The following is a 57,671-nucleotide window of genomic DNA, read 5'->3' as shown; positions in this document are numbered from 1 at the left end:
TCAAGTTTTCTATGCACACCCAAAAAAGTTATTTATAGAAAGGGATGTGCATCATGAGCAAAAACTCACCAAAAACACGGAAAAAATTTGAATTTCCACATAGCTTTATTATTTTATTTGGCTTAATGATTATTACAGCTATTACGACTTACTTAATTCCAGCAGGACAATATGAGCGTGTAGTAGATGAAAACGGTCGTACGATTGTAGCTGATGGAACCTATCAAACAATTGAATCTACCCCAACAGGCTTTATGCAGTTATTTGAATCGTTGCATCTAGGAATGGTTGATGCAGCGGAGATAATATTCTTTATCTTTATCGTTGGTGGTTCGTTTGGAATATTAGCTGCAACGAAATCAATCGAAGCAGCATTTGGTTCCCTTACGAAAAAACCAAATGGGAAAGAGATCTTTTTGATCCCAGTTATTATGCTATTTTTAGCGATTTGCGGTGGTTCTTGGGGAATGGCAGAAGAAGTTATTCCATTTATTTTAATTGCGGTACCACTTGCATTACGTATGGGATTTGACTCGATGACAGGTACAGCAATGATATTAGTTGGGGTATATGCTGGTTTTGGATCGGCGTTTATGAATCCATTTACTGTAGGAGTTGCCCAAGGAATTGCTGGCTTACCAACATTCTCTGGAATGGGAGTTCGTATTGTTTTCTGGCTTATCTTTGTTGCTGTAGCTATTGCTTATGTGATGATCTATGCAAGAAAAGTAAGAAAAGATCCGACTATCAGCTTAATGTATGAAGAAGATAAAAAACGTGATATTAGCCTTGATGATCAAAGTAGTCAAGGACTAACAAAGCGCCAGGTAGCAATTTTAGTTGTTCTTGCGCTGACACTAGTTGGACTTGCTGTAGGGGTTATTACACAAGGTTGGTATATTACTGAAATCGCAGCATTATTTGTCATCATGGGGATTGTTGTAGGGATTATTGCTAGATTTAGAATGAATGAGATTGCTAATGCCTTTGTAAAAGGCTGTGAAGAAATGGTACAAGGGGCATTAATTGTTGGCTTTGCATATGGTATTTTAAGAATTCTACAAGATTCTAATACGATTGATACTATTCTTTATTTTGTTTCCAATCTAGTTGCGGACTTACCTACAGCACTTGCAGCTATTGGTATGTTCGTCGTACAAAGTGTATTAAACTTTATTGTTCCTTCTGGAAGTGGACAGGCAGCAATTAGTATGCCAATTATGGCTCCACTTAGTGATTTATTAGGGGTTAGTCGCCAAACTGCAGTACTTGCGTTCCAATATGGTGATGGAATTTCGAACGTTTTCACACCGACAGCTGGTGTGCTAATGGCTTCATTAGCACTCGCGAAAATTCCTTGGATTAAATGGTTGAAATGGATTCTACCATTAGTATTAATTCAATATGCTCTAGGGGCAATATTTGTAACGGTAGCGCATTTATTTATTTGGTAAGTAGTTTTATAAGGCTACCAAGTAAGAGGGAATTGTCCGTGTGAGATTAAACTTACATGGACAGATTGTAAGATAGTAACAGGAAGAATAGCTACGTTCATCAGTGCTCGTGATGGGTTGGGATAAAGGGTTTATTCCATCCATCACCCACTTTTGGGGAGAGAGAAATAGGGCAGAATTTTATCAAAAAGGGTATAATAGATAGAACATATTTATAAACGAGTTAACCAGTAAGACATCGGAGGAATATACTATGCTAGAATCATTATTTACTAGATTAGAAGAAATTTATCCAGAGTTAGTGGAGCTTCGTCGTGATTTTCATATGTATCCAGAGCTTTCGCATCAGGAAGTGAATACGCCTAAAAAGATAGCGGCATATTTAGAAAGTCTAGGAATCGAAGTGAGAACAGAGGTCGGCGGAAGAGGTGTCGTTGGAACATTAAAGGGTGGTAAACCTGGTAAAACGATTGCGTTACGTGCGGACTTTGACGCCTTACCAATTCAAGAGGAAACCGGACTTGCCTTTCAATCTCGTGTGCCCGGTGTGATGCATGCATGTGGACATGATTTACACACTGCTTCACTACTTGGGGTTGCTAAAGTATTAAGTGAATATAAGGATCAGATTCCTGGAACAGTGAAATTCATTCATCAGTTTGCTGAAGAAGCTACCCCAGGTGGAGCAGTACCGATGATTAAGGATGGTTGTTTGGACGGTGTTGATGTCATTTATGGTGCCCATGTGATGTCTACGGAAGATTTAGGGACAGTAAGTGTGAAAGAAGGTTACTTCTCTTCTGCACAGGATGATTTTAATATTACGATTTATGGAAAAGGTGGACATGGTTCACAGCCACATCTAACGGTTGATCCACTAGTCACAGGTAGTCAACTCGTCGTTAATTTGCAACAAATCGTGAGTCGCCGTGTTGATCCACAACAAGCAGCAGCTGTAACGGTTGGTTCATTTGTTAGTGGGGAAGCAAATAATATTATTCCAGATACAGCGGTCATAAAAGGAACAGTTCGTACATTTGATGAAGAGGCACGCACAATCATTGAGGAAGCATTGGAAAGTGTTACACGATCTACCTGTGCACAAAATGGCGCGAAAGTAGATTATGAATATATTAAAGATTGTCCATCTATTTATAATGATCCGGAAGAGACAAAGCGAGTAGAGGAAGTTGCTAAAGGATTGTTTGGTGAAGAGAACCTATCGACGGATGCACCAATGATGGGTAGTGAGGACTTTGCCTTTTATACGAAGGAAATTCCCGCTGTTTACTTTACTGTCGGTGGTCGAAGTGAGGCGTTAGCTGGTGATTATCCGCATCATCATCCGAAGTTCGATGTAGATGAACGTGCGATTATTAATATTGGGAAGATGTTTCTTTCGTTGGTAACAAAATAAAACTACTTTAGCACTAAGGCGCATCTTATGATGTCTTAGTGCTTTTTTTATCTATTAGAGGGAGGTACAGTCCTTACTTTAGGAGAGAATCTTTCCTTTTTTAGGGCACTGACAGCCTCCCTCTGTTCTCTTTTTCTGCTTCATTCTCTCAAAAAGGGCATCGATGCACACTCTCTGTGCCCTTTTTCGGCATCAATCTCTCAAAAAGGTAACAGACACCCGATCTCTGTGCCCTTTTTCTGATTCAATCTCTCAAAAAGGTAACAGACGAACACTCTCTGTGCCCTTTTGCTGCAACAATCAGTCAAAAAGGTAACAGACAGCCACTCTCTGTGCCCTTTTTCCGCATCAATCTCTCAAAAAGGTAACAGACCCCCGCTCTCTGTACCCTTTTTCCGCATCAATCTTGTAAAAAGGTAACAGACAGCCACTCTCTGTGCCCTTTTTCGGCATCAATCTCTCAAAAAGGTAACAGACAGAAATTCTCTGTGCCCTTTTGCTCATCAATCAGTCAAAAAGGTAACAGACAGACGCTCTCTGTGCCCTATTTCCGCATCAATCAGTCAAAAAGGTAACAGACACCCGCTCTCTGTACCCTTTTTCTGCATCAATCAGTCAAAAAGGTAACAGACGAACACTCTCTGTGCCCTTTTCTTGCATCAATCTCTCAAAAAGGTAACAGACAGACATTCTCTGTACCCTTTTTCCGCTTTCTTTCTGGAACCAACCAAATGTATGGATTGGGTAGATGGAATATTCCATGAAACGAGACTGAATAAGGTGGGGGGGAATGCTACTCGTGCCAGCGGAGTAATTCCATAGAAGGATCAAGTACACCCCAAACTTTAAAAGAGCTAGTAGCTCTTTCTATTATGCTATGAAGTTTTTTTTACAAGTATCTCATATAAACTTCATATTCTAGCATTATAATTAAATCCGTTAACACAATATGATTATGGGGGAAATAAATTGAAAAAATTATTGTATGTCATCGTGGTTGGTATGTTTATTAGCTTGCTAGCGGCATGTGGATCTTCGGATGATGTAGAATCAAATAAGGAAAAAATCCAAATAATAATTCTGAGGAAGGCTCTAGTAATCAAGCCATTGAAAGGTTATCAATTGGATTCGTTCCATCGAGAGAGCCTGATGAAATTATTACAGCAACAGAACCACTGAAGAATTTATTAAAAGAGGAATTAGCAACCTTAGGTTATGATATCAATGAAGTAGAGATAACAGTAGGTACGAATTATGAAGCAGTTGGGGAAGGGCTATCAGCTGGAACTATTGACGTTGGTCTAATCCCTGGTGGTACCTATGTATTATATGATGATGGTGCAGAGGTTATCTTAACTTCAACTCGTGCCGGCTTAAGTATTGATTCAGAAGACGCTAAGGATTGGAATGATAATAAACCGACAGAAGCTTCGGATGAACAAGTTACATATTATCGCGCATTAATGATAGCAGGTCCTTCTGAAAAAGGGCAAGCTTTAGCAGAAAAGGTTAACAATAACGTTTTACAATGCTGTACCACAACTTGACTCCTACCCTCTCCATCTCGCCATGTTCGTTTTGGATACTTGATAATCATAATAGTTTAGTACACTTGTTAAGGAAGTTATCTCGCACCCATTTGGTAATTCTGGTTTTTGCATGATGGTAGGAACTGGAATGTATACTTCCTGTGCTTTCGCTTCGTTTTTCTTCTTTTCTTCTAATCTATTTTTTTGCTTCTAGTTCTGCTAAATTGCTAGGTTCCAAGGATTGTAGTTTGTTATAGGTAGTCTCATCCACTATTCCATTAGGTTCGAGTTGTACGTGGGACTGAAAGCTTTTCACAGCTTTTTCTGTTTGGGGATTAAGATTAACGTCTGCAAGAATGTCGTAGCCAAATTTTTGAAGTAGAATTTGTATCTCTTTAACATTTATTCCAGAATCCCTGAGTTTAATGGGGAGGAAAGGTTCGTTTTCCATATCTTGTTCTGGAGAGATAGAACGATATAACGTATCATCTTTTGAAAATGCCTTTGCTGCTAAGGTCGCTTGACTTTCTGTATGTTCCGTAATTATGGTTGAATCATTACCTAATATGGTATCTTCATCAGATTGAAAAGTTGTCGCAGAGTCAATCTCGGGAAGTAATAATTGCACAGCGGCTATTACGATGATGACAATTACTATAATGGTAACCCACTTTTTCACTTGTCCGCATCCTTTCCATAAAGTATCCTGTATTTCTGCGAGTTAAAAATACGCAAAATTCCGTTTATTATAATTCTACCATATAATCGAATAGAAAATGACTTAAATGAGTTTCACTATCTAAACCGATATGACTTCAATTTGTTTTTTAAAGAATTACCTACACTTGATTTTAACCACTACAACAAAGTGTGGTAGAATAAAGAAAATAAAATAAACAGAAAATTTGAGGGGTATAGATTGGAAAAAGAAACGAATAACAGAGGTCCATGGACGATAGTTGCAGTGCTATCCGTCATCTTAGTTGTGGGCTTACTTTTAAATCAACCAATGAATCGAGACAAGGCAATTGAAAAGGCAAAAGAATTCGCACCTGCTGAATTTGAAGAAGTTATCTCAGCCCAATTCATTCCTATAAATGAGAATCAGCTAGGAGCGGAATTATGGGAAATTCAGTTGGGGAATGATGACAACCAAAAGGCCATTTTAACAATTAATGCGCAAAGCGAAAAATTAGTTGAAGGTAAAATAATTGATGGCGATACTGGAGAAGTATTGGACGAGTTTTAGTGTGGTGAGTGAAAGTAGCTATGAAATCCTAGGGTGGTATAGATTTAGGATTTCATAGCTGTTTTTGTTGAATGTAAGGTATTATTATTATCCAACTAACTAATCATCCTTATAAATTTCAAAATTTAGATGTATATGTATAACCTTACGATATTATAAAGACCTTGAATTCTCATAGAAACGGGCTATTAAGTTGAATTTTTCATTAGTTAGAAGAAGCAATCATTATCTGATTCCCTTCCAGTTTTTCCCGGATTACGCGAATCATCTCCACAGCAGATGGTGTATCACCATGTACACAAATTGTTTGTCCTTCTACTGATATTTTCTCACCAGTAATAGTCGTAATATGGTTCTCCGTCACCATTTTTAACACATTCATGGCAACTTGATGTGGGTCTGTTATTACCGATCCTACGTGGCTTCTTGGTACTAACGTTAGATCCTTGTTATAGGCTCTATCCGCAAATAACTCTAATACGATAGGCTGTCCCTTTTCGTTGGCTACTTTTTCTAATTCTGAGTTTGGTTTAACATATATAGGGAGCTCGGGATTAATAGATTGGACAGCATCGATAATGGATGTTGCAATCATTGTATCTGTATCTGCCATGTTGTTTAAGTTGCCATGTGGCTTTACATGCTGCATGGTTACGCCATGCTTTCGGCAAAAGATATCAAGTGCCCCAATTTGATAGATAATCAGATTAGTTAATGTCTTAGACGGTATATCCATGTTCCAACGGCCAAATCCGAGTAGATTTGGAAATCCAGGATGTGCTCCGATACCGACATTATATTTCTTTGCCATTGCAACGGTATGGTCCATTACATCGGGGTCACCACCATGGTATCCACAGGCGATGTTTACAGAGGATACGAGCTTAATTACGTCATCATCATTTCCTAATTGATAGGCACCAAAGCCTTCTCCCATGTCACAGTTTAGATCAATCTGTCTTCTTTGCATGGTAAACCTCCTTTTTAGTATTGCTTGCTTTTAGAAGTTGGAACAGTCTTTCTTGTTCACGAAGTATCGCGTGTGCTTCCGTTAGCGTAACACATTCAAACGTAATTCGGTCCTTAGGTCTAAGCTGTGCTACCTTAGGAAAATCTGCCGTGATGACTCCGGCAATTTTCGTATAGCCGCCTACACTTTGTCTACCTACTTGGAAAAGAATGGGTTGGCCATTTTGTGGAACTTGTATGGCTCCATGGAACATTCCTTCTGAAACAATATCAGCGCTTTTTCTGTGCTCGATAACTGGTCCCTCCAAACGACAAGCCATACGATCAGATGCTATTGATACTGTATATTCAGAGGAGAGAAACGTATTGATACCCCTCGTAGTAAATGCATCATCCTGAGGGCCAAGTACAACCCGTACCTTGATATGGTTGGGATATTCCGGAATTAGGCTTGGCAGTAATCTTCTTCTAATAGGACAGTTAGACGATCGGGGAAAGGTTTTAATGATGTCGCCTTTTCTTAAGGCTCTTCCTTCTATCCCGCCTATCGCGCCAATTATATCAGTCGCTCTACTGCCCATTACCATTTCGGCGTTAATACCTCCAGCCACCGCAACATATGCCCGGCATCCGGATAAACTTCCATTAAATTTCAGTATATCGCCTGCTTGAATAGGGAATGAAGTCCACATCGGCGCGGGTTGGTTATTTACTTCGGGTTGTAGATTACCACCGGTGATGGCGATGATCATATTATTCCGTGCCTTTAATTGTAAGCCGACTAGCGTTGTTTCTATTGTTGCCTCCTGTACGCTGTTTCCAACGAGAAGATTGGCTATTCGATGTGCATAGGAATCCGCGGCGCCGGAGACTGCAAGACCATATTTTTGATAGCCTTTTCTACCTAAATCTTGTATGGTCGTGAGAAGACCGGGTTTCAATACTTCAAATATAGGAACCACCACCTTGCTGTTGGCGAATGAGTTGATCATATTCTTCCGTTGTAATTGCTTTAAATGTAACCCTATCACCAGGTGAGAGTAAAAAAGGATTATTTTTTTGTGGGTCATATAACGTTATCGGCGTATGGCCGATTAATCGCCAACCTCCTGGACTAATTACTGGGTAGATACCGGTTTGGTTGTTGGCAATCCCGACACTCCCTGCATGAATCCGTGCCCGTGGATTTTCTAGTCTAGGAGTTGCGATTTTACTAGATAAGCCACTTAAAAATGGAAACCCTGGTGTAAATCCTAAGAAGTTTACAGTATAGCTAGGCGTGGTGTGAATTCGAATCACTTCTTCTTCGGATAAATGATGGTAATGGGCTACGTCAGCTAAATCAGGACCAAGCGTTCCACCGTATAAGACAGGAATTTCGACTTGGTTAGTCTGTTCTCTTTTGGATAAGTCGATTTGCTGAAGGAGCTCTTTCAGTATTTGAAGCATGGACTCATAAGTAATTTTCATTGGATTATAGTGAACGAGTAGGCTGGAATAACCTAGAATTACCTCTTCCATTCCTACTACCTTTTTTTGTTCAACGAGCTCTGCAAGTTTTCGAACGGCTTTACTAGTTTCATTACGAATATGTTGTCGAGAGAAAGTAACTAGAATGGATTGATCTCCTGCGATGTTAAATGTGACATTCATGTGAAGCCCCCTTCTCCATTATACATGAAGTGAAAAAAATCACTCAATTTGAATGTGCTTCATAAAAATTCATAGTAGTGTTTGAATACATATTACTTTGCTTGATATGAAACCTATCCATGTATAGAAAATCCATGATGGCCAAGAGTTTATTTTAGTTCCGTCTAGTAGATCTACTAAATTGTAATAGTTAACAAAGAGTTTACAGAGGGTTTATATTCTACTAATAAATGGTATTTATAATATAAATTGTAGTAAGGATTACTCTTCATTAGTTGTTTTCTGGTTTATGATATATACCCCCTACTTAAGATAAAAGGACACGAACTGCTCACACCACTACGGCAGTTGGTGTCTTTTTATGTTTGGTTTAGTATGTGTGTACGGCGGATGGCTTTGGCATTTTTCGAACCATAGAAGATTTATTAAAGGAAAGAGCAGCGTAGAGATTTTTAAAAATACTGTAAGCTCACCAAACAGCCCACCGGTTTCCCCATGACTTCATGGGACTAGTAGGCTGTTCTCGTTTTTAATGAAAAGGTTGTTAGTAAGCTATTACGTCCACCACATATCTTCAATAGACTCTTTCACCATAACGGCTTTTAAGGTTTGGATGGCTTTTGTGAAGCCTTCTTCTATCGACATTAGTCCGTCTTCGTGTTCAATACTTACAACGTAATCATAGCTGTAAAGGCGAAGTGTGCTAATCATATCAGCCCATTCTTTTCCGTCATGACCGAATCCTACTGTACGAAAATACCATGCACGATTTTGCAAGTCAGAATAGGGGGTCATATCGGTTAAGCCATTTTTGTTCGTATTCGGTTGGTCGATAATCGTATCCTTGGCATGGAAGTGATGAATAGCATTTTCCCTACCAAGTATTTTAATGGCCTCAATTGGGTCAATGCCTTGCCACCACATATGACTTGGGTCCAGATTTGCTCCAATGGCCGGTCCACATGCTTCTCGTAGTCGTAATAGTGTTGCAGGTGTATGTACAGAAAATCCCCCGTGGAGTTCAAGACCAATTTTTACATGATGCTTCTCGGCAAAGGCTGCTTTTTCCTTCCAATAAGGAATGAGCTTTTGTTCCCATTGCCACGTTAAAATTTCTTGAAAGTCATTTGGCCACGGTGCTACTGGCCAGTTTGGGTATTTTGCATCTTCATGGTCCCCTGGACAGCCTGAGAAGGTATTGACTACTGGAATACCTAGTTGGCTAGCTAGTTTAATTGTTTTTGTCAGTGTTTCATCTGCTTCTTTTGCGATCTGTTTTTGTGGGTGAAGTGGGTTACCATGACAACTTAAAGCGCTTACAATCAATCCGCGATCATTAATCTTATTTAGAAAATCCGCTTGCTTCTCTTGGTCATCTAGTAGTTCATCTAATGAGCAGTGAGCATTTCCTGGGTATCCACCTGTACCTAACTCGACTGCTTCGATTCCTTTTGCGACAACATAATCTAACATATCTTCAAGACTTTTATCGGAAAATAGTACGGTAAAGACGCCTAACTTCATGTAAAAAACCTCCTAAAAATGTAATCCGTTACATTCATTATACATAAAAGTAATCAAAATCAATATAATTTTATAAAAAAATAGTCAATTCATTATTGACAAACAATTCTTATAACTCTACAATCAAATTGTAATCGATTACATTTAGAATGAACTGAAAGTAGGAATCATCATGGCAAATATACATCAAATCGCCGAGCGGGCAGGTGTTTCTGTTGCAACGGTGTCCAGGGTATTAAATAATGCACCTACCGTATCACCAAAAACTAGAAGTAAAGTGGAGAGCGCGATCAAAGAATTAAATTATCAACCGAGCATGCTAGGAAGGAATTTACGAAATTCAGAGAGTCGTCTTATCTTAGTATTATTACCGACCTTCTCTAATCCATTTTATTCCGAAATTATTAACGGCATTCAAGATACGGTGATTGCTAAAGGGTATAATATTCTGTTATGTGAAACAGATTCAAGACCAGAGCGAGAAAATATTTACTTTAATATGGTAAAGAACAAGCTTGCTGATGGTGTAATTTCGATGGATCCAACCATCAATATGAAAAAACTAAAAGAATTAGCGGAAAGCCATCCCGTCATCCTTTGTAGTGAATATGAAGAGGGTGGTTGTATTCCATATGTGACCGTTGATAGTGAGCTAGCTGCTTATCAAGCGGTAAAGCATTTAATTCAGCTTGGCAATGAAAAGATTGCGCTAATCAATTCGGATGAAAAATTTCTCTATGCTCGACAACGACGTGCAGGATTCGAGCGAGCGTTAAAGGAATTTAGTTTACCAATTCGTGAGGAATGGATATATCATACGAAGGGATTAGATTTTCAGCATGGTGTTCATGCGATGCGCATGCTACTTCAACAAGAAGAAAAACCGACTGCAGTGTTTGCGGTTTCTGATACATTGGCTATAGGCGCATTGAAGGCAATCAATATGGAATTGAGAGCGATGGAGCCAATTGCAGTTGTCGGTTTTGATAATATTAGTTTTTCAAGTATGACGAACCCGACTCTAACAACGGTATCCCAGCCAATGTATAACATGGGCTGTACGGCAGCAGATATGCTGTTGAATAGTATGAAGGGGGAGCGGGTGGAAAATATCGTATTGGATCATGAATTAATTATTCGTGAATCCACGATGGGATAGTACCAGTGATTTTCACCAAAGAGGGAGGTTTTGCTGATGGGGTTTAATGTAGGTATCATCGGATGCGGATCTATTACAAGGTTCCGACATGCTCCAGAATATAAAGCGAATCCACATGTGGAGGAGATTGTTTTTTATGATCGAAATATCGAGCGTGCAGAGAGTCTTGCTTTAGCGTTTGGCGGGCGGGTTGCAACGAGTTTAGAGGAGCTGTTAAATGATCCTTCCATCGTTGCTATTAGTGATTGCTCCTCTAATGAAGCCCATCACATTCATACCACTAAAGCGCTTTTGCAGGGCAAGCATGTATTGTGTGAAAAGCCACTAGCTATAAGTGTGGCACATGCAGAAGAAATTGTCGAAGCAGAGAAAACGTCAGGAAAAATCCTCATGCTTGATCATAATCAACGGTTTACTAAGGCACATATAAAAGCAAAAGAAATCATTGCCAATAAAGAATTGGGTGAGGTCTTAACATTTAAAACTACCTTCGGACATGAGGGGCCAGAAAGCTGGGGCGTTACGAAATCGAATGCAACCTGGTTTTTCCAAAAGGATCGTTCCTATTCTGGGGTTGCAGGTGATTTAGGGATTCATAAGATTGACCTCATTCATTGGCTACTTGATGATGAAATTGTAGATGTAAAATCCTTTTCCGGTTCACTTGATAAAGTAGATGAGAATGGAAATCCTATCGAGGTTCCAGATAATGTTGTTTGTGCGCTAAAAACGAAACAAGGTAGGCTTGGGACGGCCACTTTTTCTTGGACCTATTATGGAGTAGAGGATAATTCCACAACGATTTACTGTCAAAAAGGAATAATTAAACTCTATCACGACCCCAATGCACAGCTGATTGTAGAAATGCGTGATGGAACGGTTGTGAAATATGAAATGGAGCAGCTACAAACCAATGATAATCAAACTAGTACGGGTGTCATTGATGCATTCATTGATTGTATTGTAAATGAGAAAGCTTCCCCTGTTACGAGTCGAGAGGCGATTGCATCATTGAAGGTAATTGAAAAAATACTTCAAGGATAAAATTCCCTTACTATTGTAATGGATTACATACAGAATAAAAATCCTTCATCAGTCATCAAAAAAACTAGATTGAAAGAGTGAAGGCAATGAAGAGAGTAGCCCTTGTAGGACTAGGGTTTATTGGAAAAAGTCATCTTGAGGCTTATCGGCAAATGGAGAATGTAAAGGTTGCCGCTATTTGTATAAAACATAAACATGATGCGAAAGCGTGCTCATCAATTCCTTTCGTTTCAGATTACGATGCGTTATTAAATGATGAATCTATCGATGTGATAGATTTATGCGTGCCTACGTATTTACATGAAGAGTTTATCATAAAAGCAGCACAAGCAAAGAAGCATATTATTTGTGAGAAACCACTAACTCTCACAAAGGCCAGTGCAGATCGCATTTATGAGGAAGTTCAGCAACATGGTGTGCGATTATTTGTTGGGCAGGTGCTGAGATTTTGGCCTGAGTATCAAACAATTAAGGATTATCAGGGAAAAAAGTATGTAGATCATGTGGAGATTGTTCACGCTAGGCGTCTAGGGCAATTGCCTTCATGGAGTACATGGTTCCAACATCCAGAAAAAAGTGGTGGCGCTTTATACGATTTACATTTACATGATATCGATTTCGTTTATTACTTGCTTGGCGAAGTTGACAGCGTGTACGCAGTAGGAACACAGAATCCGTTTGGTGCATGGAATCATATAATGACAACGCTTTCTTTTAAAGGTGGAGCAAAGGCATTTATCGAAGCGTCTCATCGAATGCCAGAAGGTTACCCATTTACAATGGCTTTTCGCATTCAAGGGAGCAAGCAAACAATCGATTTCGAACTGAAGGCTTCAGAGAATATTGATCAGATTAAAGGAAGCAACTTTACTGTTTATGATGAAGGAAGTAAAACAGATATCCTAATTCAACAAGAAAATGCGTTCCAAGCAGAGCTTCGTTATTTTATAGATTGCATAGAAAATAATCAAGTAAATAGCATGGTTCCGTTAGCAGATGTTTTATATGTCATAAGGCTTCTAGAGGCAGTAGAGACATCACTGAAGACGAATCAAGTAGTAAAGGTTTGATAAACATTGGTTTCATTATTTTTACTATATTTTAGGGGGTTAGGAAATGAGAAAGTTTGTGAAGGTGTTTATTTTACTTGTGCTAGTCATAGTGCCAGTGCTTGCTGCCTGTGGAGCTGACAATACGTCAGGGGATGAGGGTACTGGCGATAAGTACAAAGTCGGTATTCTTGCACCTGCTGTTACACACGGTTGGGTAGCGGCTGTAGCTTATCATGCAGAAAATCGTGCGAAAGAATTATCTGATGAAATAGAGTATCAAATTTATACGAGTAGTGACGCATCAGAAATGACTTCCCAATTAGATGATCTTATTACATGGGGAGCTGAGGCAATAGTAGCTTTCCCACAATGGGAAGGAATGGAAGTTCCGATTCAACGTGCATTAGATGAAGGAATAAAAGTAGTGAATTTCGATATCGTCATTGATGTGGATGATGTCTATCGTGTTGCAGGTGATAACTATGATATGGGTGTGCAAGGTGCTAACTATATTGTAGATAAGATTGGAACGGAAGGTGAAGTTGTTATTCTAGAAGTGCCTTCATCTGGTTCTGTATCTGAACTAAGAACAGGAGGATTTCTGGACACTATCGAAGAGATTGCACCAGATATAAACCTGCATACGTATGCGACACAATTTACGAGAGAAGATGGTTTGAAGGATTTTGCTGATATTCTAACAAGCTTAAATCATATTGATGCCGTGTTCTCGTTAGATGATGAGACTTCGATTGGTGTATTACAGGCAATTGATGAGGCTGGTAGATCGGATATCCAAGTAGTAACAGGTGGTGGTGGCATGCAAGAGTATTTTAACATGATGCCAGAGAATGAGGACATTTGGATTCAATCTGCGCTTTATAGCCCGGCGATGGTTCAGGATGCAGTGGATACAGCAGTTAAGATATTAAAGGGTGAGGATGTAGAGAAGGAGACAATTATTCCTACTACTGTAGTAGATCGGGATAATTATGAAGAGTTTCTGGATGCAGAGTCTCCTTATTAAAATGTTGTCTGGTACACTTGCGATTTGGGATTTAATTTATCTAACGTGATGAAATAAGTGAACAAGAAGAGGCTGGAAAGCAGCAGGTAGATGAAAGGAAAACCCTAACGCTTAAGTTAGTATTCGTAATAGTTATCGGATATATATTGGACTATCGACTGGTAAGGATCACCATGCATTATTTTCAGTGGTAACGATATATTTTCCAGAGTTGGGGTATAAATTTGGATTTTGCATTTCATTTAGCACACTTCCATCCTCTTCTTTCTAATTGGTCCATTTTCTTACTTGGTATGAAAAAGCTAGACCGGATAAATGAAGACTTTTATTTATAGTTTCTTTTTATAGCTTTTTTTATAAAATTACTTGGAAGTGATGGCATGAGAATTGAGATGAAAAATATAGTTAAATCCTTCGGAAGTAATGATGTGTTGAAGGAAGTTTCCTTCTCGTTAAAGGGGGGAGAGATTTGTGCATTGCTTGGTGAGAATGGGGCTGGTAAGTCGACGTTGATGAATATCCTTGGTGGTATTATTCCGATGGATGCCGGAACTATACTGGTGGATGGCGAGGAGATAGCATTCCATTCGCCTGTCGATTCTATGGAAGCGGGAATTGCTTTTATTCATCAGGAATTAAATCTTATCAATGATTTACCTGTCTATGAAAATATGTTTCTTGGGCGAGAATTAAGGACGAAGCATGGAAGTTTAGACTTAAATCAGATGTATGACCGAACAAACGAGATGTTTAACAAAATGAATGTGGATCTAGATCCTGGGAAGATGGTAGGGGAGCTAGATGCGTCTTATAAGCAAATCGTTGAAATTTGCAGAGCTATGATGATGAATGCCTCTATTATTATCATGGATGAGCCTACTACATCCTTAACAGAATCTGAAATTGAAAGAGTCTTTGGGATGATGAGAACACTCGCAGAACACGGTGTTGGCATTATTTTTATATCTCATAAATTAAATGAAGTAATGGAAATTTGTAATCGTTATGTTGTGTTAAGAGATGGAAAATTGGTATCTGAAGGTACTGTAAAAAATGTTACGAAAAACGAATTAGCTAGCTTTATGGTTGGCTTTGATGTGCGGACAGAATCATTAAGAAGAGATAAGGATAAAGAAGAAATAGGGGAAGAGGTGTTGCGAATTGAAGCTTTAACAGAGGAACACCACTTTCGCGATATAAGCTTTTCGATACATGCTGGTGAAATAGTAGGAGTAACAGGTCTTCTTGGTGATGGGCGAAGTGAATTATTTCAAGCTATCTTTGGGGCTGAACAGTATACGTTAGGAAAAATATTTTTGAATGGAGAGGAAGTAACCATTCGTAGTACATATCAAGCAATTAAACAAGGAATTGCCTATCTTCCAAGAAATCGGAAGGAGAACGCGATTATAAAGGATATGGATATTCTTGAAAATGCATCGATTGTTACGTGGCCTAAGTTTGCGAAGCGGGGTGTGATCAATCGAGCAAGACATAAACAAATGTTTGAAGGCCACCGAGATAATCTGAGGATTAAAATGGACCAATTAACCGATAGTATTACAAGCCTTTCAGGAGGGAATCAGCAGAAAGTCGTCCTGTCGAAATGGCTCGCTGCCAATCCTAAGGTTCTTATATTGGATAATCCGACACAAGGAGTAGATGTAGGGGCCAAGGAGGATATTTACGATATTATTTTAAAACTAGCGGAAGAAAATATTGCAGTCATCGTTTTATCTAGTGAAGCACAAGAGATTATTCGTGTATGTGATCGAGCATTGGTTATGTATCATGGCGTAATTCAAGGGGAAGTCACAGGTGATGAAATGAATGAACATACCATTATGAGGCTGGCTACAGGCGGGAAGCTTGAGGAAGTAAAGGGGGTACATCCGAAATGAAACCAGAAATGGAACCTAAGGTAGATAGTACAGGGGATATAACAGAGAATAGAACATTCATTAGATGGATTAAGTGGAAATGGAAGAACGATCCGTTATTTAGTATTCTTATTGCCCTTATTATTATGGTTATATTACAAACATTGACACTTGGATTTGACTATAATTCCTTCGGTGAATGGTTCCAAGCTTGGACGAATAACTGGATAAATATTCTACGCAATAATGCAGGTGTTGGAATTGTTGCGTTAGGGATGACCTTTGTCATTATGACAGGGGGAATTGATCTATCAGTTGGTTCTACTTTAGTTATTACAGGTGCTTTTGCTATGTATTTATTAGATACTGGGGCACAGGGAATTCTTAGTTCAGTTGGTATCACTGGAGTTCCGGCTATTATACTAACCGTTGTTCTCGTGATGGCTTTTGGCTATTTATTAGGCACTTTAATCGGTGTTACCATTACAAAGGGAATGGTTCCGCCATTTATTGCTACATTGGGTGCGATGATGATTTTTCGAAGTGTTACCCAGCATTTTGCCCAAGGATATAATACAACCGTTCCAACAGAATTTTTACAGATTTCAAGTTTTAAGATTGGTAATTATATGATTATGCCAATTGTTTATTGGATTATTATTGCGGCAATTCTCTATTACGTATCGAAGCGGACTATATTCGGGCGGCAGATTATTGCGGTTGGGTCTAATGAACGGGCAGCTAAGCTATCTGGTGTTAATGTGAATAAGGTGAAGCTTCGTGTTTATAGCCTAATGGGGCTTCTCGTATCGATTGCTGCGATTATTCAAGTATCTCGTATCGGTTCGATGGACTTCTCTAATGCGGGGAGAGGGATGGAAATGGATGCAATTGCTGCAGCGGTTGTTGGTGGCACAAATATGCTTGGAGGAAGAGGGTTTATTCTTGGGACAGTATATGGAATGCTGATTATTGCTGTTATGAATAATTTATTAAATCTATTTGGTGTACCACCTTATTTAAGAGAAGCATTTAAAGGTGTCATTGTCATCGTTGCGGTTCTGTTGCAGCGGAAACAGAAAGCGGCTTAAATTGGGACAGGATGGTTTCCTGTTCCTTTTCATGTGGGATAGGAGGAGTTTTTATGGTGAAAGTTGTTATAGCAAATTTAAAAAAGGTTCAATTGGATAGAGAAGTTGTTCGTTCGCTAGATGGCGTTAGTGATCAAGCAGTATTAATGGATTGGCATGACGTTTCATGGGACGAATTGGGAGAGCATGATGTATTTGTTCCAGCTAGCTTGCTAGATTCGATTGTAAATGATCAAGCATTTATTTATCATGAGCTTAGTTTATATCCATTTTTCCAAGAAATAAAAGCGAGAATAATAGAGGATGGAAGTCCTTCTGGTGTGTTTCGATTTAGGCGAGTGGTAGATGAAGCAGTAAACAGTGCTATTATTACGAGTGATTTATGTGTACTGGAATCTATCTTTGGTCAGCCAGGAAATCTTGTATTGAAGCGTAGCAATGAAGATGTTGTACCACATCATGTTATTTTGATGGTTCAATATAAAAAGGTAATCGCTCATATTGAATATACATTCTCTGGTGATGAATCTATTCAAATAGAATGGAGTGGTGCTTTGAAGATGATAGAATTTCATAGTGATGAACGAACATCATTGAAACCTGGGGGGAATAAGTTACCTCTTTCGTATCGGATAGATTCTATTTTAACTCACTCCAAGAAGTACGAGTTAGTGATAGGGACATTTAATACTTATCAGAAGCAGATTGAAATGGGGGGATAGGAATCATGAAAATAGGAATCATGAGTTTTGCTCATATGCATGCCTTTCGTTATGCAGACTGCCTTAGAAGTTTAAAAAATGTAGAACTAGTCGGGATATGGGATGATAATATCTCTCGTGGGAAGGAGGTAGCCGCTAACTATAAGACAATGCATTATATCGATCAAGATGCCTTCCTTGCACTCGATATGGAGGCTGTCATTATTTGTAGTGAAAATGTACGTCATAAAGAGATGGTGCTAAAGGCAGCGGCTTGCGGGAAGCATATTTTATGTGAAAAACCAATTGCTACGAATCTAGATGATGCAAAAGAGATGATAAAAGTATGCGAGGAGAATGGCGTTATATTGCAAATAGCTTTTCCTGTACGATTTAGTGAACCTATCATTCATTTAAAGGAGCTAATTGATGCAGGAGTACTAGGTGATATTGTGGCTTTTCGCACCACAAATCGTGGTCAAAATCCAGGGGGATGGTTTATTGATAACGCGTTAAGTGGAGGGGGAGCGGTATTAGACCATACCGTACATATGATTGATATTATGCGCTGGTTCCTAGGGAAGGAAGTGGTAGAGGTTAATGCGTTAGTAGATACGTATTTTAATAACATTAATATGGATGATGCGGGTTTACTTACATTGGAGTTTGAAAATGGTGTCATCGCCTCACATGATGCAAGCTGGTCAAGACTTCGTGAATATCCGATATGGGGAGATGCAACAATCGAAGTTATTGGTACTAAACAGACAGTGAGTGCGGATGCCTTTGGGGAATATTTCCGTCTATATACAAATGATCGTAAACCACTAACCTATGTTTTATATGGTAGTGATATGGATTTAGCCTTAATCAAAGATTTTGTGGCATGTGTTGAAACTGGTCGGGAGCCGTTTATCACTGGGGATGATGGACTGAAAGCATTAGAGGTTGCATTAGGGGCATATGAATCTAGTAGGAAGGGGATGCGAGTAAGGATTTAAATAGTCGTTTGATTAAAAACTGTTTGTGGAGTAGGCGGAATGATTGATAGAAGTGTTCAATCGATTAAAACAATCTGGGATATTAGAGATATTGATTAATAAAAGCAGTTAATTATTCAAAGTCGAGAGGGAGTGGAGAGAATTGATTAATAGTAGTATTAAACTATCCAAACCTAAAAGCAAGACCAGATAAAATGGGGTTGTCAAATGAATAGTGTAAGTTTTAATACACACTTTCTTTCAATCTACCAAAAAAACAGGTCAGCCCTACCTCATTTCAGGTGAACTGACCGTGTGATGTATGCTATGCATTACTATTTATTTAAATACCCCCATGCATACTGAGCATAAAGCTCTGCCCCTACGACAAGGGCGTCTTCGTCGATATTGAATTTTCCATGATGATGCGCCCATTCGGTATCTTTTTCTGGATTGCCACTACCGACAAGTGCGAAGCAACCAGGTGCCTTTTCAAAATAATCGCTGAAATCTTCGCCACCCATGGTTGGCTTTTCGTGATACAATGCGTTTTCACCAAAAGCTTCATGTACGATGTTTTGCGTCAGCTTAGCACTTTCCTCCTCATTAATAACGGCTTGTGTTCCTCGGGTGTATTCTAGTTTTGCGGTTGCTCCGTATAAAGCGGCTACCTGATCTGCATAGTGCTGGAGCTGGCTTTCGATATGGTCTCGTACTTCGGGATCAAAGCATCGAACGGTTCCCTCGATTACGGCATTTTCGGCAATGACATTGAAGCGGGTGCCGACATCCATTTTTCCGATGGTCACGACAGCTGGTTGCTGTGTATCGATCGTTCTGGATACAATGCTTTGCACATTCATGACAAAGGAAGAGGCCACAATAGCCGTATCGACACAGGCATGAGGAAGTGCTCCGTGTCCACCTTTTCCTTTGAAGGTTACGTTAAATAAATCAGCAGAGGCAAAGGAAGGTCCTGGTGTACAGGATACTGTCCCTGTCGGCATTTGCGACCAAATGTGAATGCCAAAGACATTGTCTACATCATCGACAGCTCCCTGCTTAACGAATGCTTTCGCTCCTTCTGCTACTTCCTCAGCTGGTTGGAATAATAACCGTACATTGCCGGGCAGGTCGGCTTTTCTTTCATTTAACACCTTAGCTGCAATTAATAGCATAGCAGTATGGGCGTCATGACCGCAGGCGTGCATTTTTCCAGGGTACTTAGAAGCATATGGTAAATCTTGATTTAATTCTTCAACAGAAAGGGCGTCCATATCCCCTCTTAATGCTACGGTTTTTCCTGGTTTTCCCCCGTGAATAGTGGCAATTACACCAGTTGGCTCTGCTCTACGATAGGAGATTCCTAATTGATCGAGATAATCACAAACAAAATTGGTTGTATTGTATTCTTCCCAAGATAGTTCAGGTTCGCTATGAAGTTTCCTACGAAGGGTTGTTAATTCTTCCTTGTATTGTAAGGTGCCTTTTTTTATCGTTTCATTAATCATGATCTTCTACCTCCGTTAATTTCTTGGCAGTTTCAAAAAGAATTTCAACGGCTCTAGCAATATCCAAGGAGTCAGACCATTCTTCCGGGGTATGGCTAAGTCCATCTTTACTAGGAATGAATAGCATGCCCACATCGGTTACTTCTGCTAGTACCATTGCATCATGACCAGCTCCGCTATTAATGGAACAATAGGGAATCTCTAAATGACCGCTCGTTTGTTTTAATAGATTAACAATGGTCGGATTCATTACTTTAGGCTCCATATACAATTGTTGGGTAGCCGTAATTTGAATTCCATCCTCCTTATGGGATTCCATTAGGTTGTTCATTTTACGAATAACATTTTGGATATGCTCTTCTTTACCAGAACGTATATCTACGGTGAAGACGGTCTTTTTCGGGATGACATTTGAACCGTTTGGAAATACATTTAGTTTTCCAGTAGTTACCACGGTACCTTCACCTTCTTCGATTGCCAGATTAGGTAATTGGCTGATAATCTGTGCTGCTTTTACTAACGCATCAGCCCGGCGATTCATTGGAGTTGTCCCTGCATGGCCTGCTTGACCTTCTACTGTGATTTCAAATTGAGTTAGACCGACAATTGTTTCGACTACCCCGATTGGTATTTTCTTATCTTCTAATATAGGCCCTTGTTCAATATGCAATTCTAAGAAAGCTTTGATTGTTTTTGGATCTCTCTTTTTCGGAAGTGATGGATCAAGGCCGATTTCAGTCATTGCATCTACTGTAGTGACCCCATTAGAATCTGTTAGCTTATAAAATTCCTCTTCACTAAGTAAACCAGTGATTCCTCTGGAGCCCATTAATCCACCGCTAAATCTAGCACCTTCTTCCTCAATAAGGGCGATCACTTCTAGGGGATATTTAGGTTTAATGCCCTTTTCTTTAAACAAAGCAGCTACCTCAAGTCCAGCTACTACTCCTGCAGGCCCATCATAGGATCCACCATGTGGAACCGAATCAAAATGGGAACCGATTAGAACACTTGGTGCATCTTTTAACGTTCCTTCAAGTTTTCCAAAAATGTTACCTAGCCCATCTTCACGAACCTGTAATCCGTATTCCTTCATCTTTTCTTTTATATATTCCCGAGCTTGTTTGTCCTCCTGACTATATGTGAGTCTAGTTGTTCCTTGGCCAGGGGTTGCTGTGAATTTACTTAAGGTGTCGATATGTGCTTCAATACGTGCTTGTAGATTGTTCATGTTAATCTCTCCTCCATCTATTTACAAGAAGCTTACGAAAATGCCTGCTAGTACTACCGATACAATCGTAACGGTGATAAATCCTCCAACGAGCATCGGTGGTAGCATGTGGCTTGTTAGAACTTCTTTTTCTTTTTCATCTTTCGTTAGTGAGTTGATAACTTCATTCGTAATAATGTAGTCCGCAGGGAATCCATAGAGTGCCGTTAACGAAACAGCAAAGGCCATTTCTTTGCTTACCTTTAAGAGCTTACCAGCAATAAAGGAGAAAATGTACATCCCAACAACCCCAATAATGATAGAACCGAGCAGCGGAAGAATAATTTCCGCCATCATACTTGGTGTTGCTTGCTTTAATCCGTCAAAAATGAAAAGCATCAGAGCCATGATGGCAAAGCCAAATCCGTTTGCCTTTTGCAATACTTGTTTTTCCAAAAAGCCAATACTTTTCCCAATAATACCGAATAGTAAGCAAAGGACAAATGGACTAATGGACACAACAGGTTCGACTAGTGTTGAAACAAAGTATGCTAAGAATGCTACGATAATCAATCTAAAGAATTTAAAGAATTCTGTGTTGTATTTATCAGGTAGATTTTTAAATAGTTTCAGACTAGATTCGTTTGATTCAGTCGTTTTATCAGCTGCTTGTACGTTTTCAGTTACTGCTAATTCACCATTTCTATATTGTTGAAGGAGTCTTTTTCCTTCCTTCTTCAGCATAATGGATGTAATCGGATATCCTGCAAAGCCTTGCATGACATAGATGACGATGGCAAATACAGCTAAAGAAGTAAGACCCGCAGCACTAGCACCATCAGACATGATGATTGCGGATACTAGACCACCAATTAATGGGGGAATAGCGACAACCATCGTTTTAAATCCAAAAATAAAAGTACCAATTCCGAGTAAAAATACGATAATTCCGACAATTCCGGATATAGCAATAAGAATCGTTTTCCATTGGGCTTTCAGTTCTTGTAAGGAAAGAAGTGTACCCATGTTGGTAATTAACAAATACATTAGCATCGTGGCTACTGCAGATGGGATACCAGCGATGGAGACAATATCTTGTGGGAAAAATGTCCAATATCCAATAAGGAATAGGACAGCACTAATGAACATAGACGGTATCCATGCCTTTGTTCTAATGGCGACCCAATCCCCAACTAAAAGGATAAAGACAACAATAACTAATGCTAGCATTTGGGACATAAATACACCTTCTCTTTGTGTTTTTTCACAATTATTTCGAAAAACGAAAAATTGTGATGTTATTAATAGTAATACTATTTAATTTATATGACAATCGTATTTTTTGATGTAAAGGTTTCCAAATGAAAAAATAATAATTGGTAATATTTTGATTTAATTTGCTATTTTCAGGGGGGTTATAATAAATGAAGGGGACTGACCCTTCTTGTTATTAGGTCCAGTCCCTGTAAGACTTTCTATCTATTAGAAGTGAAAAATTCACCTTTAAAATTGTCTTTTATTTTTATCTAGATCTAGTATAACGGATATCATTTCACCGTCGTATATTGGTGTTGTACTAATAATTTTTGCTCCACTATATGCTGCATTCCGTTTAATCCCTTCCAACTCCTTCTGACTATAGACTAATCGGGTGATTCTAATGACATTCCTACTTTTGCTTTGTAAGCTTGTCACGAACTTTCCTCCTTCTTCTATGATATGGAGATTCGCTCTTGTAGGCTTTCTGGATTCGATTCCTTTTTACGCGTAAATTTGGTTGCTATCAATCTATGTTTTTTGCCTTTAACCGCCCTCTGAGTAATATTCAGTGTATGAGATTAGTGCTTTTATCATGCGTGTAGTTTTAGTAAAAAAAGCTTGTTCTCCTTGTAAATTAGTAATAATTCGAACTACTCATGATAAAATTAGTTTACTAGGAGGAAGGGAGTGTTGTTGAATGATTAAGAATTTGGCGGATACAGTAGTATTAAATAATGGTGTCAAAATGCCTGGTTTTGGCTTAGGGGTATACAAAGTAGAGGACGGTGAAACAGTAGTCTATGCAGTCCGTACAGCAATTGAATATGGTTACCGACATATTGATACAGCATCTTTCTATCATAATGAGCGTGGAGTTGGGAAGGCGATACGGGAATCTGGAACCCCACGTGAGGAGTTGTTTATTACTTCTAAAGTGTGGAATGATCAACAAGGCTATGAATCTACCTTAAAAGCATTTGATGAGAGCTTAGAAAAGCTTGGGACGGATTACTTAGATTTATATCTAGTTCATTGGCCAGTCTCTGGGAAGTATAAAGAAACGTACAGAGCACTCGAAAAGCTATATGAAGATGGTAGAGTTCGGGCCATTGGGGTTAGTAATTTCCATGTGCATCATTTAAACGATTTACTAGCTGTTTGCAAGGTGAAGCCTGCGATTAACCAGGTGGAGTATCATCCTCATTTGACTCAAGTGGATCTGAAGGCTTTTTGTGAACAAGAGAATATACAGCTTGAGGCGTGGTCTCCATTAAAGCGTGGTAGACTGCTAGATGACCCAATGTTAACTGAAATCGGAAAAAAATACCGTAAGTCCGTACCACAAGTCATTCTACGATGGGACATTCAGAATCATGTGATTACTATTCCAAAATCTATAAAGGCAGAAAGAATTCGCGAAAATGCTGATATCTTTGATTTTGAGTTAACAGATGATGAAATGAAGCAAATCAATGAATTGAATATTAATGAAAGATCTGGATCGAATCCTGATGATTTTTAATATGAAAAGCTCCTTGTCGCTAGGACAGGAGCTTTTTGTTTAGAGAGGGGGCCTATTTGAGCTCGTGATACACTTGCCATATTTATATTGTAGAACAACTAGATTTTATTGTTCTATAATGTAGTAATAATTGGTCCTTCCTTTGTCAAAATAATTGTATGCTCATATTGAGCCACAATGCTTTCATCAGTTAGGAAAGTCCATCCATCTTCTGATTGGAAAACTTCCTCTTCTAATGTAGAGATAAAGGGCTCAAAGGCAATTACCATTCCATCTTTTAAAATTCCATCATCCCAGCGAGAATAGTAATTCAGAATATGGTCTGGTGCTTCATGAATAGAGCGCCCAATACCATGTCCAGTAAGATTTTTTACGACTGTTAAGCCATGCTGTTTTGCTACATTGTGTGCAGCTTTTCCGAGTCCGCTTAATTTCGAACCGGGTTTTGCTTTTTCTAGTCCAGCGTAGAATGCTTCCTTAGCAACCTCACATACTTTCTGTGAAATGCTCTCTCCATTCCCAACTACAAAGGAAATTCCGGTATCTGCAAAATAACCGTTTTTTGAACCGGAAACATCGATATTAACCAGATCACCTTCTTGAATAGTCCGGTCCCCTGGAATCCCGTGTGCTACTTCTTCATTTATGCTAATGCACGTATAGCCTGGGAAATCATAGACTCCTTTAGGTGCAGATTGAGCCCCTGCTTTTTCAAACATTTCACCGGCAATTTCATCGAGTTCCTTTGTCGTAATGCCAGGTTTAGTAAGGTGGACTAATTCATCTCTAATTGCCCCACATATTTTTCCAATTTCTTTTAATCCATTAAAATCTTCTTCAGTCTTTGCAATCATCGTGTATCCTCACTTTATAAAGTTTTTATATCATTTAGATTCTAGTATGCATAAAAAAGCGGATTTTAGCTATTATATTAAACTCTCTTTACTATTATAATCTATTTAATAATCTAGGATGAAGGTGGATGCTTGGATGAGAGCGGATATCCGTGCCCTAATTACGGTGAGGGAGAGGGTAAAGGTAACGAGCAGGGCTATCAGTGCCCTAATCATGGTGGAGAGGAAGAAAAAGGTAGCAGAGGGAAAGTGTCAGTGCCCTATTTCGGTTGAGCAAGGAGAAAAAGGTAACAGAGGGGTAGTATCAGTGCCTTTATTCGGTTGAGCGAGAAGAAAAAGGTAGCAGAGAGTAGTTATCCGTGCCCTAATCATGGTGGAGAGGGAGAAAAAGGTAACAGAGGGAAAGTGTCAGTGCCCTATTTCGGTTGAGCAAGGAGAAAAAGGTAACAGAGGGGTAGTATCATTGCCCTTATTCGGTTGAGCGAGAAGAAAAAGGTAACAGAGAGTAGTTATCAGTACCCTAATCACGGTGGAGAGGGAGAAAAAGGGTACTGAGCACTGCCATCAATAGCAGATGCAGCTTCCAGCGCTAATCAACCCCGATTAACATACCGGATGCAACGCCCAATAAAGCTCCTCAATTTGCAATTAAAAAACCCCTTCAAGTAAATAGAACAATATCTATCTACCTAAAGGGGGATTTATTAAATTATAATACTTCTTCTACTGCTTTCACGACGTTTTCTACCGTGAAGCCATATTTTTCGATTACTTCATTTCCAGGTGCGGATGCGCCGAAGCGGTCAATACCTAGTACTTTACCATCTAGGCCTACATAACGCTCCCAGCCGAATGTAGCTCCCATTTCTATAGCAACACGCGCTTTGACGTTTGAAGGGATTACGCTGTTTTTGTATGCTGCATCTTGTTTTTCGAATCGGTCCCAAGATGGCATGCTTACTACGCGTACGTCAATACCTTTTTCTTTTAGGGTCTCCTGAGCTTGTACAGCTAGTTGTACTTCGGAACCAGTTGCTAAAAGAAGTGCGTCTGGTGTTTCTTTCTCTGAATCACTGATGATATAAGCACCTTTTTGAACACCTTCATAAGCATGTTCTTTTGTTCCTTCTAAAGTTGGAAGTGCTTGTCTAGTTAATACTAGGGCTGTTGGTGTATCAGTAGATTCTACAGATAAGCGCCATGCTGCAGCTGTTTCATTGGCATCTGCTGGGCGGATCGTAGATAGACCAGGCATTGCACGTAATGCTGCAAGATGTTCGATTGGTTCATGTGTCGGGCCATCTTCTCCAACTGCGATAGAATCGTGTGTTAAAACATATGTTACAGGTTGGTTCATAATTGCCGCTAAGCGAATAGAAGGACGTAGGTAGTCATTGAATACGAAGAACGTACCACCGAATACGTTTAATCCACCGTGTAGCGCCATACCGTTTAATGCAGCACCCATAGCATGTTCACGTACACCAAACCAGATGTTACGACCTGTGTAATCGTTTCTAGTGAAGTCCTCTTCACCGTTAATTGTTGTTTTATTAGACCCAGCTAAGTCGGCACTTCCCCCGATAAAGTTAGGTACGACTTTTGCAATGGCATTTAATACTTTTCCAGAAGAGTCTCTCGTTGCAAGCTTGTCTACACCAGCTTCGAAAGTAGGGATTGCTTTTTCCCAGCCTTCAGGAAGTTCGCCATTAATTGCTTGCTTAAGCTCTTTGGCTAATTCTGGATATTGTTCTTCATATTGAGCTAATAACGTGTTCCATGCTGCTTCTTTTTCAGCACCGGCTTTCACGATTTTTTCATTAAAGTCAGCATATACTTCTTCTGGTACTTCGAAAGGTTCATGCTCCCAACCGTAAAATTCTTTTGTTAACTTTACTTCATCTCCACCAAGTGGTGAACCGTGGGAAGCAGAAGATGCTGATTTATTAGGTGATCCGTAACCGATAACTGTTTTAATTTCGATTAATGTAGGTTGCTCGCTGTTTGCTTGTGCTGTTTGGATTGCTTTTCTAATTTCTTCGATATTAGTACCATCTTCTACGTATAGTACTTGCCATCCAAGTGCTTTGAAGCGATCTTGTGTGCTTTCTGAGAAGGAGCGGTCAAGATCTCCATCTAGTGAGATGTCATTAGAATCATATAGTACGATTAGCTTTCCTAATCCTAAATGTCCAGCTAGAGAAGCTGCCTCTTGGGAAATTCCTTCCATTAAATCCCCATCACCAACAAGTGAATACGTATAGTGATCTACAACAGCTAAATCTTCCTTATTATATTTACTTGCTAAATGACGTTCTGCCATTGCCATACCAACAGCCATAGCGATCCCTTGGCCAAGTGGACCAGTTGTCGCTTCAACACCGTCTGTATGGTTTACTTCCGGATGTCCTGGTGTTTTAGAACCCCATTGTCTAAAGTTTTTCAAATCATCAATGGTTACATTATACCCAGATAAATGAAGCAAGCTGTATAAAAGCATAGAACCATGACCAGCAGAAAGGACAAAGCGGTCGCGGTTAAACCATTTTGAGTTTTTAGGATTGTGATTCATGAAATCGGTCCAAAGTGTATAGGCCATTGGTGCAGCGCCCATTGGTAAGCCAGGATGTCCTGAGTTTGCTTTTTCAATTGCATCGATTGACAATGTACGAATGGCATTAATCGATAATTGTTCAACAGTCGTCATATCTAATAATCTCCTTTTCTATTTAACTAGATAAGTGAAATGAAATTGCTTTCACAAATTAATAGTATAACGAATAAAGAGGAATAACAAGGATTTAATTGTACATAACTGTGAACAATCATTGTAAATCCTTTGATTAATGATGTAAATCACAATATTGTACAATGGATGTTCAACTAATTGGGATGAAATCGGATACAAAAGGTGTATAATAGGTGTTACAATAAAACATGTCAAGGGGAGATGCAAGTGGTACTAAGTGATCGATACAAAATGATCTTAGATGAGATAACTAGTAATCCAAGTATTACTAGTGTAGCACTTGAGAAGAAATTTAAATTAACACGTAGGCAGCTTGGTTATAGTATTCAAAAGATAAATGAATGGCTGATGAGTAATAATCTCCCAGTTATTGAAAGAACAAGGCAAGGCCATTTCGTAGTAAACCAAGCTGTGTTTACGAAGCTTAGTGGAAACAGCGAAGCTATTTCTACTACTATCGAAACAACGATTCTTCGTGAGGAAGAGCGAGTTCAGCTTATCTTGATGATGATTCTTAGCTCAGAAGAAGAGTTGTCACTTAATCATTTCACATATGAACTGGATGTTAGTAAGAACACCATTCTAAATGATTTAAAACAAGCCCAAAGCTATGTGGATGATTATGAATTAACGATTCGTTATTCGAGAAAGTTTGGTTACTTACTCGAAGGAAGAGAATTTCAAATTCGGAAATTGCTCATGCATATGACCTACCATATCTTGCAGCTAAATGATGGCGAAACTCGATTAAAGAAAATAGCCACCATTCAGGATGAGGAGATTTGCGAGTTTAAGAAGCGTGTTGAAAAGGTGGAGAATCAGCTTAATTTGAAATTCACCGACGAAAAACTTCAAATGATGCCATATATTTTAATCCTATTGTTTAGAAGGATTCAAAAAGGGCATCTAATGAAATCTTTTTCCATTGAATACCAGGAGCTTTCTAATACAAAGGAATATAAAGCAACCGAAGAGTTACTAAATGATATAGATCATATTCCTTTATCGGAGCGACTTTTTATTACATTACACCTTCTGACGACCAATGTCTTTTCAATAGAGATGATGGAAGGAAAAGAAATTCCGAATTTATTACCAGCGATTGACAATATGCTACGTCATTTTGAAAAAAGTGCATGTATCTATCTTCAAGATCGCGATCAGTTATTAGATAAGCTCATGCAGCATATGAAACCAGCATATTATCGAATCAAATATCATCTTACTGACACCGTCCTTTTCCAAGGATCAGTAAGCAGGGAGTTTAAAGAATTACATCATTTAGTGAAACGTTCTATTGGTCCGATTCGAGAATTGCTAGGAACTGATATTCCTGATAATGAAACGGCTTTCATAACCATGTTAATTGGTGGGTGGATGAACAAACACGGTGAAAGTATTGATAAGAAAATCAAAGCAATCGTTGTTTGTCCACAAGGAGTTTCTGTCTCTAGGCTGATGTTTAATGAGTTGAGAGAGTTGTTCCCAGAGTTTGTATTTCTCGATTATTTATCGGTCCGAGAGTTTTTAAAATATCCATTAGAATTTGATGTGATTTTTTCTCCTATTAATTTAGAAACAAATAAAAAATTGTTTGTAACAAAGGTTTTTCTTGGAAAGCAAGAAAAATATCGATTGAGAAGACAAGTGATGCTGGGTGTCCATGGTTATGTTCAGGATGACATTCAGGTTGAGGGTCTGTTAGATATTATCTCGAAGCATGCTACGGTTCATAATGAAAGGGCTTTAAAAGAGGCACTATTACAATATCTAGATCCGACTGAACGTGGGAATTATGTCACGCAAGATTTATCTAAAAATGATTTAGGATTACGTGATCTCCTAACAAGCGACACGATTTCGTTAGTTGATTCAGTCGATTCTTGGGAAGCGGCGATTCGCTTAAGTGCTAAGCCACTTATAGAGCTGGGTAAGATTGAACCGCAATATGTAGATGCCATGCTACGGTATTGTGAGAAAGACCCATATATTGTGATTGCACCAGGTGTTGCGATTCCACACGCTGCTCCTGAGGATGGTGCAAGAGAGGTTGGGATGAGCCTCTTACGAATTAAAGATGGGGTATCGTATACGAGTGAAAATGATATTCATTTGATTATTGCGATTTCGGCTGTAGACAAGCAGCAGCATATTCATGCATTAATGCAGTTAATGAATTTAGTAGGTTCAGAGAGAGAAGTGAATGAATTAATTAGTGCCGAATCAGTAGAGCGTGTATACGAGATTATTACACGTTACTCTATCGACTAGACAAGTGGCACGAAAGTTAAAGAAGTGGAGTGACAACAATGGGGAAATTAGTATTTGATGAATCTGTAATCTTGTTAGATGTAGAAGGGGAAACAAAGGAAGCGGTATTAGAAACAGTGGCACAGAATTTGGTGGATAGAGGGCTTGTCAAGACGAGCTTTATCCAAGCTATCTTAAAGCGTGAAAGTGAGTTTGCAACCGGACTACCAACTGCAGGAGTTTCAGTAGCAATTCCACATACGGATGTAGAACACGTTAACGAGAAAACAATTAGTGTTGCTGTTTTAAAAAATCCAGTAGACTTTGTCATCATGGGGGATGACAGTGAAACTACACCAGTACAAATCGTATTTATGCTAGCAATGGATGAAGCACATTCTCAATTAACCCTTTTACAGAAGCTTATGCAAGTCTTCCAAGATGAACAGACATTAAGAACTATTGTGAGTGCGACGGATAAGTCAACTATCAAAACATTACTAGAAGAAAAGTTAGAATTACTTGCATTTGAAGGAGGTGAAAGATAATGGCGAAAAAGACTGTTTTAGTAGCATGTGGAGCTGGTATTGCCACTTCTACTGTTGTAAATAGTGCGATTGAAGAAATGGCGAAAGAAAATGGCATTGAAGTGAATCTAGTTCAAATCAAGATTGCTGAGGTAGGTAGCTACGTAGACACAGCAGATTTACTAGTAACTACTGCAATGACAAAAACGGAGTATCCATTCCCGGTTATTAATGCTCGTAATTTCTTAACTGGTATCGGGATTGAAGATACGAAGAAACAAATCTTAGAGGAACTTAAAAAGTAGTGAAGAAAATGTTTGTCTATGTGAGGAGGCTAGCTCATAGACTGGCCTCCTTGGACAAATCTCTTGCTTCACCTCATAAGGGGGAAAAAGAATGCAATCATTCGTTGATTTTATACAAGGATTTTTAGGATTAGGGGCAACCGTTATCCTACCCGTAGCGATATTTTTACTTGGTTTATTCTTCGGTCAAAAGCCTGGTAAAGCATTCCGTTCTGGTTTAACTATCGGGGTTGCTTTCGTTGGTATTTTCTTAGTAATTGATTTGTTAACGCATAACTTAGGACCGGCAGCACAAGGAATGGTTGATCGTCTAGGCGTGGAACTTAACGTAATTGACGTTGGTTGGCCAGCTACATCTTCTATTGCATGGGCATCTGTTGTAGCGGCGTTTATTATTCCGCTAGGTCTAGTTGTAAACGTTGTTATGCTTTTAACCAAAACAACAAAAGTAATGAACGTAGATATTTGGAACTACTGGCATTATACTTTCATGGCTGCTGTTATCTATGCTATTTCTGGAAGCGTTATCCAAGGATTAATCGCAGCAGTAATTTTCCAAATCTTATGTCTTAAGATTGCTGACTGGACTACTCCAATGGTTCGTGACTTCTACGAAATGCCTGGTGTATCCGTAGCAACTGGTAGTACTGTATCGTATGCACCTTTCATTTTCTTAGTAAAAGGGTTACAAAAAATTCCTGGAATCAACAAATTAAAAGCAGATTCTGATTCTATCCAGAAACGCTTTGGTGTATTCGGTGATTCTATGGTAATCGGTTTAGTTCTAGGTGCTGCCATTGGGGCGCTTGCAGGTTATGACATTGGTGACATTATCGGAATCGGTATGTCTATGGCTGCTGTTATGATCTTAATGCCTCGTATGGTTAAGATTTTGATGGAAGGTTTAATGCCTGTTTCTGAATCTGCACGTACTTGGTTAAACAAGAAATTTGGTGATAGTGATATCACAATTGGTCTTGATGCAGCTGTACTTTTAGGACATCCATCTGTTATCGCAACTGCACTAATTTTGACACCGATTACAGTTTTAATCGCAGTAATCTTACCTGGTAATAATGTATTACCATTTGGTGACTTAGCAACGATTCCATTTGTTATCGCATTTATTGTAGGTGCGGCTCGTGGTAATATCATTCACTCTGTCATTGTAGGTACCATTATGATTGCATTATCCCTATATATGGCAACCGATATTGCACCAGTATTTACACAAATGGCAACAGAAGCAAGTATCAATTTACCAGAGGGTTCTGCAATGGTTTCCAGTATTGACCAAGGTGGTAACTTAATTAACTGGGTTATCTGGAGATTCTTTGACCTATTTAACTAATTACATCGTTTAAATTCAGTGGGGTTTAACGATAATCCCCACTGAAATTATTAGATTGTACCGTTATTCATAAGGAGGAGAACAACAATGAAAGCACTAGTAAAAACGGAATTAGGATTTGGAAATCTAGAAGTACAAGAAAAGCCTGAACCATCACCAGGTGCAGATCAAGTGAAAATTGAAGTGAAATTTGCTGGTATTTGTGGTTCTGATATTCATACGTATGAAGGGCATTATAAAGTGGCTACTCCAGTAACATTAGGCCATGAATTTGCAGGGGAAGTTGTTGAAGTTGGTGAAAATGTAACCGAGTTTAAAGTTGGGGATCGTGTCACTTCTGAGACAACTTTTTATATTTGTGGAGAATGTGAGTATTGTAAGACACAAGATTATAATCTTTGTAATCATCGTAAAGGACTCGGTTCACAACAAGATGGCGGATTTACAAAATACCTAATTGCTCGTAAAGAAAGTGTTCATCATCTTCCTGAGAATGTAGACTATCAATCTGCTGCTATGACAGAACCATTAGCATGTACCTATCATGCAGTAGCGAAAACAGAAATAAATGAAGGGGATTTAGTTGTTGTTATCGGGCCTGGACCAATTGGCTTATTAGCTGCTCAAGTAGCAAAAAGCTATGGCGCAACCGTTATTATTACTGGTCTAACGAATGACAAAGTCCGTTTGGATAAAGCATTAGAAGTTGGAATCGACTATACGGTTAATACACAGGAGCAAGATTTGAAAGCTTTTGTTAATGAGTTAACCAATGGTTACGGTGCCGATGTCGTACTAGAATGCTCTGGTGCAGTTCCTGCTGCTAAACAAGGCCTAGATATTTTACGTAAGAAAGGTCAGTATGCACAGGTTGGTCTATTTGCTAATCCAGAAATTCAATTTGATTTAGATAAAATCATTCAGAAAGAAATCCGCGTCGTAGGAAGTAGAAGTCAAAAGCCAGCTGATTGGGAGCCTTCTCTAGCATTAATGAACGAAGGAAAAGTGAATGCGAAAGCACTAGTTACCCACATCTTTGATATTACGAAATGGGATGAGGCATACCAAGCAATTAAGAGTGGTGAAGCAATTAAAGTTTTACTCACACCAGCAGAGTAATAGATTACTAGATTTCAGGGAGGCTATGTCAAATGAATAAACAAGAGTTAATCGAGTTGATAGATTACACATTGTTAACACCTACTGCAACGAAAGCGGATATTAAAGCATTTTGTGAAGAAACCATTGAATATGGCTTCAAAACCGTATTTGTGAATCCTTACTATGTATCTTATGCACATGAATTATTATCCCCACATGGAATTAAAGTAGGGGTTCCGATTGGATTCTCACTTGGTGGAGCAACAACCCATGTGAAGGTGGAAGAAACGAAAGAAGCAATTAAGAATGGTGCGACCGAGATTGATATGTTAGTTAACTTAGGTGCACTAAAATCTGGTGAATATGATGTCGTACGCGATGACATCGCCGCTGTGGTAAAAGCTGCTAATGGTTTAACCACAAAAGTAATCATTGAAACGGCTTTACTAACGGATGAAGAAAAAGTAAAAGCTACCGAACTAATTATAGAAGCTGGAGCTGATTTTGTTAAAACAGCTACTGGATTTAATGGTGGAGGAGCAACAGTGGAAGATGTTCAATTACTTCGTTCCGTTGCTGGAGACAAAATTGGTGTCAAAGCTGCAGGTGGCGTGAAAACATTTGAAGATGCTGTGAATATTGTAGCAGCCGGTGCAAATCGTATCGGTGCAAGTGGAGCAGTAGCGATTGTAAGTGGTGGCGTATCTACATCCTCTTACTAATCTAGTAACTAGTATATAAGGCGAGTTGGTTATGGAGCTTATAATATCTTTGAAAAGGAATGAGGGAAAATAATGGTAGATTCATTTTTAGACTTTATGTTAGGGCCTTTTCGGTCAATAAGTGCGTTTTACTTTGAACATCAACTGATTTTTAACACGATTATTATAGGTTTTGCAGGATATAAACTTTTCACTAGCACCAAGAAAACGGAAAATAAGTCAGCTAGTTAATTGGCAACAAGGGAAAGGGTGTTTGTTTTGAAAGCATTAAATTTATATGGAGTAGAAGATCTCCGTTTTGAAGAGAACACGCCAAAACCAGTAATTGAAGATTTGAACGACGTGATTATAAAAGTTAAATCTGTAGGAATATGTGGATCGGATACGTCTCGCTATCGTAAGCTTGGACCATATGTGGAAGGGATGACGTTTGGTCATGAGTTTGCTGGAGAGGTTATAGAAATTGGAAAAGGGGTAACCAATGTCAAAGTTGGTGATCGTGTTGCAGGCTGCCCAGCTTTTGTTTGTGGTGAATGTGACTACTGTATGAAGGGGGAACCAGCACGATGTGAAAAGCTATCCGTCATTGGTGCTTATCGTCCTGGTGCCTATGCTGAATATACGAAGCTTCCAGCAACACATGTTATTCCACTACCAGATACTGTGGACTTTGACACAGCAGCTATGGTAGAGCCTTCAGCTGTTGTCGCACATGGCTTCTATCGTACAACTATTCAACCCGGTGCTGAAGTAGCGATTATGGGTGTAGGTAGTATTGGTTTGCTTGCAGTACAATGGGCGAAGATTTTCGGAGCGAAGAAGGTCTATGCAATCGATATCGATGATAAAAAGCTAGCAATTGCGAAAGAGCTTGGTGCTGATGTCACGATTAATTCGCTAGAGAAGCCTGCTCATGAGCAAATCCTGGAGCATACAAACGGACGCGGTGTAGATTTAGCGGTGGAATCAGCGGGTTCTCCCATTACATCAGCACAAGTATTCGCTCTACCACGTAAAGGTGGAGAGGTCGTATTCATGGGTATCCCGTATGCAGATATTAATATCGAACGCTTTTTCTTTGAAAAAATCGTTCGTAATGAGCTAACGGTTTATGGTTCTTGGAATGCCATCTCCGCACCTTTCCCAGGTAAAGAATGGAGTTCAACTATACATTATATGAGTACCGGACAAATAAAGTCTGCACCGATGATTTCTCATCGTTTACCATTAAAAGAAGGGCCAGCAACATTCCAAAAGATTACGAATCGTGAAATGGATTCTGTTAAAGTAATTTTCCATCCTTAAAAAAGAGATAAGTTTCATAACTAGTTGCTTGAGTTGGGGGAGTAGGTTAGCTACTCTCCTTTTCGTTGCCTGATGTAGGCCTAGTCATTACGTATCTTGACACTGTATAGATTACATCTTATCATCTTGGTAAGATAGAAAAATGCGATTCAAGAAAAGAGCGATACTATGTTAAGTTGGGAAGAACGACGGTTATTAGTAAAAGTAGCGATGCTATATTATTTTGAAGGACAAACACAGGCTGAAATAGCAAAGAAATATAATGTATCACGTCCTGTCATATCTAAGCTATTAAATAATGCCAAAAAAGAAGGAATTATAGAGATTTATATTAAGGATGAGACGTTTCAAACAGTAGAACTTGAGCAGAAATTAGCTAAGAAATTTAATTTGAAGGAAGTAATAGTTGTTTCTACGGCAGGATTTGCACCAGAAATGGTGAAGCGGCAATTAGGGAAATCGGCAGCATCTTATCTTGTGAAACGCTCAAATAATATTAAAAGCTTAGGGATTTCTTGGGGATCTACCTTGCTTTCTGTAGTAGAAGAATATCCTTATGAGCGCAAAAAGGATGTTCATATCGTTCCAATTGTAGGTGGAATGGGTAGCGAATTTGTTCATCTTCATTCCAATCAACTAGCTTTTAACCTAGCCCAAAAAATGAACAGCAAATGTTCTTATTTATATGCTCCAGCACTTGTAGAGTCTTTAGATTTGAAAGAAAGATTAATTAGTACAAAAGATATTGCAGATGTTTTGGAGGAAGCAAAAAATGTGGACCTAGCAATCGTTGGAATAGGAAATCCATTCAAAGGCTCCACAATGGAAAAAATCGGCTACTTAAATGAAAGTGATTTAGTTTCGTTACGCAAGGCAGGAGCTGTAGGAGATATCAGCTCTCGCTTCTATGATGCGGTTGGTAATGAGTTGGATCATCCACTAAATCAACAGGTTATCGGGTTAAATCTAGAAGAAATTAAAAATATTCCAGAGGTTATCGGAATAGTAGAAGGCTCCTATAAATTAGAAAGTATTGAGGCAGCTCTTCAAGGTGGTTATTTAGATGTTTTAATAACAGACGACCGAACTGCTCAGGAATTAATAAAATCGGAAATTTGATTGGACAGAAAATCCCTCCTAGTGATAGAAGGGATTTTATCTAATTATAAGGAAGTACAATACATTTTAAGCCATCTTTATTTAGTGCAGTTTTAAATGCTAATTCAGTTTCTCGCAATGAAAATCTATGCGTGATAAAGAAAGAAAAGTCGATGATACCTTCATCAATCCACTTTACTGCCTCAACATGTAATCTCCTAGGTGCACCATGGGTTCCCACAATTTTCAGTTGTTTATAAATGATATGATTAGTATTTAGAGATATTTCATTCAATTGCTTTACTCCGGCAAAAAACAATACTCTACCAGTTTTTTTGGCGATTTCTAGTGCTTCTTTTTGCACTGATGCTGATGGAGCGGTAATAATCACGACATCAGCTCCAAGTCCATTTGTTTCTTCCATCACTTTTTCAAATGTGTTGGTAGAGTTTGGATCTATTACAACATCTGAACCGACCTGTAAAGCTTTGTCTTGTCGAGGCTTAGAACGTTGAATAGTAATTACCTTTGTAGCTCCCATTTTTTTGGCTGCAGCAATATACATACATCCAATAGCACCTGCTCCATATACAACAACGGTATCGCCAGCATTTATTTCTACCTCCTTTAATCCACTTAAAACACAAGAAAATGGTTCGGATAAAGAGGCAAGCTCATAGGAGGTAGAATCTTTGATTTTTTGGATGGAGCCATATTCAACAAAATTTCTTGGTAACACAACATATTCACTAAAGCCACCATCAATCTGATAGCCAACAGACTCTCCTTTTACACATTGATGTCCTTCTTCTTTTTGGCAGAATAAACATTCACCACATGGAATATGAGCACCTAATGTAACACGATCCCCAATTTTAAAGCGTTTTACCATTTTCCCTATTTTAACAACTTCACCAGCAATCTCATGTCCAATAACTCTAGGATAGTTAACTCGGTCATCCCCATTTTTATAGATACGTAGATCGGAGCCACATACTCCAATAGCATGAACTTTTAGTAGAATTTCATTTTCTGTAATATCTGGGATAGCTTTTTCCGTATATTGAAGCGTTTCTTTATCTGTCAGTGCTACAATGTGCACGTATATTCCTCCTTCAAATACTTTATTTAAAAGAAAGGGTCTTACTTATGGCATAATATAGTTGTCTTTTTTCCTCTTGTTTTTTTTCGGGTGTCCAATTTAATAGTTTTGCTAATTCATCACTTACTAAATCTAGTGAACTAGTTATTTTTTGAGGTTCAAATAGTAAGTAACTAGTTCTCCGATCATAAAAGTCAACTAAAGAAGTGACCATTTCATGCTCCACGGTATACTTAAGCTCGCCTAATATTGCCATATCTTCCCTATTTTCAAGCTGTTTATAGCTGCTGATTGATTGTAAAACTAGCTCCGTATTAGAACCATATCTATAGACTAAATTTAGAATATCCTCCTTATCTAGTTGAATATCGTGATAATATCCAGTAAGCTTTTCTGCATAGGATTCTAGCTCCTGTTGATTGTAAAACTGGGAACCGGACAGTTTTATAGTGTCTGTTTTAGAGGGGGTTACATTCTTCTTCTCTTTTTTCTCGATATATTGCATGACTCTTTCTGCCATTTTTCGGTAACCTGTTAACTTGCCTCCTGCGATAGTAATAAGTCCGGTATCGGATTCGAATATCTCATCATGCCGAGAAAGTTCTGCAGGTGATTTTCCCTCTTGACCAATCAGTGGTCTTATACCGGCCCAACTAGATATTACATCGCTAACACTCAAGGTAAGATTCGGGAACATATCTTTTAAACAACCGAGTAAGTAATGTACTTCTGCAAGATTTACATGAATATCATCCATATCCTCCTTATATGTTGATTCAGTGGAACCCACATATGTTCGATTACCAATGGGGATTACCGCTATCATTCGGCCTTTATGCTGGAAGTAGATGGAGGAGTTTACTGGTAAAGACTTTCGATCAAATACAATATGGATACCTTTTGCTAGAACCATATATTTACCAGTAACGGGTCTATCCTTTTTTCGAACGACATCAACCCATGGACCAGCAGCATTTACAATATGTTTTCCATAGATAGTAAAGGTTTTGTTTTCAATATGATCTTTAACTACAATCCCTTTTACTATATTTTCCTCATTCTTGAGAAATTCGGTCATTTCAGCATAATTTAAAACTTGAGCTCCTTTCTCCGCCGCGGTTTTGGCTACCTCCATCGTTAAGCGGCTGTCATCTGTTCGATATTCAACATAAACTCCACTACCTTTAACCGTATTTGGGTTAAAGAGAGGCTCATTTTGAAGCGTTTTCTTTTTCCCGTAAATTCTGTGTCGCTCTTCCTTTTTTACTCCTGCTAGACGATCATATAAAGTTAGACCAGCTTTTAATGTTAATAGATTATAAGATTCATTTTTGATTAAAGGAAAGTTCATTTTGATTGGATAAACTAGGTGAAGAGCATTATTGTATACAATTTCTCTTTCAGAACCAGTTTCTTTGACTACTGGAAAATCAAAGTTTTGTAGATATTTCAAGCCACCATGTATCAGCTTTCCAGAACGACTACTAGTACCTGAAGCAAAGTCTTTTCTCTCAATTAATGCCACGTTTAAACCTCTACTAATAGCATCTAATGCAATCCCACTTCCTGTTATACCACCGCCAATCACGATTACATCAAAAAGCTCTTGTTCCATTTTGGTAATGACTGTCTTTCGATTTTGAGTTGAAAAAGAAATTGAATTATTCATTGCCCATCTCCTTTACAAATAACTGTTCATATGTTCTAATTAAGAACAATTGTAAATTTAGTTTCAGTATATCTGGAAGGGTAATGATAGTCAAGAAAGGGTTTACAATACGGATCTATTAGGATTCATTATATATTAATATTGTGAAACGATTTTAATTAATTATGATATTATGTTATCGGTGCTAAAGAAGACGGGGGGATAAAAATGGATAAATTAGAAAGGGAGTTACTTATTAGAGTTGCAAAGCTATATTATTTCGAAGGTTGGACACAAAGTGAAATTGCTAAAAAGGTCAATAAATCAAGACCTATTATTTCTAAGCTTTTAAAACAAGCAAAAGAAAGTAATATTGTGGAGATTTATATAAAGGATGAGACAATACACACCGTTGGATTAGAAAGATTAATCGAAAAAAAATACGGGCTACAAGAGGTTATTGTGGTTGCAACTGGGGATGATGGACCGGATATGATTATGCGTAACATAGGAAAAGCAGCGGCTGAATATATCGAAAGAAGGCTTGAAAAGATTAATTCAATTGGCGTATCGTGGGGGAAGTCTGTTCACGCTGTGGTAGAAGCAATTGAATATCAAGATAAGGGACATGTACACATTACCCCTCTTATTGGTGGGATGGGGCAGTATAATGTTCATTACCATTCTAATCATCTGACATTTCAAATGGCAAAGAAATTAAACACATCATCCTCTTATTTATATGCTCCAGCAATAGTTGAAAATATGGATTTAAGAAATCGAATTATGTCGTCAAAGGATGTACACGATGTTTTACTCAAAGGAAGGGCAGTAGATCTTGCCATAGTGGGTATAGGTAATCCAGGATATAATGCAACGATGAATGAATTGGGCTATGTTAGTCAAGAAGAACAAAATAGTTTAATTGAATTAGGGGCGGTTGGTGATATAAACTCGATCTTCTATGATGTAAATGGAAACCATGTAGAACATTCGTTAAACTATAGAACAATTGGTATTAATTTACAAGATTTAAAAAGTATACCAGAAGTAATCGCGGTTGTAAGCGGGCAACATAAAGTAGAAGCTCTTCATGTTGCTTTAAAGCATAAATGCTTGTCCACTGTAGTGTTAGACGATATTACGGCAAGAGGATTAACTTTTATTTCGAATTAATTATAAAAATTCATTGACAAGAATTTGAAAGCGCTTTATCATGTTATTTAACATTAGTAATATCCCATTACAGATGTAAAGGAGGGTTGGTATGTGGGGTAATTTCATTATCATTTTTGCACTAATTTGGGGATTACAGTTTTTACTGACTCATCTCCAAGTGAAGCAGTATCGTAAGCATATACGAGAATTTACTAAAAGAAAGTCTGGGTACCTAGGTACAGGATACTATAAGAAAAAATTTGGTACAGGTGCGTTGGTATTGTTAGTTTGTGATGAAGAGCTAGATATAGTTGAAGCAAAAGTGATGAAAGGAATCACTGTATTTGCTAGATTTAAAGATCGTAAAGAACTCATCGGAAAAAACTTATTACAAAGTAAAAATTCTCAAAATTTGAATAATATAGAAAAACATGCGCTGTCCGGTGCAATTGACATGATTCAAAAAGAAATTAACAAAGGAAAGGGGAATGAAGCATGGATTTCTTAATTCATTTAGCAGAAGGCTTTATTGGAATGTTCCAAGAAGGTGGAGAAACTTTCATGGGACTTGTAACTGGAATTATTCCAATGCTAGTAGTACTAATCACAGCAGTTAATGCACTTGTTAGATTTATAGGTGAGGAAAGAGTTAATAAGTTTGCACAGAAATGTACTAAATTCTTTATTCTTCGCTATACTATATTCCCATTTTTGGCTGTGTTTTTCTTAACTAATCCAATGTGTTACACATTTGGGAGGTTTTTACCAGAGAAGCAAAAACCTGCATTCTATGATTCAGCAGTATCTTTTGTACATCCAATCACTGGACTATTCCCACATGCCAATCCTGCTGAATTATTTGTTTGGATGGGAATTGCAGCAGGGATTACGGAACTAGGATTATCGCTTGGGCCATTAGCGTTACGATTCTTATTAGTAGGAATTATAGTTATGTTAATTAGAGGTATTGTTACTGAAATTATTACAGATCGTATGCTAAAAAGCAGAAATGCTGCTTAGGTATGAAGAATATGCAATTGAGGAGGGTGTCGTATGGTTGAGTACAAATCAGTGAAAGTTGTAAAGGGACCATCCGGTTGGGGTGGACCATTAATCATAACCCCTAGTGATCAGCAAAAATACATTATTTCTGTTACTGGTGGTGGAGTTCATAAAGTCGCTCAGGAGATAGCAGATCGTACTGGTGGTATTGCTATTGATGGTTTTGAGAAATCAGTACCTAAAGAAGAAATAGCTGCCGCGGTAATTAACTGTGGTGGTACTGCAAGAAGTGGAGTATATCCACGAATGGGTGTTAAAACGATAAACACATATAGTAATTCACCATCTGGACCTCTACTAAAGTTTATTAATGAAGGAAATTTTGTATCTGGAGTAGATGTTCGGAATATCGAGGATGTAGAGGCAGAGGAGATTGCTGCTTCATCTATAGAAGAAAGTCAACCTAGTAATTTAATGGACAAGAAGATAGCCCAGCAGCTAAAAGAAGAAGCAAAAGCGAAAGTTAGAGAGAACAACAGTGAAAAGGGCAAGAAAAAGAACCCGATTATGAAGTTAATCGAAGTGTTAGGAAATAAGGTTGGAAATGTTGTAAGCGTATTCTTCCAGTCTGGTAGGGACACGATTGAAACGGTTATAAAGAACATACTACCTTTTATGGCATTTGTAAGTGCACTTATGGGAATTATTACATTTACTGGAATTGGAGATTTTATCGCTAATCTAGTTGCTCCGATGGCCACAAGCCTAATTGGTATGTTGATTATATCTTTAGTTGCTGCAATCCCAATTGTTTCCCCATTATTAGCACCAGGTGCTGTAATTGCACAAGTTGTTGGGGTGTTAATCGGAGTAGAAATAGCTAATGGCAATATCCCTCCACAAATGGCATTGCCTGCATTATTTGCAATAAATCCACAAGTAGGAACAGACTTTGTACCAGTTGGTCTGACTTTGGGTGAAGCAGAACCGGAAACGATTGAGGTAGGTGTGCCGGCGGTCTTATTCTCACGTCTTATTACTGGACCAATAGCAGTTATTATCGCTTATTTTGCAAGCTTTGGTTTGTACAGCTAAAAGGAAGTATAACTTGACTAGAAAAAGAAAGCGCTTTACAATTACAAATGTAACATATAGTTACATTTGTAATTTCATTTGAGGGGTGAAAAGATGAGTGTATATTTAGAGTTAAATGTTGTTGAAGTTGGCGAAGAAGCTACTTTAATGTTTGAAGAATCGATGATGATTTTATTTAATGATACGGTACCAGCAGATTTGAAAGGAATTTCTGTCATTCATAATTCACGAAACATAATGGAAGAGATCCAAGCAGGAGATGAGATGGTAATAGATGGTGAGAGCTTCAAAATCTTATTTGTTGGTAATAAAGTAAATGAAACGTTACAAGAATTAGGACATGCAACCTTTAATTTCAATGGGGAAATGCAGGCGGATCTTCCTGGAACTGTTTGTTTAGAAAAGAAGGAAATTCCAGATATTCGTACAAAGTCAAAAATTACCTTTCAAAGGGGTTAATAAATACAACAAAGGGGAGTGGAGTAGATGTTAAATATTAATAGAAAACTAGCAAAACTAGAAAATGAAGGTTCGTATATTAAAGTTGGTTTAGTTGGTGCAGGGCAAATGGGACGTGGGATGATCTCCCAAATTGAAAGTATGAAAGGTATGCGAGTAGTTGTAACAGCAGATTTATTTATCGACAATATTACGAATGCCTATAAACACGCTGGAATAGAAGCAAATGAAATAGTAGTTACCGAGGATGCAAAAGATGCATCAAAAGCGGTACAAGAGAATAAAGTTGTCGCTACTACTAATACGCAATTAGTTACTACATTGCCAGAAGTAGATGTAGTTGTTGATGCTACTGGTGTTCCAAATATAGGTGCTGAGATAGCTTGGGATACGATTTTAAATCGTAAGCATATTGTTATGCTTAATGCAGAAGCAGATGTCACTGTTGGACCATTACTTAAGAAAATGGCTGATGCAAGTGGAATAGTATACACGGGGTCCGCTGGAGATGAACCTGGTGCGATAATGGAATTATATGACTTTGCAGATGCTATGGGATTTGAAATAGTTGCTTTAGGGAAAGGAAAAAATAATCCATTAAATTTAGAGGCTAATCCAGAAACAGCGAAAGAAGAGGCAAAACTAAAGGGAGCATCACCGAAAATGCTAGCATCTTTCCAAGATGGTACAAAAACGATGGTAGAAATGAACGCTGTAGCAAATGCGACTGGCTTTTTACCAGATCAGCCAGGAATGCATGGATTTGAAGCTACTGTAAATGAACTTCCTGGTATCTTCTTGGAAAAAGACAAAGGTGGCAAATTGAACGGTAGAAAAGTAGTTGAATTTATAAACGGAATTGCTCCTGGGGTGTTTGTTATTATCGCTTCTGACAAAGAAGAAGTTAATGCGGAAATGAAATATTTAAAAATGGGAGATGGACCGAATTATGTTCTATATCGTCCATACCATTTAACAAGTCTTGAAACACCATTATCGATTGCAAAAGCTTATTTCGATAATGAAGCAACCATAGCACCATATAAAGGGATACAAGGAGAAACTGTCACAGTAGCTAAAAGGGATCTAGAAGCTGGGGAATATTTAGATAGCATTGGTGGATATACCGTATATGGTAAGCTGTTGAAGGCAACAGAAGCAAAATCTCTTAACGCACTTCCTATTGGTCTAGTAGACTCAAATGTTATGCTTAAACGCTCTATTAAAAAAGGTGATATTATCACTTACGATGATGTTGAACAGACAAAAGAATCAACAATCTGGAAATTACGTTCATTGCAAGATAGAGAGTTTTAACTGGATTAACACTCCTTATGGATGTATGAACTATAGTAAACACAACATATGTTTTGCTTGATAAAGGTGAAACATATTTTATTACATTAAATTTTACAAAAGTAACAAGCGAAAACAAATGTAAAGGAGAGGTAAAATGAACAATAGCAATGTGTTAAACATTCCAGAAGTTATAACTAAAGAAAAACTACTAGACCTATACAAACAAATGTGGTTAATCCGTTTATTTGATGAAAAAGTAGATGAATTTTTTGCAAAGGGTATGATTCATGGTACGACACATTTAGCCGTAGGTCAGGAAGCCAGTGCTGCTGGTGTGTGTGCGTTACTATCTGTAGAAGATAAAATCACCAGTACTCACCGTGGACACGGACACTGTATTGCTAAGGGTGCGACCCCTGATCGAATGATGGCAGAGCTGTTTGGCCGGACTACTGGTTACTGTAAAGGTAAGGGTGGATCCATGCATATTGCTGACGTAGATATGGGGAATCTGGGGGCAAATGGGATTGTTGCTGGTGGTATACCGTTGGCTGTTGGTTCGGCATTAACAGCTAAAATGAAAAAGCTAGACTATGTAACAGTTTGCTTCTTTGGAGATGGAGCCACAAATGAAGGGAGCTTCCATGAAGCAGTCAATTTAGCTGCTATCTGGGATTTGCCAGTCATCTTTGTCTGTGAAAATAATCAATACGGTATGTCAGGTTCCGTAAAAGAGATGATACGATTAGAAAATATTGCTGACCGAGCACACGCCTATGGAATCCCAGGCGTTGTTGCCGATGGTAACGATATTATCGAAATGATGAATGTAACAGATGAAGCGATACAACGTGCGAAACGAGGAGAAGGTCCAACATTAATTGAAGCAAAGACATATCGTTGGAAAGGTCATTCAAAGAGTGATGCGAAGAAATATCGTACCCGTGAAGAAGAACAAGAATGGCGTAAAAAGGATCCAATAAAACGTTATAAGGAAGTATTAATCGAAGCAGGTTTACTAACGGAAGAAAAGGCAGAAGCTATTCGTCTGGAAGCGAAAAAAGAAATTGAAGATGCGGTTACTTTTGCAGAACAAAGTCCTGCACCGACACTGGATGATTTATTAACGGATGTTTATGCATAGGAGGGGATACCAATGAGAGAAATTACTTACTTAGAAGCAGTACGTGAAGCGATGAGTCAGGAAATGCGAAAAAACGGAGATGTCTATATTTTAGGGGAAGACATTGGCGTATATGGTGGAGCATTTGGTGTAACTCGAGGCATGATTGAAGAGTTTGGGCCAGAACGTGTACGTAATACACCGATTAGTGAAGCGGGAATTGCTGGTACGGCTGTTGGTTCAGCTTTAACTGGCATGCGTCCAATACTAGAATTACAATTCTCAGACTTCATTACGATAGCTCTAGACCAGCTTGTCAATCAAGCGGCGAAGATTCGCTATATGTATGGTGGAAAGGGTAAAGTTCCGATGGTAGTCCGAACTCCAAGTGGTTCTGGTACCGGAGCAGCCGCACAGCATTCGCAAAGTTTAGAAGCATGGGTCGCTCACATACCAGGTCTAAAAGTTGTACAGCCATCAACTGCTTACGATGCTAAAGGACTTTTAAAAGCCGCAATGGATGATGAGAATCCTGTTATTTTCTATGAGCACAAATTATTATATAAAACTAGTTCAGAGGTTCCAGAAGAGCAATATTCTATTCCTTTAGGCAAAGCGGATATAAAGCGGGAAGGGACAGATGTAACAATTGTTGCTACTGCGATTATGGTGCATAAAGCAATGGAAGCAGCAAAAGAGCTTGAAAAAGAAGGAATTAGTGTGGAAGTAGTTGATCCACGCACCCTTGTACCGTTAGATAAGGATACCATTGTGGAATCAGTGAAGAAGACTGGTCGTGTTGTTGTCGTTCATGAGGCAGTCAAACGAGGCGGATTCGGTGGAGAGATTGCTAGTGTTATAGCAGAAAGTGAAGCATTTGATTTTCTTGATGCTCCAATCAAACGTTTAGGTGGTGCAGAATCACCAATTCCATATAACCCCGAGTTAGAAAAGGCCCATGTACCACAAGTACCGGATATTATCCAAGCAGTTAAAGAAACCGTAAACCGCGTATAAGGGAGGGAACAACATGGCAAAAGAAATATTCATGCCCAAGCTAAGTAGTACGATGGCTGTAGGTACACTGCTTCAATGGTTTAAAGAAGAAGGTGAGGCCGTTGAGGTTGGTGAACCATTATTTGAGATTATGACAGATAAGATAAATATTGAAGTAGAGTCCTATGAAGAAGGGATTTTACTAAAAAAATATTTTCAAGAGGATGATGAGATTCCCGTTAATACGGTTATTGGATATATTGGTAGCTCAGATGAATCGGTCCCAGCTGAGTCTCCAGGAGTGAGTGGTGAAGAATCTAAGGAAGAAGTAACTAGTACTAATGAAAACTCTAATGAACCAATCGCAACCTCTACAACGGAGGAAACGGTAGAAACGAATCCTCCTTCTTCTAATGGAAAAGTACGTGCGACCCCAGTCGCAAGAAAGCTAGCACGAGAAAACGATATAATACTAAGCTCGGTAGCTGGAACAGGTCCTAAAGGAAGAATCCAGAAGCAAGACGTGTTACAAGCACTGGAGAATACTCGCATACTAGTAACGCCATTAGCAAGGAAAATTGCTGAAGAAAACGGTATTGATTTAAAAGAGATTACGGGTACTGGTGTTCATGGCAAGATTGAAAAAGCAGATGTTATCGAAGCTATCGAGAAAGCGAAAAAACAATCGGCATCTGCAACAGGTGAACGCGTGAAACTAAAAGGGTTACGCAAGGCAATAGCGGAAAAAATGCTCGAAAGTGTTCGTACAATCCCACATGTAACTTTGACTAGTGAAGTTGATATGACAAAAGCAATAGAGGTTAGAAAAGCGTTATTACCTGTGATTGAAGGGCAAACAGGCTACCGCTTGTCTTATACAGAAATTATTATGAAGACAGTGGCTCATGTACTTGGCAATCACCCTAAAGTTAATGCCTCTCTTATAGATAATGAAATTATTTACAATAAGGACATTAATATTGGTCTAGCAGTAGCGGTTGAGAATGGATTGGTTGTTCCTTCCTTGAAGCAAGTTAATACAAGAGGATTAGCTGAACTAACAGAAATGAGTAAAATATTAGGAAAGAAAGCCCGAGAAAGCAAGCTTACACCAGATGAAATGCAAGGAAGTACATTTACAATTAGTAATTTGGGTATGTATGCAATTGACGGTTTTACACCGATTATCAATCCACCAGAAACGGCAATACTTGGTGTTGGCAGAATCATTGAAAAGCCAGTCGTGGTGGAAGGTCAAGTGGAAGTTAGACCAATGATGGTACTTAGCTTATCCTTTGATCACCGCGTAATAGACGGAGCGCCAGCAGCGGAGTTTCTAACCGATTTGAAAGCAAGCTTAGAAAATCCATTTAGTCTGTTGGTTTAGGGGGGAATACCGATGAAAACATTTGATGTAGCGATTATAGGAGGCGGACCTGGAGGTTATGTAGCTGCGATTCGAGCTGCAAAATCCGGGTTATCTGTAGCTCTTGTAGAAGGAAGCGAACTTGGTGGAACCTGTTTAAATCGTGGATGTATCCCTTCCAAAACATTACTAAAGCATGCAGAGGTGCTCAATCAAATTAAACATGCTAACCAATTTGGAATACAGGTACGGGACGTCTCTTTTTCTTTTCCTGATATGATAAAACGTAAGAATCAGGTTATAAAGCAATTACAGAATGGAATTAAAGGATTATTACGTCAAAATAAGATCACGCTATTGAACGGATATGGAACCGTCCATGCGGATAAAAAGGTTACAGTTGAAATAGCTGACAGGAAAGAAGAAATACAGGCAGCGCATGTCATACTTGCGACTGGATCAAAGCCGTATATTCCTGAGATTCCAGGGATTTCAGATATAGATTACCATACTAGTGATACGATATTTGATTTACATGAGGTTCCGAAACGACTTGTTATAATGGGTGGCGGTGTCATTGGGGTAGAGATAGCTTGTGTGTTTAATAGCTTAGGCTCAGCGGTGGATATTATTGAAATGGCAGACCGGGTCATCCCTGTAGAAGATCCCGATGCATCGCACTTCTTAACTAAGCAATTAGTTGAGAAAGGAATCAATATTCATACTACAACAAAGGTCACAGGCTTTAAAAAGGAAGCAAACACAATCGTAGAACTGGAGAAAGATGGCGAAAAGGCCTCCATCGAAACGGATGCTATATTAATTTCTGTTGGGCGTATTCCGAATACGACTGGAATAGAAGAGGCAGGTGTCGCCTTTGACGGACGATTTGTAAAAGTGGATGAGTATATGCGTACATCAGTGGATGGTATTTATGCGATTGGGGATGTAATTGGAGGGTTCCAATTAGCACATGCGGCTAGTGAAGAAGGAATTCATGCTGTAAATCATATTCTTGGAAAAGAGAAGAAGTTAGATTTAGCCATGCCACGTTGTGTATATACATTTCCCGAGATTGCTAGTGTGGGGATGACTGAAGAGCAAGCAAAAGCAAAAGGTTTTACTGTACGTACGAAAAAGGTAGATTTAGCAGGAAACGGAAAGGCAATTGCTTCGTTAGAAAATAGTGGGTTTATGAAGATTATCGTGGATGAAAAATACGGAGAAATTCTTGGCGTTGTCATGGTAGGAGCACATGTGACCGAAATGATTAGTCAAGCAACCTCCTTTATTCATCTAGAAGGAACAGTGGAAGAACTAGACTCCATGATTTTCCCACATCCAACCATATCAGAAGCATTATTTGAAAGTGCTGCCGCATGGTTAGGTAAAGGAATCCATTACTAAATGTGCCTTTAACCTATAGTAATTGAAATAGTAGTTTTTTTAGGAGTCACCAGATTAATGTGATTAATCTGGTATGACTCCTTTTTTATGGGAAATTGTTTATATATTATTTAAAATATTCCAAATAATAATTGATATCATATCTTAAATAATATATGATTATACATAGACGAGAGATTTTTTCATGTTCACATCAATGTAAGCGTTTTCCTTTTAAAATTAAATAAGGAGTGGTCACATTGAAGATAGCTTTTCAAAACAGGAGCAACATTTTATTCATGCTCGTGGTTGGGTTTGGAATCGTAATATTAGCAGCATGTGGTAGTGGAGCTAGCTCAGATAGTCATGCACATGAACTAGATTTCTCACATTTTTTTCCCCCAACACATTTTATGGAGGAAGAAATTCAAAGCTTTGCAGCTGAATTAGAGGAAAAGACGGATGGAAGAATTAAGATTACTTCCTATCCAGGGGCGGCTTTAGCGGCACCAGATGAACATTTTGATGCAGCTGCTACAGGTTCGGTAGATTTTGCCTTAAGTGTACATGGATATACGCCAGGGGAATTCCCATTAACATCGGTAATGGAACTACCGTTTATGGCAAAAACAGCAATGTCCGGATCAGAAAATTTATGGAAGTTGATGAATGAATTTGATGAATTTGATACGGAGTATGCGGGGACTGTCCCTTTATGGTTATATACAACAGATCCAGGACAGTTGTTTACAGTGGATAAGCCAGTTAAGCGTATAGAGGACTTAAAAGGAATGAAAATTCGCTCCCCCTCTCCAGAAACGAGTGAGTGGTTAGAAGCGCTTGGTGCGACACCAGTTTCGATGCCAATGAACGAAAACTTTGAAGCATTAGAACGTGGTGTAGTTGACGGGACGATAGCACCTTGGGAAGCGGTGAAGACTTGGGGATTAGATGAGGTTATTAACTATGCAACAGTAGGAAACTTCTACTCTACGACAATGTTTGTTGTCATGAATGAGGACGTGTTTAATCGTTTGAATCAGGAGGATCAAGACATACTTTTAGAGCTTGCTGGAGAAAGAATGGCGAAGAAAACAGGAGAAGTATTCGACCAGTTCGGAAGAGATGCTGTCGAGCAAGCAAAAGAAAAAGGAGTAGAAATCTATGAGTTGTCTAGTACAGAATTAGCTGAATGGAATGAGTTTATTAATCCAACAATCGAAAATTGGATTAATCAAGTCGAAGGTAAAGGATTACCGGGGCAAGCGGTGTATGACCGGGCAGTTGAATTAAGTGGGCAGTAAGCTGGGAGTGAATAATCCATGCCAAAGTTACTAGAGAAATCGGAGAGCCTTGTGATAAAAATTGTGGGGATTCAAGGACACATTGCTAATGGCGTGCTGTTATTTATGATGGCCATTATAAGCTTCGATGTAATTGGGCGCAACTTTTTTAATAATCCTTTAAAAGGGACGTATGAAATGACTGAATTAAGCTCAGCGATGCTTGTTTTTTTGGCTCTTGCTATCACCCATCAAAAAGGGAATCATATTACCATTGATTTTCTAGTAGATCGTTTTTCGAAAAAAGTTCAGAATCTACTACTTGGTGTAGTAGAAATGGTGATTGCCCTAGTAGTGTTGCTCATGGCAATGCATATTTTTGAAAATGGGTTACGCATGATGGAAAGAAATTCTGCAACCACCGATTTAGGACTCCCGGTTTATCCTTTTCTTTTTATCATTGCTTTTACGTTGACTATGTTTATGCTACTAGCATTCTTTAAAGCTATCGCATATTTTCGAATGGCGGTGATGAAAGGATGAGTCCTGAATGGATTGGGATTATTGGTATTGTAACCTTGCTCTTATTATTTGTGCTTCGAGTTCCTGTGGCGGTTTCACTTATTATGGTTGGAACGGTTGGCCTAGCACTCATACGAGGCTGGGATGCAGCTCTAGTACAACTCGGGACGACGCCATTTTCCACAGCTAGTTCGTATTCACTGAGCGTTATTCCACTTTTTATCTTAATGGGGATGTTTCTTTCATATAGTGGATTTGGTAGAGATTTATATACAGCAGTAGATGCATGGATTGGCCATATTAAAGGTGGTCTAGCCATGACTACCATCGGAACGAGTGCATTCTTCTCCGCAATCTCTGGATCGGTAAATGCAACAACAGCAACGATGGCAAGAATTTCATTACCCGAAATGAAAAAATACAAATATGATGATGCACTATCGACATCCTGTGTAGCCGCTGGGGGAACGCTCGGTATCTTGATTCCTCCTAGTGTCATACTTGTCTTATATGGGATATTGACAATGGAGCCGATTGGTAAGTTACTGATTGCGGGTCTTGTACCAGGTATTTTGCAAATGATTTTGTTTATGTTACTGATTTATATTATGGTATGGAGAAAGCCAAGTCTTGCACCAGTTACAGAGAAAAAGCCATTTGCTATAAAAATAAAATCGTTAACCTTTATTTGGCCCTTTATCTTGTTGTTTGCATTAAGTATTGGTGGAATATATTATGGGTATTTTACACCAACAGAAGCGGGCGGGGTAGGAGCTTTTGGAGCATTTCTGTTAACGATTATGGCAAGAAGGTTAAGCTTTGTACATTTTAAAAAGTCACTTAGTGAGACAACGCGCTTAACAGCAGCGATTTTCTTCATCATTATTGGTGCAGATATTTTTAGTAAATTCCTGGCACTTAGTACCATTCCGGTTAAAATTACACAATTTGTTTCCGGGCTAGCGTTACCTGCGATGGCAATCTTGGGACTGATTTTATTGGTTTACTTAGTATTAGGTTTATTTCTAGAAGGCATTGCGATTTTTGTATTAACCTTGCCGGTGGTGTACCCACTGATTACGATGCTTGGCTTTGATGGGGTCTGGTTCGGTGTGGTCATGATCCTAGTGATGAATATTGGACTATTAACACCACCGATGGGATTAAGTATATATATTATTAGTAGTGTAGCAAAGGATATTCCAGCCCAGCGAATTTTTAAAGGAGTTATTCCGATGCTTGGAATGATGGTGCTATGCTTAATCTTAATTGTGATCTTTCCTGATATAGTCCTGTTTTTACCAGAGTTGATGAAGTAAACCAGTAAATGCTCTGAAGAGAAGTGCGTTTCTTCAGAGCATTTTTAGGTTGTAATAAAGGAAAAGGATAGAATGTAAGTTATCTTGTTATTTTTCACGCTGCACGATCCCTTATAGACCTAAATTTCGCATAAATTAATAGTCCAATCATTAAAATACTCAATCCTAATAATACGATAGCATCCCAGAAGTAGGGGCTACTAGGTGTCCATAGGTATTTCCATATATGAGCGAATATAGCAATCATTTGTGGTAGGAAATAGAGTGCGAATAAGCATGTAATCAGTACCATTCCAATAACATAGAACACACTATACAGTCTTACTGCAGATAACTCATCCTTGTAGATAGTTGTAGTAGTATCTTGCTTGATAAAAGGGAGCCATTTACTTAAATAATTCTTCCCACTCTCCATTAGATTATAGCTTCCAGTAATATTTTCAATAATAAAGTAAATATCAGTTTTCATAAAGAAACTAAATTGATAGATGGTCTTTACAAAGATATCAAAAATGATAATCCCGAGTAATCCGAATAGAAGTGGATTCGAATCGCCAATTAATAATGTAAGTGAAAAAGCTATAAAAAGTATCACCTGTTCAAATGACATCCCGGCAAAATATAACGGATTTCGCTGCCTTGGAGCAAGTTTCCAAGCAGGTGTTAAATCAGTTTCGAACACAATTAAAAACAGCCTATTGCCAATATCGAGCTTGGTTGGCAAATTATAGGAACGGATAGCTAGAATATGGCCGAATTCATGAATTAGAATAAGTATTAGTGAAATCCCCGTATATGTCAGCATATTCGCTATCATGGAATCAAAAATAAAAATATCTTGATAATGTGGTAAAAGTTCTGGATGTAATAGGATCAATCCTATATTTATGAACAACAAAAAAAGATAGATTTTGTTGGAAATCTTATTGAAAAAAAAGCTGGCGAAATTAGCTGAAATCCAATTAAAGGCATTTGGTGACTTGTTCTTTTGGGAAGTGGTAACTATCTTACCATCGATTTCTTTTACTAAACCAAATTCAACTAATTGTTCAACAAAAGGAATAATCTCTACGTCCTCATTGGGGTAATTAGTCTTCAATGTTTGTTCGATTTCGGCTAACCCTTTTCCATTTTTGATTAATTCAATTGCATCGATGCAAACCTTAGGCATTTCATAGAATTCACCAGTATGATTGTCTTCCACAATATAATGTTTTTTATCTTGGCGAATCTCTAAATCGACTAAGCTAAGTGTTGATTCAAGTGTTAGATTCATGTTTACACCGCCATTTTTCATAATAATAGGATGCTAGTAATCTAGCATCCTTATGCTTTTTAGTATGGGCGTCCAAAGATACACCACCAGCAAGTAACTTTAACTTTTTTTAGTTTGCGAATTTTCAAGATTCAACACCTCCTTTCAATTTATACCTAACTATTATTGTGTTTTGAGTGAATTTTTTTCCAATCAGGAAATATACTTTGAAAGATTTCTACTAATTTAGGATCAAATTGTGTTCCTTTTCCTTCAATAATACGTTCATATGCATCTTCCAAAGATAAAGCAGGCCTGTATGATCTCGACGAAGTCATAGCATCAAAAGCATCAGCAAGTGCAGTAATTCTTGCTAATAAAGACGATTCTTCACCTTTCAAGCCATCAGGATAGCCTTTTCCGTCCCAGCGCTCATGATGATGTAATATAACATCTATATTAGCTGATATCCCTTCAACATCTTCAACAGCTTCTGCTCCTACACGTGGGTGTGTTTTGATTATGTCATATTCCTCGTTTGATAACTTTCCAGGTTTAGTTAAAATAGCATCAGGTATATGAATTTTCCCTATATCATGTAATAAGCAAGCATAATAAAAATACCTTAACTCATCTTTATCAAATTTTTCTGTTGCAGTAGCTAATGACATTGCATATTCAGCGACACGTTCACTATGGCCCCGGGTATAAGGGTCTTTAAGTTCAAGGGTGGCAATAATTCCTTTTACAATTCCCTCTATTTGTCGATCATAAGAACTCATCACCGTTTCTACGTAACTAATGATACGAAGTAATATAATGAAACTAATCGTATAGAGAACGATGACTACTAATAAAGGTAGCATTACTTCTGAGAAGTCGAGAAATAAGCCAACCACAATATATCTTATAGTGGTGCTTAAGAAGACTACATAGAAGTATATTTTATTAACGAATATAGGTGCGAATAAAATAATTACTACTTCTACTAAATTTCCACTACTATATGGAAAGTCGGTAGTTGAATAAAACCAGATGTCACCTATCATAGTGATTGTAGTGTAGCTGATAACATAAAGGTATTTGATTAACCATAACTTCTTTTTTTTGAACAGATAAAGGGACACAGGTACAAGAATCCCCACCACTATATATAGAAAAAAGTCTATAAATTTTGGCGAAATACCTTCCTCAGATCCCCATGGAAGTATAGGAAATAAGTAATAATAAATAACATCATAGATTAAAAACGTCCCATAAAATAACCCTAAAAACCACTTAGTGGCTTGTTTTTCTTCATATAATAAAGATTTGTGAAGTGTTTTTTCCATGATGAATCCTCTCTAAAAAATAATAATGGAAATTAGTTATACTAGGATTGACTTGTTGAAAACAGTTAACCGCATACATTTTATTCTCTAAAATGAGTCACTTATCAAATGTTTGTTTATCTATTGATTTATTATACTAGGTTGTTAACTAGTAGATAATTCCCTTAGCGTATGTTCATCAAACCTATGACTCTTGTATGTAATGAATTATATCATTTTCAATGGTAAAAATAGTAAGAGGCTCAATCTTTCACATGATGCTGATGGCTAAGTAAGTACTTATTTTCCTTATATTTACCAGCTTAATAGTTATGCTGGTGGATATATAGGATATTATTTTTCAAACAGTCCAAGCAATCCCGATACTAGGGACATTAAATAAAATATGTACGTTTATTCTGCTTAAAATACGATCTATCAAAGACAGGATTACTAGTGATTTGTTTGCACGATTTTCATAGGTGTAAACTACTATTTTTTCACTAATGTATTTAGTATAAAGCAACTTTTATAAACTGTAAATTATAAATAAACGCACATTAATAGTTCTTTATACCTAAATTTAGCGTAATCTTCTTTTGTTAGTGGAGATTTGATTGACGATAGACTGTCATAATCTTCAAGATTATAATAAAATTATACAGTGTAAGCACGGTTTTTGATTAGGGGTTATTAATCCTCAAATCAATCCATTGGTTTTGTAAAGAGTTATACGATTACTTTATTTGATGATAGGAGCCGTGAAATAATGAAGAAAAAATGGATTACCTTTGATTTGGATGGAACCTTGATGCAAAACCCTTTTGAAAAGTGGGTATTTCCAGAGATTGAACAGCTATATAATGATAGCATTGGAAATGTTCAAGCGAATGGGATTAGGAGTGAACTGATTAAAGAGCATCGTAGGCGAATAAAGGCAGGTTTAATTGTTGATGCTTATGATTGGGATGATATTGTAAGGCATGTATTCTCAACAAATGGTGTATCTCTACCTGTAGATGTAGCGGAACTGGTAATCAAACACACAATTCCTCCTAAGGTATATCTATTGGAAGAAAATAGCCTTCAAAATTTACAAATTCTTCGAGAAAAGGGCTTCCATTTAGCGGTAGTCACCAATGGATTTGAAAAATACCAGAAGCCTGTCATGGACGCATTGGGTTTAACAAGCCTTTTCGATGTTATTCTTACTCCTGACAAAGCAAGGTATGGCAAGCCACAGATTAATATGGTTAAGGAATTACATGATACAACTAATGAAATTGTAGCTCATGTAGGTGATAGACTAGATCATGACGTAACGATGGCAAATGAATTAAATGTGTTATCGATCTTGTTCCATCAAGAAATGCCAGAAACCATTCGCAGTGTACAACCTAAGAAGCGACAAGATACATGTATGGAATGGCTTGAAATGAAATGGAAGCAGGAAACTGGAGATGAACCTCTTCCTTTGTCCGCTATCCCTAAAATGATTATTTGCACCATGAAGGAGATTTGTAGGGAGTCCCTCAGTTGAGAGTATGAGGGACTCCACTCTTATTCTTCTTTTTCTAACAGGTGACTGACTGCTCCAATTAATACACCAAGTGCTGCTCCCCCTAATACTTCAATAGGCATGTGACCAAGCATTTCTTTTAATTCCTTTTCTCGCTTGCGGTACTTAAATCCTGGATGGTGCTCTGCTAGTTTCTCCAGCTCTTCGTACATATCATTCACCGCTATAGCGGTTTGCCCTGCTTGCCAACGGATTCCCATTGCGTCATACATAACGATTAAGCTGAATATACTACTAATTCCAAAATCCATCGATGAGATTCCTCGTTTAAAGCCGACGTAACTTGTTAGAGAAGTAACCGCAGCGGAATGGGAACTTGGCATATCACCAGAGCCAAACATCTTCTTCCAATCCCATACACCGGTTTCCTTATAATGAAGTGGTACTTTTAAGAACTGTGCTGCGCCTATTCCAATTAATGCAGTAGTCATGGCACGATTTAGCATAAATTCACCTCAGCTTATTCATGTGCAAAGAAAATAGGATTTATGTATGAATGGCTCGTTATTTTAGGGAGGGTTAAATAGTGCGATTGCAAGTGTATAGGGTTGCTTGAACCCATTATAATTAGCCAAACAAACGATAAATATTTGAAATATAACTGTAATCGAATTCCTAGGTGAGTTGTTGTATGATAAGTGATAGATTGGAATATATTTCAACTTAGGGTGATGGCTATGGTACGAAAGAACAGACAGGATTATCAACTAGATGGGTTTAGTCAAGAAATAAGTCAGGCTGTTCAGCAATTAGGGGATTTAAGAGAGCTTGAACTAGAAAATTATATCAGCAAGCTAATAAGGCGTAGTGACTCGAAAAAATTTGCCTGTGAAATTATTCGTTGCCTGGAAACGATGAATGATCAAGGAACGAAGATAACAGACAAAGATAAGAAGAAAAATACGGCTAAAATAGAAGAGCTGAAAGAAAATATGCAGAAAAAAAGTCTAACACCAATGGAAAAAAGATTCATCTATGAAGAAATTGCTGATTTAATACGAGAGATGGAATCAATTCGTCGCTATTGGCTACAGAAATCGCTCACTAGTTTTAAATATGTTGGTGCGGCAGGGGCAGTTTTAGGTGCAGCACTTTTATTTAGAAAAAGAAAATAATACAGGTTTTCACCTCATCTATTGATGGGGTGTTTTTGTGCGCTTGGCAGCGCTCCGAACTTAAGGGTGAAAGTCCCAAACACGCCGTAGTGGCGGAAGTGTATAGCTGACAGGCAGTGCATGCTCGTGAGGGAATGTGCGGAGGGCTTGAAGGCAAACT

General features: G+C 38.4%; 55 protein-coding genes. 38 read left to right on the top strand and 17 right to left on the bottom strand.

Annotated features, from left to right (window positions below; all coding sequences use genetic code 11):
- Positions 1–53 precede the first annotated feature (53 nt).
- The 4 genes from AAIB49_RS06930 (at position 54) to AAIB49_RS06915 (ending at position 4,418) form a co-directional block, all read left to right on the top strand.
- Positions 54–1,454 carry a YfcC family protein gene (locus AAIB49_RS06930; RefSeq protein ID WP_343457597.1) on the top strand — a complete coding sequence of 467 codons (1,401 nt, stop codon included), beginning with the start codon at positions 54–56 and terminating at the stop codon, positions 1,452–1,454.
- Between the two features lie 253 nt (positions 1,455–1,707).
- Positions 1,708–2,871, top strand: coding sequence for a M20 metallopeptidase family protein (locus AAIB49_RS06925; protein ID WP_339213473.1), 1,164 nt, complete (start codon positions 1,708–1,710; stop codon positions 2,869–2,871).
- Between the two features lie 969 nt (positions 2,872–3,840).
- Positions 3,841–4,050 (top strand): hypothetical protein, encoded by a 210-nt coding sequence (locus AAIB49_RS06920; RefSeq protein ID WP_343457596.1) that lies wholly within the window; start codon positions 3,841–3,843, stop codon positions 4,048–4,050.
- The gene (locus AAIB49_RS06915) at positions 3,978–4,418 is read left to right on the top strand and encodes a PhnD/SsuA/transferrin family substrate-binding protein (protein WP_343457618.1); all 441 of its coding nucleotides are present in this window, start codon (positions 3,978–3,980) and stop codon (positions 4,416–4,418) included. Before AAIB49_RS06920 ends, AAIB49_RS06915 begins: the two co-directional genes overlap by 73 nt.
- A gap of 3 nt (positions 4,419–4,421) precedes the next feature.
- On the opposite strand, the gene AAIB49_RS06910 is transcribed toward AAIB49_RS06915, so the two are convergent.
- On the bottom strand, positions 4,422–4,535 hold the full coding sequence (locus tag AAIB49_RS06910; RefSeq protein ID WP_343457617.1) for a C39 family peptidase: 114 nt from the start codon (positions 4,533–4,535) through the stop codon (positions 4,422–4,424).
- A 61-nt stretch (positions 4,536–4,596) separates the two neighbouring features.
- Positions 4,597–5,079, bottom strand: coding sequence for a peptidoglycan-binding domain-containing protein (locus tag AAIB49_RS06905; protein ID WP_343457595.1), 483 nt, complete (start codon positions 5,077–5,079; stop codon positions 4,597–4,599).
- A gap of 240 nt (positions 5,080–5,319) precedes the next feature.
- Here AAIB49_RS06905 and AAIB49_RS06900 point away from each other — a divergent pair, with 240 nt between their 5' ends.
- On the top strand, positions 5,320–5,649 hold the full coding sequence (locus tag AAIB49_RS06900; protein WP_339213480.1) for a hypothetical protein: 330 nt from the start codon (positions 5,320–5,322) through the stop codon (positions 5,647–5,649).
- 205 nt (positions 5,650–5,854) lie between these two features.
- Here the strand turns inward: AAIB49_RS06900 and AAIB49_RS06895 are convergent, their stop codons facing one another.
- From AAIB49_RS06895 to AAIB49_RS06880, 4 genes are all read right to left on the bottom strand, one after another.
- Entirely contained in the window at positions 5,855–6,619 is a 765-nt protein-coding gene (locus tag AAIB49_RS06895; RefSeq protein ID WP_339213481.1) for a LamB/YcsF family protein, read from the bottom strand.
- Positions 6,600–7,610, bottom strand: coding sequence for a 5-oxoprolinase subunit C family protein (locus AAIB49_RS06890; protein ID WP_343457594.1), 1,011 nt, complete (start codon positions 7,608–7,610; stop codon positions 6,600–6,602). Before AAIB49_RS06890 ends, AAIB49_RS06895 begins: the two co-directional genes overlap by 20 nt.
- Positions 7,564–8,271, bottom strand: coding sequence for a 5-oxoprolinase subunit PxpB (pxpB, locus tag AAIB49_RS06885; protein WP_343457593.1), 708 nt, complete (start codon positions 8,269–8,271; stop codon positions 7,564–7,566). The genes AAIB49_RS06890 and pxpB overlap by 47 nt, the downstream gene beginning before the upstream one ends.
- 555 nt (positions 8,272–8,826) lie before the next feature.
- A complete protein-coding gene (locus tag AAIB49_RS06880; protein ID WP_343457592.1) occupies positions 8,827–9,795 on the bottom strand; it encodes a sugar phosphate isomerase/epimerase family protein in 969 nt (322 codons plus the stop codon).
- Positions 9,796–9,967: 172 nt separating this feature from the next.
- Between AAIB49_RS06880 and AAIB49_RS06875 the strand changes: the two genes are divergently transcribed.
- The 8 genes from AAIB49_RS06875 to AAIB49_RS06840 all read left to right on the top strand — a co-directional run bounded on the left by AAIB49_RS06875 (position 9,968) and on the right by AAIB49_RS06840 (position 18,750).
- Complete coding sequence (locus tag AAIB49_RS06875; protein WP_211742545.1) at positions 9,968–10,954, top strand: LacI family DNA-binding transcriptional regulator; 987 nt, start codon at positions 9,968–9,970, stop codon at positions 10,952–10,954.
- Positions 10,955–10,990: 36 nt separating this feature from the next.
- Positions 10,991–11,998, top strand: a complete 1,008-nt coding sequence (locus tag AAIB49_RS06870; protein WP_186870717.1) for a Gfo/Idh/MocA family protein — start codon at positions 10,991–10,993, stop codon at positions 11,996–11,998.
- An 86-nt stretch (positions 11,999–12,084) separates the two neighbouring features.
- Positions 12,085–13,068, top strand: a complete 984-nt coding sequence (locus AAIB49_RS06865) for a Gfo/Idh/MocA family protein (RefSeq protein WP_343457591.1) — start codon at positions 12,085–12,087, stop codon at positions 13,066–13,068.
- A gap of 46 nt (positions 13,069–13,114) precedes the next feature.
- Positions 13,115–14,077, top strand: a complete 963-nt coding sequence (locus tag AAIB49_RS06860) for an ABC transporter substrate-binding protein (protein ID WP_211742547.1) — start codon at positions 13,115–13,117, stop codon at positions 14,075–14,077.
- 380 nt (positions 14,078–14,457) lie between these two features.
- Positions 14,458–15,978: a sugar ABC transporter ATP-binding protein gene (locus AAIB49_RS06855; RefSeq protein WP_343457590.1), complete on the top strand. Its 1,521-nt coding sequence runs from the start codon at positions 14,458–14,460 to the stop codon at positions 15,976–15,978.
- Complete coding sequence (locus AAIB49_RS06850; protein ID WP_186870721.1) at positions 15,975–17,048, top strand: ABC transporter permease; 1,074 nt, start codon at positions 15,975–15,977, stop codon at positions 17,046–17,048. The genes AAIB49_RS06855 and AAIB49_RS06850 overlap by 4 nt, the downstream gene beginning before the upstream one ends.
- 53 nt (positions 17,049–17,101) lie before the next feature.
- Entirely contained in the window at positions 17,102–17,770 is a 669-nt protein-coding gene (locus AAIB49_RS06845; protein WP_186870722.1) for a hypothetical protein, read from the top strand.
- Between the two features lie 5 nt (positions 17,771–17,775).
- A complete protein-coding gene (locus AAIB49_RS06840; RefSeq protein WP_186870723.1) occupies positions 17,776–18,750 on the top strand; it encodes a Gfo/Idh/MocA family protein in 975 nt (324 codons plus the stop codon).
- Between the two features lie 314 nt (positions 18,751–19,064).
- Here AAIB49_RS06840 and AAIB49_RS06835 read toward each other — a convergent pair whose 3' ends face one another.
- The 4 genes from AAIB49_RS06835 to AAIB49_RS06820 all read right to left on the bottom strand — a co-directional run bounded on the left by AAIB49_RS06835 (position 19,065) and on the right by AAIB49_RS06820 (position 23,145).
- Positions 19,065–20,240 carry an amidohydrolase gene (locus tag AAIB49_RS06835; protein ID WP_343457589.1) on the bottom strand — a complete coding sequence of 392 codons (1,176 nt, stop codon included), beginning with the start codon at positions 20,238–20,240 and terminating at the stop codon, positions 19,065–19,067.
- A complete protein-coding gene (locus tag AAIB49_RS06830; RefSeq protein WP_343457588.1) occupies positions 20,233–21,471 on the bottom strand; it encodes a Zn-dependent hydrolase in 1,239 nt (412 codons plus the stop codon). The genes AAIB49_RS06835 and AAIB49_RS06830 overlap by 8 nt, the downstream gene beginning before the upstream one ends.
- 21 nt (positions 21,472–21,492) lie before the next feature.
- Positions 21,493–22,689 carry a hypothetical protein gene (locus tag AAIB49_RS06825; protein ID WP_343457587.1) on the bottom strand — a complete coding sequence of 399 codons (1,197 nt, stop codon included), beginning with the start codon at positions 22,687–22,689 and terminating at the stop codon, positions 21,493–21,495.
- 264 nt (positions 22,690–22,953) lie between these two features.
- A complete protein-coding gene (locus AAIB49_RS06820) occupies positions 22,954–23,145 on the bottom strand; it encodes a hypothetical protein (RefSeq protein WP_343457586.1) in 192 nt (63 codons plus the stop codon).
- A 262-nt stretch (positions 23,146–23,407) separates the two neighbouring features.
- Here AAIB49_RS06820 and AAIB49_RS06815 point away from each other — a divergent pair, with 262 nt between their 5' ends.
- Complete coding sequence (locus tag AAIB49_RS06815) at positions 23,408–24,232, top strand: aldo/keto reductase (RefSeq protein ID WP_343457585.1); 825 nt, start codon at positions 23,408–23,410, stop codon at positions 24,230–24,232.
- Between the two features lie 113 nt (positions 24,233–24,345).
- On the opposite strand, the gene map is transcribed toward AAIB49_RS06815, so the two are convergent.
- Positions 24,346–25,086: a type I methionyl aminopeptidase gene (gene map / locus AAIB49_RS06810; protein WP_343457584.1), complete on the bottom strand. Its 741-nt coding sequence runs from the start codon at positions 25,084–25,086 to the stop codon at positions 24,346–24,348.
- A gap of 136 nt (positions 25,087–25,222) precedes the next feature.
- Between map and AAIB49_RS06805 the strand changes: the two genes are divergently transcribed.
- Entirely contained in the window at positions 25,223–25,411 is a 189-nt protein-coding gene (locus AAIB49_RS06805; protein ID WP_343457583.1) for a hypothetical protein, read from the top strand.
- Positions 25,412–25,795: 384 nt separating this feature from the next.
- On the opposite strand, the gene tkt is transcribed toward AAIB49_RS06805, so the two are convergent.
- Positions 25,796–27,793: a transketolase gene (tkt, locus tag AAIB49_RS06800; RefSeq protein WP_343457582.1), complete on the bottom strand. Its 1,998-nt coding sequence runs from the start codon at positions 27,791–27,793 to the stop codon at positions 25,796–25,798.
- Between the two features lie 243 nt (positions 27,794–28,036).
- Between tkt and AAIB49_RS06795 the strand changes: the two genes are divergently transcribed.
- From AAIB49_RS06795 to AAIB49_RS06760, 8 genes are all read left to right on the top strand, one after another.
- Complete coding sequence (locus AAIB49_RS06795; protein ID WP_343457581.1) at positions 28,037–30,106, top strand: BglG family transcription antiterminator; 2,070 nt, start codon at positions 28,037–28,039, stop codon at positions 30,104–30,106.
- Between the two features lie 38 nt (positions 30,107–30,144).
- Positions 30,145–30,633, top strand: coding sequence for a PTS sugar transporter subunit IIA (locus AAIB49_RS06790; protein ID WP_339213499.1), 489 nt, complete (start codon positions 30,145–30,147; stop codon positions 30,631–30,633).
- Positions 30,633–30,917 carry a PTS sugar transporter subunit IIB gene (locus tag AAIB49_RS06785; RefSeq protein ID WP_339213501.1) on the top strand — a complete coding sequence of 95 codons (285 nt, stop codon included), beginning with the start codon at positions 30,633–30,635 and terminating at the stop codon, positions 30,915–30,917. Before AAIB49_RS06790 ends, AAIB49_RS06785 begins: the two co-directional genes overlap by 1 nt.
- Before the next feature lie 91 nt (positions 30,918–31,008).
- The gene (locus AAIB49_RS06780) at positions 31,009–32,268 is read left to right on the top strand and encodes a galactitol-specific PTS transporter subunit IIC (RefSeq protein ID WP_343457580.1); all 1,260 of its coding nucleotides are present in this window, start codon (positions 31,009–31,011) and stop codon (positions 32,266–32,268) included.
- An 87-nt stretch (positions 32,269–32,355) separates the two neighbouring features.
- Positions 32,356–33,387, top strand: coding sequence for a zinc-binding dehydrogenase (locus AAIB49_RS06775; protein ID WP_343457579.1), 1,032 nt, complete (start codon positions 32,356–32,358; stop codon positions 33,385–33,387).
- Between the two features lie 32 nt (positions 33,388–33,419).
- Complete coding sequence (gene deoC / locus AAIB49_RS06770; protein ID WP_343457578.1) at positions 33,420–34,091, top strand: deoxyribose-phosphate aldolase; 672 nt, start codon at positions 33,420–33,422, stop codon at positions 34,089–34,091.
- 258 nt (positions 34,092–34,349) lie between these two features.
- Positions 34,350–35,396: a galactitol-1-phosphate 5-dehydrogenase gene (locus AAIB49_RS06765; protein WP_339213510.1), complete on the top strand. Its 1,047-nt coding sequence runs from the start codon at positions 34,350–34,352 to the stop codon at positions 35,394–35,396.
- A 168-nt stretch (positions 35,397–35,564) separates the two neighbouring features.
- Positions 35,565–36,515, top strand: a complete 951-nt coding sequence (locus AAIB49_RS06760; RefSeq protein ID WP_339213512.1) for a sugar-binding transcriptional regulator — start codon at positions 35,565–35,567, stop codon at positions 36,513–36,515.
- Positions 36,516–36,555: 40 nt separating this feature from the next.
- Here the strand turns inward: AAIB49_RS06760 and AAIB49_RS06755 are convergent, their stop codons facing one another.
- Together AAIB49_RS06755 and AAIB49_RS06750 are read right to left on the bottom strand one after the other, a co-directional pair.
- The gene (locus AAIB49_RS06755; protein WP_339213514.1) at positions 36,556–37,596 is read right to left on the bottom strand and encodes an alcohol dehydrogenase catalytic domain-containing protein; all 1,041 of its coding nucleotides are present in this window, start codon (positions 37,594–37,596) and stop codon (positions 36,556–36,558) included.
- Between the two features lie 22 nt (positions 37,597–37,618).
- Positions 37,619–39,265 (bottom strand): glycerol-3-phosphate dehydrogenase/oxidase, encoded by a 1,647-nt coding sequence (locus AAIB49_RS06750; RefSeq protein ID WP_339213516.1) that lies wholly within the window; start codon positions 39,263–39,265, stop codon positions 37,619–37,621.
- 207 nt (positions 39,266–39,472) lie between these two features.
- Here AAIB49_RS06750 and AAIB49_RS06745 point away from each other — a divergent pair, with 207 nt between their 5' ends.
- From AAIB49_RS06745 to AAIB49_RS06685, 13 genes are all read left to right on the top strand, one after another.
- Positions 39,473–40,420: a sugar-binding transcriptional regulator gene (locus tag AAIB49_RS06745; protein WP_343457577.1), complete on the top strand. Its 948-nt coding sequence runs from the start codon at positions 39,473–39,475 to the stop codon at positions 40,418–40,420.
- 91 nt (positions 40,421–40,511) lie between these two features.
- Entirely contained in the window at positions 40,512–40,910 is a 399-nt protein-coding gene (locus AAIB49_RS06740; protein WP_186870743.1) for a transcriptional regulator GutM, read from the top strand.
- Entirely contained in the window at positions 40,898–41,422 is a 525-nt protein-coding gene (gene srlA, locus AAIB49_RS06735) for a PTS glucitol/sorbitol transporter subunit IIC (RefSeq protein ID WP_186870744.1), read from the top strand. The genes AAIB49_RS06740 and srlA overlap by 13 nt, the downstream gene beginning before the upstream one ends.
- A 33-nt stretch (positions 41,423–41,455) precedes the next feature.
- Complete coding sequence (srlE, locus tag AAIB49_RS06730; protein WP_343457576.1) at positions 41,456–42,499, top strand: PTS glucitol/sorbitol transporter subunit IIB; 1,044 nt, start codon at positions 41,456–41,458, stop codon at positions 42,497–42,499.
- A gap of 93 nt (positions 42,500–42,592) precedes the next feature.
- The gene (locus AAIB49_RS06725; RefSeq protein WP_339213522.1) at positions 42,593–42,958 is read left to right on the top strand and encodes a PTS glucitol/sorbitol transporter subunit IIA; all 366 of its coding nucleotides are present in this window, start codon (positions 42,593–42,595) and stop codon (positions 42,956–42,958) included.
- A 27-nt stretch (positions 42,959–42,985) separates the two neighbouring features.
- Positions 42,986–44,275 carry an NAD(P)H-dependent oxidoreductase gene (locus tag AAIB49_RS06720; RefSeq protein WP_343457575.1) on the top strand — a complete coding sequence of 430 codons (1,290 nt, stop codon included), beginning with the start codon at positions 42,986–42,988 and terminating at the stop codon, positions 44,273–44,275.
- Positions 44,276–44,411: 136 nt separating this feature from the next.
- On the top strand, positions 44,412–45,401 hold the full coding sequence (locus AAIB49_RS06715) for a thiamine pyrophosphate-dependent dehydrogenase E1 component subunit alpha (protein ID WP_343457574.1): 990 nt from the start codon (positions 44,412–44,414) through the stop codon (positions 45,399–45,401).
- Positions 45,402–45,413: 12 nt separating this feature from the next.
- Positions 45,414–46,397: an alpha-ketoacid dehydrogenase subunit beta gene (locus AAIB49_RS06710; protein ID WP_343457573.1), complete on the top strand. Its 984-nt coding sequence runs from the start codon at positions 45,414–45,416 to the stop codon at positions 46,395–46,397.
- 13 nt (positions 46,398–46,410) lie between these two features.
- Positions 46,411–47,763 (top strand): dihydrolipoamide acetyltransferase family protein, encoded by a 1,353-nt coding sequence (locus AAIB49_RS06705; protein WP_343457572.1) that lies wholly within the window; start codon positions 46,411–46,413, stop codon positions 47,761–47,763.
- A gap of 12 nt (positions 47,764–47,775) precedes the next feature.
- Positions 47,776–49,149, top strand: a complete 1,374-nt coding sequence (gene lpdA, locus AAIB49_RS06700) for a dihydrolipoyl dehydrogenase (protein WP_343457571.1) — start codon at positions 47,776–47,778, stop codon at positions 49,147–49,149.
- A gap of 239 nt (positions 49,150–49,388) precedes the next feature.
- On the top strand, positions 49,389–50,432 hold the full coding sequence (locus tag AAIB49_RS06695; RefSeq protein ID WP_343457570.1) for a TRAP transporter substrate-binding protein: 1,044 nt from the start codon (positions 49,389–49,391) through the stop codon (positions 50,430–50,432).
- A gap of 18 nt (positions 50,433–50,450) precedes the next feature.
- Positions 50,451–50,954 (top strand): TRAP transporter small permease, encoded by a 504-nt coding sequence (locus AAIB49_RS06690; RefSeq protein WP_339213531.1) that lies wholly within the window; start codon positions 50,451–50,453, stop codon positions 50,952–50,954.
- Positions 50,951–52,252, top strand: a complete 1,302-nt coding sequence (locus tag AAIB49_RS06685; protein WP_343457569.1) for a TRAP transporter large permease — start codon at positions 50,951–50,953, stop codon at positions 52,250–52,252. The genes AAIB49_RS06690 and AAIB49_RS06685 overlap by 4 nt, the downstream gene beginning before the upstream one ends.
- A gap of 94 nt (positions 52,253–52,346) precedes the next feature.
- On the opposite strand, the gene AAIB49_RS06680 is transcribed toward AAIB49_RS06685, so the two are convergent.
- Both AAIB49_RS06680 and AAIB49_RS06675 read right to left on the bottom strand, forming a co-directional pair.
- Complete coding sequence (locus AAIB49_RS06680) at positions 52,347–53,528, bottom strand: peptidase (protein WP_343457568.1); 1,182 nt, start codon at positions 53,526–53,528, stop codon at positions 52,347–52,349.
- Positions 53,529–53,683: 155 nt separating this feature from the next.
- Positions 53,684–54,838 (bottom strand): HD-GYP domain-containing protein, encoded by a 1,155-nt coding sequence (locus AAIB49_RS06675; RefSeq protein WP_343457567.1) that lies wholly within the window; start codon positions 54,836–54,838, stop codon positions 53,684–53,686.
- A 748-nt stretch (positions 54,839–55,586) separates the two neighbouring features.
- Between AAIB49_RS06675 and AAIB49_RS06670 the strand changes: the two genes are divergently transcribed.
- Positions 55,587–56,357 carry an HAD family hydrolase gene (locus AAIB49_RS06670; protein ID WP_343457566.1) on the top strand — a complete coding sequence of 257 codons (771 nt, stop codon included), beginning with the start codon at positions 55,587–55,589 and terminating at the stop codon, positions 56,355–56,357.
- A 20-nt stretch (positions 56,358–56,377) separates the two neighbouring features.
- Here the strand turns inward: AAIB49_RS06670 and AAIB49_RS06665 are convergent, their stop codons facing one another.
- On the bottom strand, positions 56,378–56,842 hold the full coding sequence (locus AAIB49_RS06665) for a divergent PAP2 family protein (RefSeq protein ID WP_339213539.1): 465 nt from the start codon (positions 56,840–56,842) through the stop codon (positions 56,378–56,380).
- A 231-nt stretch (positions 56,843–57,073) separates the two neighbouring features.
- On the opposite strand from AAIB49_RS06665, the gene AAIB49_RS06660 reads away from it, so the two are divergent.
- On the top strand, positions 57,074–57,511 hold the full coding sequence (locus tag AAIB49_RS06660; protein ID WP_343457565.1) for a hypothetical protein: 438 nt from the start codon (positions 57,074–57,076) through the stop codon (positions 57,509–57,511).
- Positions 57,512–57,671 lie beyond the last annotated feature (160 nt).

This window comes from Ornithinibacillus proteolyticus, from assembly GCF_039581225.1.
GTDB lineage: Bacteria > Bacillota > Bacilli > Bacillales > Amphibacillaceae > Ornithinibacillus > Ornithinibacillus massiliensis.
This window is presented reverse-complemented; position numbering and strand designations above follow the sequence as displayed.

Bases quoted from the DNA above. Each gene is read 5' to 3' on its own strand.
- AAIB49_RS06790 (WP_339213499.1), top strand. From the start codon at position 30,145: ATGGGGAAATTAGTATTTGATGAATCTGTAATCTTGTTAGATGTAGAA.
- AAIB49_RS06680 (WP_343457568.1), bottom strand. From the start codon at position 53,528: ATGAATCTAACACTTGAATCAACACTTAGCTTAGTCGATTTAGAGATT.
- AAIB49_RS06725 (WP_339213522.1), top strand. From the start codon at position 42,593: ATGAGTGTATATTTAGAGTTAAATGTTGTTGAAGTTGGCGAAGAAGCT.
- AAIB49_RS06880 (WP_343457592.1), bottom strand. From the start codon at position 9,795: ATGAAGTTAGGCGTCTTTACCGTACTATTTTCCGATAAAAGTCTTGAA.
- AAIB49_RS06815 (WP_343457585.1), top strand. From the start codon at position 23,408: ATGATTAAGAATTTGGCGGATACAGTAGTATTAAATAATGGTGTCAAA.
- AAIB49_RS06830 (WP_343457588.1), bottom strand. From the start codon at position 21,471: ATGAACAATCTACAAGCACGTATTGAAGCACATATCGACACCTTAAGT.
- AAIB49_RS06925 (WP_339213473.1), top strand. From the start codon at position 1,708: ATGCTAGAATCATTATTTACTAGATTAGAAGAAATTTATCCAGAGTTA.
- AAIB49_RS06690 (WP_339213531.1), top strand. From the start codon at position 50,451: ATGCCAAAGTTACTAGAGAAATCGGAGAGCCTTGTGATAAAAATTGTG.
- AAIB49_RS06750 (WP_339213516.1), bottom strand. From the start codon at position 39,265: ATGAATAATTCAATTTCTTTTTCAACTCAAAATCGAAAGACAGTCATT.
- AAIB49_RS06745 (WP_343457577.1), top strand. From the start codon at position 39,473: ATGGATAAATTAGAAAGGGAGTTACTTATTAGAGTTGCAAAGCTATAT.
- srlA (WP_186870744.1), top strand. From the start codon at position 40,898: ATGGATTTCTTAATTCATTTAGCAGAAGGCTTTATTGGAATGTTCCAA.
- srlE (WP_343457576.1), top strand. From the start codon at position 41,456: ATGGTTGAGTACAAATCAGTGAAAGTTGTAAAGGGACCATCCGGTTGG.
- AAIB49_RS06775 (WP_343457579.1), top strand. From the start codon at position 32,356: ATGAAAGCACTAGTAAAAACGGAATTAGGATTTGGAAATCTAGAAGTA.
- AAIB49_RS06720 (WP_343457575.1), top strand. From the start codon at position 42,986: ATGTTAAATATTAATAGAAAACTAGCAAAACTAGAAAATGAAGGTTCG.
- AAIB49_RS06835 (WP_343457589.1), bottom strand. From the start codon at position 20,240: ATGATTAATGAAACGATAAAAAAAGGCACCTTACAATACAAGGAAGAA.
- lpdA (WP_343457571.1), top strand. From the start codon at position 47,776: ATGAAAACATTTGATGTAGCGATTATAGGAGGCGGACCTGGAGGTTAT.
- deoC (WP_343457578.1), top strand. From the start codon at position 33,420: ATGAATAAACAAGAGTTAATCGAGTTGATAGATTACACATTGTTAACA.
- AAIB49_RS06855 (WP_343457590.1), top strand. From the start codon at position 14,458: ATGAGAATTGAGATGAAAAATATAGTTAAATCCTTCGGAAGTAATGAT.
- AAIB49_RS06670 (WP_343457566.1), top strand. From the start codon at position 55,587: ATGAAGAAAAAATGGATTACCTTTGATTTGGATGGAACCTTGATGCAA.
- AAIB49_RS06675 (WP_343457567.1), bottom strand. From the start codon at position 54,838: ATGGAAAAAACACTTCACAAATCTTTATTATATGAAGAAAAACAAGCC.
- AAIB49_RS06715 (WP_343457574.1), top strand. From the start codon at position 44,412: ATGAACAATAGCAATGTGTTAAACATTCCAGAAGTTATAACTAAAGAA.
- AAIB49_RS06890 (WP_343457594.1), bottom strand. From the start codon at position 7,610: ATGATCAACTCATTCGCCAACAGCAAGGTGGTGGTTCCTATATTTGAA.
- map (WP_343457584.1), bottom strand. From the start codon at position 25,086: ATGATTGCAAAGACTGAAGAAGATTTTAATGGATTAAAAGAAATTGGA.
- AAIB49_RS06805 (WP_343457583.1), top strand. From the start codon at position 25,223: ATGAGAGCGGATATCCGTGCCCTAATTACGGTGAGGGAGAGGGTAAAG.
- AAIB49_RS06705 (WP_343457572.1), top strand. From the start codon at position 46,411: ATGGCAAAAGAAATATTCATGCCCAAGCTAAGTAGTACGATGGCTGTA.
- tkt (WP_343457582.1), bottom strand. From the start codon at position 27,793: ATGACGACTGTTGAACAATTATCGATTAATGCCATTCGTACATTGTCA.
- AAIB49_RS06740 (WP_186870743.1), top strand. From the start codon at position 40,512: ATGTGGGGTAATTTCATTATCATTTTTGCACTAATTTGGGGATTACAG.
- AAIB49_RS06875 (WP_211742545.1), top strand. From the start codon at position 9,968: ATGGCAAATATACATCAAATCGCCGAGCGGGCAGGTGTTTCTGTTGCA.
- AAIB49_RS06795 (WP_343457581.1), top strand. From the start codon at position 28,037: ATGCAAGTGGTACTAAGTGATCGATACAAAATGATCTTAGATGAGATA.
- AAIB49_RS06665 (WP_339213539.1), bottom strand. From the start codon at position 56,842: ATGCTAAATCGTGCCATGACTACTGCATTAATTGGAATAGGCGCAGCA.
- AAIB49_RS06840 (WP_186870723.1), top strand. From the start codon at position 17,776: ATGAAAATAGGAATCATGAGTTTTGCTCATATGCATGCCTTTCGTTAT.
- AAIB49_RS06760 (WP_339213512.1), top strand. From the start codon at position 35,565: ATGTTAAGTTGGGAAGAACGACGGTTATTAGTAAAAGTAGCGATGCTA.
- AAIB49_RS06780 (WP_343457580.1), top strand. From the start codon at position 31,009: ATGCAATCATTCGTTGATTTTATACAAGGATTTTTAGGATTAGGGGCA.
- AAIB49_RS06895 (WP_339213481.1), bottom strand. From the start codon at position 6,619: ATGCAAAGAAGACAGATTGATCTAAACTGTGACATGGGAGAAGGCTTT.
- AAIB49_RS06850 (WP_186870721.1), top strand. From the start codon at position 15,975: ATGAAACCAGAAATGGAACCTAAGGTAGATAGTACAGGGGATATAACA.
- AAIB49_RS06785 (WP_339213501.1), top strand. From the start codon at position 30,633: ATGGCGAAAAAGACTGTTTTAGTAGCATGTGGAGCTGGTATTGCCACT.
- AAIB49_RS06845 (WP_186870722.1), top strand. From the start codon at position 17,102: ATGGTGAAAGTTGTTATAGCAAATTTAAAAAAGGTTCAATTGGATAGA.
- AAIB49_RS06685 (WP_343457569.1), top strand. From the start codon at position 50,951: ATGAGTCCTGAATGGATTGGGATTATTGGTATTGTAACCTTGCTCTTA.
- AAIB49_RS06660 (WP_343457565.1), top strand. From the start codon at position 57,074: ATGGTACGAAAGAACAGACAGGATTATCAACTAGATGGGTTTAGTCAA.
- AAIB49_RS06860 (WP_211742547.1), top strand. From the start codon at position 13,115: ATGAGAAAGTTTGTGAAGGTGTTTATTTTACTTGTGCTAGTCATAGTG.
- AAIB49_RS06865 (WP_343457591.1), top strand. From the start codon at position 12,085: ATGAAGAGAGTAGCCCTTGTAGGACTAGGGTTTATTGGAAAAAGTCAT.
- AAIB49_RS06930 (WP_343457597.1), top strand. From the start codon at position 54: ATGAGCAAAAACTCACCAAAAACACGGAAAAAATTTGAATTTCCACAT.
- pxpB (WP_343457593.1), bottom strand. From the start codon at position 8,271: ATGAATGTCACATTTAACATCGCAGGAGATCAATCCATTCTAGTTACT.
- AAIB49_RS06710 (WP_343457573.1), top strand. From the start codon at position 45,414: ATGAGAGAAATTACTTACTTAGAAGCAGTACGTGAAGCGATGAGTCAG.
- AAIB49_RS06870 (WP_186870717.1), top strand. From the start codon at position 10,991: ATGGGGTTTAATGTAGGTATCATCGGATGCGGATCTATTACAAGGTTC.
- AAIB49_RS06825 (WP_343457587.1), bottom strand. From the start codon at position 22,689: ATGTCCCAAATGCTAGCATTAGTTATTGTTGTCTTTATCCTTTTAGTT.